The 57671-nt window shown below is 67.8% G+C and carries 49 protein-coding genes and 1 pseudogene (2 of these 50 cut by a window edge); 18 read left to right on the top strand and 32 right to left on the bottom strand.

Features of this window, described 5'->3' with window-relative positions; translation table 11 throughout:
* The 3 genes in view from F4Y45_10320 to F4Y45_10310 are tightly spaced (at most 40 nt apart) and all read right to left on the bottom strand, a layout consistent with a single transcriptional unit that may run on beyond the window.
* A protein-coding gene (locus F4Y45_10320) for a DEAD/DEAH box helicase (GenBank protein MXY24902.1) crosses the window boundary here: on the bottom strand, positions 1 to 1716 show its 5' portion. Its footprint begins 1344 nt before the window's first position; only the first 1716 of its 3060 coding nucleotides appear in the window; its start codon is at positions 1714 to 1716; its stop codon lies beyond the left edge, outside the window.
* A 40-nt stretch (positions 1717 to 1756) separates the two neighbouring features.
* Complete coding sequence (locus tag F4Y45_10315) at positions 1757 to 4909, bottom strand: site-specific DNA-methyltransferase (protein ID MXY24901.1); 3153 nt, start codon at positions 4907 to 4909, stop codon at positions 1757 to 1759.
* Positions 4906 to 6324 carry a PQQ-binding-like beta-propeller repeat protein gene (locus tag F4Y45_10310; GenBank protein ID MXY24900.1) on the bottom strand — a complete coding sequence of 473 codons (1419 nt, stop codon included), beginning with the start codon at positions 6322 to 6324 and terminating at the stop codon, positions 4906 to 4908. Before F4Y45_10310 ends, F4Y45_10315 begins: the two co-directional genes overlap by 4 nt.
* Before the next feature lie 282 nt (positions 6325 to 6606).
* Here F4Y45_10310 and F4Y45_10305 point away from each other — a divergent pair, with 282 nt between their 5' ends.
* Positions 6607 to 7008 carry a HEPN domain-containing protein gene (locus tag F4Y45_10305; protein MXY24899.1) on the top strand — a complete coding sequence of 134 codons (402 nt, stop codon included), beginning with the start codon at positions 6607 to 6609 and terminating at the stop codon, positions 7006 to 7008.
* Entirely contained in the window at positions 6938 to 7306 is a 369-nt protein-coding gene (locus F4Y45_10300) for a nucleotidyltransferase domain-containing protein (GenBank protein ID MXY24898.1), read from the top strand. The genes F4Y45_10305 and F4Y45_10300 overlap by 71 nt, the downstream gene beginning before the upstream one ends.
* A gap of 40 nt (positions 7307 to 7346) precedes the next feature.
* Here F4Y45_10300 and F4Y45_10295 read toward each other — a convergent pair whose 3' ends face one another.
* From F4Y45_10295 to F4Y45_10195, 21 genes are all read right to left on the bottom strand, one after another.
* Positions 7347 to 7769, bottom strand: coding sequence for an RNA-binding S4 domain-containing protein (locus F4Y45_10295; GenBank protein MXY24897.1), 423 nt, complete (start codon positions 7767 to 7769; stop codon positions 7347 to 7349).
* 39 nt (positions 7770 to 7808) lie between these two features.
* Positions 7809 to 10619, bottom strand: coding sequence for an alanine--tRNA ligase (gene alaS / locus F4Y45_10290; protein ID MXY24896.1), 2811 nt, complete (start codon positions 10617 to 10619; stop codon positions 7809 to 7811).
* A 37-nt stretch (positions 10620 to 10656) separates the two neighbouring features.
* On the bottom strand, positions 10657 to 11217 hold the full coding sequence (locus tag F4Y45_10285; protein MXY24895.1) for a hypothetical protein: 561 nt from the start codon (positions 11215 to 11217) through the stop codon (positions 10657 to 10659).
* The gene (locus F4Y45_10280) at positions 11159 to 12133 is read right to left on the bottom strand and encodes a branched-chain amino acid transaminase (protein ID MXY24894.1); all 975 of its coding nucleotides are present in this window, start codon (positions 12131 to 12133) and stop codon (positions 11159 to 11161) included. Before F4Y45_10280 ends, F4Y45_10285 begins: the two co-directional genes overlap by 59 nt.
* A gap of 87 nt (positions 12134 to 12220) precedes the next feature.
* The gene (locus F4Y45_10275; protein MXY24893.1) at positions 12221 to 13138 is read right to left on the bottom strand and encodes an MBL fold metallo-hydrolase; all 918 of its coding nucleotides are present in this window, start codon (positions 13136 to 13138) and stop codon (positions 12221 to 12223) included.
* Positions 13139 to 13273: 135 nt separating this feature from the next.
* Positions 13274 to 14305: a serine/threonine protein kinase gene (locus tag F4Y45_10270; protein ID MXY24892.1), complete on the bottom strand. Its 1032-nt coding sequence runs from the start codon at positions 14303 to 14305 to the stop codon at positions 13274 to 13276.
* A gap of 55 nt (positions 14306 to 14360) precedes the next feature.
* Positions 14361 to 15131 carry a 16S rRNA (uracil(1498)-N(3))-methyltransferase gene (locus tag F4Y45_10265; GenBank protein MXY24891.1) on the bottom strand — a complete coding sequence of 257 codons (771 nt, stop codon included), beginning with the start codon at positions 15129 to 15131 and terminating at the stop codon, positions 14361 to 14363.
* Positions 15128 to 16048 carry a methyltransferase domain-containing protein gene (locus tag F4Y45_10260; GenBank protein MXY24890.1) on the bottom strand — a complete coding sequence of 307 codons (921 nt, stop codon included), beginning with the start codon at positions 16046 to 16048 and terminating at the stop codon, positions 15128 to 15130. Before F4Y45_10260 ends, F4Y45_10265 begins: the two co-directional genes overlap by 4 nt.
* Positions 16041 to 17210, bottom strand: coding sequence for a molecular chaperone DnaJ (gene dnaJ, locus F4Y45_10255; protein MXY24889.1), 1170 nt, complete (start codon positions 17208 to 17210; stop codon positions 16041 to 16043). The genes F4Y45_10260 and dnaJ overlap by 8 nt, the downstream gene beginning before the upstream one ends.
* Positions 17207 to 17830 (bottom strand): nucleotide exchange factor GrpE, encoded by a 624-nt coding sequence (grpE, locus tag F4Y45_10250; protein MXY24888.1) that lies wholly within the window; start codon positions 17828 to 17830, stop codon positions 17207 to 17209. Before grpE ends, dnaJ begins: the two co-directional genes overlap by 4 nt.
* A complete protein-coding gene (locus F4Y45_10245; GenBank protein MXY24887.1) occupies positions 17799 to 18761 on the bottom strand; it encodes a hypothetical protein in 963 nt (320 codons plus the stop codon). The genes grpE and F4Y45_10245 overlap by 32 nt, the downstream gene beginning before the upstream one ends.
* Complete coding sequence (locus F4Y45_10240) at positions 18679 to 19587, bottom strand: xanthine dehydrogenase (protein MXY24886.1); 909 nt, start codon at positions 19585 to 19587, stop codon at positions 18679 to 18681. The genes F4Y45_10245 and F4Y45_10240 overlap by 83 nt, the downstream gene beginning before the upstream one ends.
* Before the next feature lie 116 nt (positions 19588 to 19703).
* Positions 19704 to 21311: a bacillithiol biosynthesis cysteine-adding enzyme BshC gene (bshC, locus tag F4Y45_10235; protein MXY24885.1), complete on the bottom strand. Its 1608-nt coding sequence runs from the start codon at positions 21309 to 21311 to the stop codon at positions 19704 to 19706.
* Positions 21308 to 23461, bottom strand: a complete 2154-nt coding sequence (locus F4Y45_10230; GenBank protein ID MXY24884.1) for a PQQ-binding-like beta-propeller repeat protein — start codon at positions 23459 to 23461, stop codon at positions 21308 to 21310. The genes bshC and F4Y45_10230 overlap by 4 nt, the downstream gene beginning before the upstream one ends.
* Positions 23418 to 23891 (bottom strand): hypothetical protein, encoded by a 474-nt coding sequence (locus F4Y45_10225; GenBank protein MXY24883.1) that lies wholly within the window; start codon positions 23889 to 23891, stop codon positions 23418 to 23420. Before F4Y45_10225 ends, F4Y45_10230 begins: the two co-directional genes overlap by 44 nt.
* A 14-nt stretch (positions 23892 to 23905) precedes the next feature.
* A complete protein-coding gene (locus tag F4Y45_10220) occupies positions 23906 to 25336 on the bottom strand; it encodes an aminotransferase class V-fold PLP-dependent enzyme (GenBank protein ID MXY24882.1) in 1431 nt (476 codons plus the stop codon).
* Positions 25337 to 25442: 106 nt separating this feature from the next.
* Entirely contained in the window at positions 25443 to 26228 is a 786-nt protein-coding gene (locus tag F4Y45_10215; protein ID MXY24881.1) for a redoxin domain-containing protein, read from the bottom strand.
* Positions 26229 to 26306: 78 nt separating this feature from the next.
* Positions 26307 to 26636, bottom strand: a complete 330-nt coding sequence (locus F4Y45_10210; protein ID MXY24880.1) for a hypothetical protein — start codon at positions 26634 to 26636, stop codon at positions 26307 to 26309.
* A gap of 217 nt (positions 26637 to 26853) precedes the next feature.
* A complete protein-coding gene (locus tag F4Y45_10205; protein ID MXY24879.1) occupies positions 26854 to 27267 on the bottom strand; it encodes a type II toxin-antitoxin system VapC family toxin in 414 nt (137 codons plus the stop codon).
* Positions 27268 to 27274: 7 nt separating this feature from the next.
* The gene (locus F4Y45_10200) at positions 27275 to 27679 is read right to left on the bottom strand and encodes a hypothetical protein (GenBank protein MXY24878.1); all 405 of its coding nucleotides are present in this window, start codon (positions 27677 to 27679) and stop codon (positions 27275 to 27277) included.
* 203 nt (positions 27680 to 27882) lie between these two features.
* Positions 27883 to 29934, bottom strand: a complete 2052-nt coding sequence (locus tag F4Y45_10195; protein MXY24877.1) for a PQQ-binding-like beta-propeller repeat protein — start codon at positions 29932 to 29934, stop codon at positions 27883 to 27885.
* Here F4Y45_10195 and F4Y45_10190 point away from each other — a divergent pair.
* Positions 29873 to 30679, top strand: a complete 807-nt coding sequence (locus F4Y45_10190; GenBank protein MXY24876.1) for a hypothetical protein — start codon at positions 29873 to 29875, stop codon at positions 30677 to 30679. The two genes, F4Y45_10195 and F4Y45_10190, sit on opposite strands and share 62 nt — an antisense overlap.
* Positions 30680 to 30958: 279 nt before the next feature.
* Positions 30959 to 31144 (top strand): annotated as a pseudogene (locus F4Y45_10185) (hypothetical protein).
* A gap of 819 nt (positions 31145 to 31963) precedes the next feature.
* Here the strand turns inward: F4Y45_10185 and F4Y45_10180 are convergent.
* Positions 31964 to 33598 (bottom strand): hypothetical protein, encoded by a 1635-nt coding sequence (locus tag F4Y45_10180; GenBank protein ID MXY24875.1) that lies wholly within the window; start codon positions 33596 to 33598, stop codon positions 31964 to 31966.
* A gap of 40 nt (positions 33599 to 33638) precedes the next feature.
* On the opposite strand from F4Y45_10180, the gene F4Y45_10175 reads away from it, so the two are divergent.
* The 3 genes from F4Y45_10175 to F4Y45_10165 are packed head-to-tail and all read left to right on the top strand — an operon-like array spanning position 33639 to position 38839.
* Positions 33639 to 36137, top strand: coding sequence for a DUF1592 domain-containing protein (locus F4Y45_10175; protein ID MXY24874.1), 2499 nt, complete (start codon positions 33639 to 33641; stop codon positions 36135 to 36137).
* 8 nt (positions 36138 to 36145) lie between these two features.
* Positions 36146 to 37498, top strand: a complete 1353-nt coding sequence (locus tag F4Y45_10170) for a DUF1552 domain-containing protein (protein ID MXY24873.1) — start codon at positions 36146 to 36148, stop codon at positions 37496 to 37498.
* Positions 37499 to 37525: 27 nt separating this feature from the next.
* On the top strand, positions 37526 to 38839 hold the full coding sequence (locus F4Y45_10165) for a hypothetical protein (GenBank protein MXY24872.1): 1314 nt from the start codon (positions 37526 to 37528) through the stop codon (positions 38837 to 38839).
* 76 nt (positions 38840 to 38915) lie between these two features.
* Here the strand turns inward: F4Y45_10165 and F4Y45_10160 are convergent, their stop codons facing one another.
* The gene (locus tag F4Y45_10160) at positions 38916 to 39290 is read right to left on the bottom strand and encodes a hypothetical protein (protein MXY24871.1); all 375 of its coding nucleotides are present in this window, start codon (positions 39288 to 39290) and stop codon (positions 38916 to 38918) included.
* 18 nt (positions 39291 to 39308) lie between these two features.
* Between F4Y45_10160 and F4Y45_10155 the strand changes: the two genes are divergently transcribed.
* Both F4Y45_10155 and F4Y45_10150 read left to right on the top strand, forming a co-directional pair.
* Entirely contained in the window at positions 39309 to 40991 is a 1683-nt protein-coding gene (locus F4Y45_10155) for an SMP-30/gluconolactonase/LRE family protein (protein MXY24870.1), read from the top strand.
* Positions 40992 to 41006: 15 nt separating this feature from the next.
* On the top strand, positions 41007 to 41912 hold the full coding sequence (locus F4Y45_10150) for an MBL fold metallo-hydrolase (GenBank protein MXY24869.1): 906 nt from the start codon (positions 41007 to 41009) through the stop codon (positions 41910 to 41912).
* Between the two features lie 46 nt (positions 41913 to 41958).
* On the opposite strand, the gene F4Y45_10145 is transcribed toward F4Y45_10150, so the two are convergent.
* Positions 41959 to 44064, bottom strand: coding sequence for a PQQ-binding-like beta-propeller repeat protein (locus F4Y45_10145; GenBank protein ID MXY24868.1), 2106 nt, complete (start codon positions 44062 to 44064; stop codon positions 41959 to 41961).
* A gap of 8 nt (positions 44065 to 44072) precedes the next feature.
* On the bottom strand, positions 44073 to 44639 hold the full coding sequence (locus F4Y45_10140) for a DUF3291 domain-containing protein (GenBank protein MXY24867.1): 567 nt from the start codon (positions 44637 to 44639) through the stop codon (positions 44073 to 44075).
* On the opposite strand from F4Y45_10140, the gene F4Y45_10135 reads away from it, so the two are divergent.
* Positions 44537 to 47164 (top strand): aminopeptidase, encoded by a 2628-nt coding sequence (locus F4Y45_10135; GenBank protein ID MXY24866.1) that lies wholly within the window; start codon positions 44537 to 44539, stop codon positions 47162 to 47164. The two genes, F4Y45_10140 and F4Y45_10135, sit on opposite strands and share 103 nt — an antisense overlap.
* A 60-nt stretch (positions 47165 to 47224) precedes the next feature.
* Here F4Y45_10135 and F4Y45_10130 read toward each other — a convergent pair whose 3' ends face one another.
* Entirely contained in the window at positions 47225 to 47830 is a 606-nt protein-coding gene (locus tag F4Y45_10130) for an acyloxyacyl hydrolase (GenBank protein ID MXY24865.1), read from the bottom strand.
* 42 nt (positions 47831 to 47872) lie between these two features.
* Between F4Y45_10130 and F4Y45_10125 the strand changes: the two genes are divergently transcribed.
* From F4Y45_10125 to F4Y45_10115, 3 genes are read left to right on the top strand one after another with little or no spacing between them, the layout of a single operon-like run.
* Positions 47873 to 48979: a HupE/UreJ family protein gene (locus F4Y45_10125; GenBank protein ID MXY24864.1), complete on the top strand. Its 1107-nt coding sequence runs from the start codon at positions 47873 to 47875 to the stop codon at positions 48977 to 48979.
* 56 nt (positions 48980 to 49035) lie between these two features.
* Positions 49036 to 49440, top strand: coding sequence for a hypothetical protein (locus F4Y45_10120; GenBank protein MXY24863.1), 405 nt, complete (start codon positions 49036 to 49038; stop codon positions 49438 to 49440).
* Positions 49364 to 50521, top strand: a complete 1158-nt coding sequence (locus F4Y45_10115) for an SMP-30/gluconolactonase/LRE family protein (protein MXY24862.1) — start codon at positions 49364 to 49366, stop codon at positions 50519 to 50521. Before F4Y45_10120 ends, F4Y45_10115 begins: the two co-directional genes overlap by 77 nt.
* A gap of 10 nt (positions 50522 to 50531) precedes the next feature.
* Here the strand turns inward: F4Y45_10115 and F4Y45_10110 are convergent, their stop codons facing one another.
* On the bottom strand, positions 50532 to 52190 hold the full coding sequence (locus tag F4Y45_10110; protein MXY24861.1) for an MBL fold metallo-hydrolase: 1659 nt from the start codon (positions 52188 to 52190) through the stop codon (positions 50532 to 50534).
* A gap of 104 nt (positions 52191 to 52294) precedes the next feature.
* Between F4Y45_10110 and F4Y45_10105 the strand changes: the two genes are divergently transcribed.
* From F4Y45_10105 to F4Y45_10095, 3 genes are read left to right on the top strand one after another with little or no spacing between them, the layout of a single operon-like run.
* Complete coding sequence (locus F4Y45_10105; protein MXY24860.1) at positions 52295 to 52720, top strand: heme-binding protein; 426 nt, start codon at positions 52295 to 52297, stop codon at positions 52718 to 52720.
* 4 nt (positions 52721 to 52724) lie between these two features.
* Entirely contained in the window at positions 52725 to 53177 is a 453-nt protein-coding gene (locus tag F4Y45_10100; GenBank protein ID MXY24859.1) for a hypothetical protein, read from the top strand.
* The gene (locus F4Y45_10095; GenBank protein ID MXY24858.1) at positions 53174 to 55276 is read left to right on the top strand and encodes a carboxypeptidase regulatory-like domain-containing protein; all 2103 of its coding nucleotides are present in this window, start codon (positions 53174 to 53176) and stop codon (positions 55274 to 55276) included. Before F4Y45_10100 ends, F4Y45_10095 begins: the two co-directional genes overlap by 4 nt.
* 23 nt (positions 55277 to 55299) lie before the next feature.
* On the opposite strand, the gene F4Y45_10090 is transcribed toward F4Y45_10095, so the two are convergent.
* On the bottom strand, positions 55300 to 56166 hold the full coding sequence (locus tag F4Y45_10090; GenBank protein ID MXY24857.1) for an aldolase: 867 nt from the start codon (positions 56164 to 56166) through the stop codon (positions 55300 to 55302).
* Positions 56167 to 56210: 44 nt separating this feature from the next.
* Complete coding sequence (locus tag F4Y45_10085) at positions 56211 to 56933, bottom strand: molybdopterin-dependent oxidoreductase (protein MXY24856.1); 723 nt, start codon at positions 56931 to 56933, stop codon at positions 56211 to 56213.
* A 130-nt stretch (positions 56934 to 57063) separates the two neighbouring features.
* On the opposite strand from F4Y45_10085, the gene F4Y45_10080 reads away from it, so the two are divergent.
* Positions 57064 to 57462, top strand: coding sequence for a hypothetical protein (locus tag F4Y45_10080; protein MXY24855.1), 399 nt, complete (start codon positions 57064 to 57066; stop codon positions 57460 to 57462).
* 78 nt (positions 57463 to 57540) lie between these two features.
* Positions 57541 to 57671: the 5' end (the start) of a beta-propeller fold lactonase family protein gene (locus tag F4Y45_10075; protein MXY24854.1), read on the top strand. Its footprint extends 904 nt past the window's final position; only the first 131 of its 1035 coding nucleotides appear in the window; its start codon is at positions 57541 to 57543; the stop codon falls past the right edge of the window.

Below are 57671 nucleotides of genomic sequence, written 5' to 3'. Positions count from 1 at the left end.
CCGCTTGAGGCTCAGGTTCCAGCCCTTCAGGCGCACGCCGCGCCCGAACATCTGGATGATCTCCGGACCCTCGCCAACGCCGACGTGCATCAGGCCCATCGTGCTGACGCGCCAGGAGTTCCAGCCGGCGATGAAGCGGCGCGCCCCTACGACGATGTTCACGGTCGAGTCCGGCCGGTCCACGTCGGCGAACAGCCGGGCCGCGAACCCGAGCTCTCGGTCCACGTCGAAGTCGGGATGGGGCGCCTCGGTCAGCAGCTTGTAGAGCGCCGCCGAGTCGCCCACGTTGACAACGCCGAAGGGCGAGTTGTCCGCAACCCGCAGATGCAGTTCGCCCTCGCCGGCCGTCAGGTAGACGACGTGCAGCCGTCCCTGCCCGTGGAACAGCAGCTCGCACAGCTCGTCGTACAGGTCCGCGCCGGCCCGCGGAAGCTGGTCGAAGCGGCCGGCGAAGTAGTCGGCGCCGGCTTCGCCCAGCAGCCCCGAGCGGCCCTCCAGCAGGCGCGCGATCATCGGCCTCACCTCGTCGGCGCGGCCAATCACCCAGCCCAGGAACCGCAATATCCGCGCTACGTCCGAGCGCGTCGCCCGATCCGCCTTGCTCGAACCGGAGACCGTCTTGCCGAGGAACACCCACAGCGGCTTCGCCGGGTTGAACGCCCGCCACCTGCCTGCGTTGTCCCGCCAGATGCGGCACTGCTGGTAGAAGGTCAGCAGGCAGCCGAGCAGGTACATGTCGCTGTTCTCGTCCTCCGCGCCGCGCGGCAGGTTGGAGATCGTGTAGTCCTTGCCGTAGCCGTCGGCATGAAACCGCGGGTAGGCGTAGTCGAACAGCAGGCACTTGCCGTAGGCGTTCAAGAGGTCCCGGTCCTTGCCGCCCACCACCTGGTTGAATGTGGCGGAATACTCGAACGTGAAGCCTCCGCTCGACAACTCGCGGCGGCGTTCGCGCCATACCTTGCCGGACGCGCCGAGGTGACCCTCGTCGACCAGCACGAGGTTGTCGTCGCCGAAGTCGGCCACCGCGACCCGCTTGACGCCCTTCTTCTCGGCGAGCTTGTTCAGGTCGATGATCTCGACCGGCTGAAACAGATCGGCGCCCGCCTCGCTGGAGAACAGCCGCGCGTGCAGCCCGCTCGCGCGGAGCTCGCGCTCGTGCTGCCCCGACATCTGCTCGTTCGGCGTCAGCAGCACGACGTTGTTCAGCCGCCCGCCTGCCCGGTCCAGGTAGTGCCGGTACTGCAGGACGTGCGCGTGCATGAGCAGCGTCTTGCCGGAGCCGGTGGCGCTCTGGAACGCCAGGACGCGCAGGTCGTCCGCCGTGTACTCCGGCAGCGCGAGCGTCTCCCGCGTCTGCCGCCGCGCCAAGTTCAGATCCCGCCGGAGCTCCTCGGGTTCGTCGAAATACCGATGCAGGTAGTACTCCGTGAAGAGCAGCGCGAGATACTGATGGGGCTTCCAGGTCCGGCCGTGTTCGCCGGTCATGCGGAGCCGAACGCTGTGCGCGGTGATGTTCGCGTCGTACTCCGCAAGCCGGCCGGCTGTCACCCGCGCCCTGGCCGGCAGCGGCTCCAGCGCCAGCGCGTAGTCGCTACCGACGTCCGCCGCGAGTTCTCCGCGTGCCGGACGCAGCCGTTCGAGCAGCCCGTCGAGGTCGCTATAGCCGAACTCGAAGCAGACGAAGCGGTGCAGGGCGAGGTGGTTCCGGAGGCTCATCGTCGCGTCTCTGCGTCAGCCCTTGCCCGTCCTCGATCAATCACTCGCGAGACCCACGGAGGTTCGCTGGTGATTGAATCGCGGCCTGTTCGAACATCGCGGCGCGAAAGACCGGTTCGATGGTTTCCGCAGTCCAGTGCTCGCCTTCTTGTCGCACGGCGTTCAGCGTGTGGTCGCCGTTGGCATAGACGCGGTCCAGCGATTTGGCGAATTGCTGGCGGTTGTGTTGGAACCAGGTGTCAAGGGCAATGTGGTCTGTCTCGTCGAGATTCCGCCAGAGGACGAGGCAGTTGCGTCCTTCGGCGTCCGTGCCCGTGATGGCCAGCACACCGTCGATTCGGCGCCGCGATTCGATGCGCAGGCCGATCAGGTAGTTGAACGTCTCCGGCAGATCGACGGGGGCATTGCGGCGCATGCCGTCGCGTACCACGGAGAGCCCGTACGCGAACGGGTCCGTGAATCGCTTGCCGAGCAGGCAAGCGCTGCCGGATGTTTCGGCGCCCAGGGCGTAGCGCAACCGGTAATCCTCGGCAAGCTCGGTGTTCGCTTCCAGCAGCGCCTGCTGTTGGTCCGACGGTGGAACCGCTTCTAGACCGTCCATCGTGTCTTCGTACGACTCCAGGCGCACGTACTTGAACACCTGCGACACGCCGTCGCGCGAGACGGGCCGACCGTCCTTCCAGTCCGAAGAATGGACGACCTTCTTCGTGCGCGGCAGGATAACCGCGTCGAAATGCGGCCCCATTTCCACCAGGACGTAGCGACGTTGTCCTCGACGCTCGCGGTTGAGGTTGACAACGGCATGTCCGGTCGTGCCGGAACCCGCGAAGTAGTCAAGGACCGTTGCGTGCTCGTCCGAGATTGCGGATATGGAATCCATAACCGTATGGATCGATTTCGGGTACAGGTCCTGCTCGACCTTGAGGCCGAGGTTCGTGAGCCAGCGCGTGCCGTAGTCGCCCGCGATGTATCGCGGGTCGTCCCATACGGTTTTGATGGTCTTTTCGGATCGGCCCTTCTCAATCTGAATTTCACCCGAGGCGCCAACGACCTTGACCCTCAGGAGATGCTGAATGCCTTCCACGGAACCGCGCGCGTAGCGCCACTTCCGCTCGACTCCCCGGGAATCGACGGGGTAGACGAGCACGCTGTCGTCCCGAGCCACGTTCGCCGCGCCGGGATGGAAGTCGTCCGGGCTCACGTCTCCGAACCCGACGATCGCATTGTCCTTGACCACGATCGGGTAGAAGCAGTTCTTCGCCGTTGATCGAGCCGACTCCCGTCCCCATTTCCGCAAGTTGTCGAACTCCCGGTCCTCTTCGGAGACGGGCGTGCCGTTCGACTCCCGTAGGCCCGGCGGGATGCAGAAAAAGGCGTAGTCGTGGTTGTAGGAGAAGAATGCGCCCTGGATTCCCTTCTTGTTGTGGACCACGGCGACGCAGATTCTGGTGTGGTCCGGAAACAAGGTCGACAGGAGCCTTCCGAGGACTTCCTGCTCGTTCTCGTCGATGGCCACGACGTGCGAGCCATCAAGCGTGGACAGTGCGTGGCTGAGCCGCAGCCGGTCGTCCATGAGGCAGATCCACGACGAGTGCCGGTAGGAGTTCTTGTAGAGGATCTGTGTGGTTTTCGAGTTGTACGGCGGATCGATGTACACGCACTGGATTTGCTCGCGGTACCGCGCCTGAAGCAGGTTCAGCGCCTGGAAGTTTTCGCCGTGCACCAGCAGGCCGTCCGTCTGCTCGTCCAGCGGCCCGGCGTCGGAGAGCGCTGCCAGCAGGCGGTCCGTAAAGTTCTCGTCGAAATGCTGCGTGTCCACGACGAGACCGGGGTTCGCCTTGAGGAAGTCGACGGTGGGCGGGTCGCTCCACGTAGCGCCGCCGTTGGTCAGGTCGCCCGTGATCTCGTCGGCGGCGAACAGTTCGATCCACTCGTTGCGCTGCGCCGGGTTGGCCGCGATCTCCGGGTATAGCGCTTCCGGAACCCGGTCCAGAGTGACGCACCAGTTGGTTTCCAGGACGAACTTCTTCTTGAGCCAGAGACGTTTCTGGAAGTCTTCGAGTTGGGCCAGGAAGTCGATGATCTTGTGCCCCACGTGACGCGTGGCCCGCACCCGCGCCAGCGCGCGGTCGAGCCGGGCGGCGTCGCCCCGCTCCAGATCGTCGAGGTTCAGGACATCGGTGTTCAGGTAGAGGTCAAGCTCGCGGCGCAGGAAGCCGCCCAGATCCTTGTGGATGAAATAGTCGAAACTGTTCTTCGCCGTGTAGCGGTCGACATGCCGCGCCAGCAGCGTGCGCTCTTCGTCCGCCTCGGTGGGCGCCGCCACGGCCAGCAGCGCTTGCCAATCGGGCTCCATGGCGCGCAGGATGCGTTCCACCGCCGACTCGTTGAGCCGGCCCTGCTGGGTGTTGCCGTTGCCCGGCCACTTCGTCTTCTCGCCTTCGGTCAGCGGCCGGTGCTCGAAGCGGATGACGAGATCGGCGCCGCCGACATCGATGGCGTCTTCGCCCCCGGCAAGCACGAAACGCCGCTGCCGGCCGTTGACCTCCTTGATGTTGTCCTTCTCATTGTCGGCTGCCGCGATCTCGAAGCGCACGCGACGCGCCGCGGAGCCCGAACCGACCGTGAAGACGTAGGAGGCGTAGTTCTCGGTGGTCTTGACGTAGTACTGGTCCGCGTTGGCCCAGTGCAGTTTCACTTCCTCGCCGTCGTACGGAATCAGGTAGGCCGACCGGCCGCCGCTCGAATAGCGGCGCTGGGAGATGAAGTCGCCCTCGGCGTAGTAACGGCCGAAGAAACTGGCGAGGTGGTTATAGACATCGGCCTCGGCGTCGGCGTCCTTCTGCATCTCGTCGAGGCGCCGGTTCAACTTGACGATTTCGGGTGGCGGATTCGAGTCAGGGTTGAGACCCAGCTTCCAGGCCGCCTTGTGGGATTCTTCCAGCTCGTGTTTCAGCCTGGCACGCTCCTCGTCGCTCGTGAGCCGCAGCTTCTCCTTGACCTGGGGCAGCAGGTCGTTGTCGAGGAACGCCCCGACCTCGGCCGACTTCAGGTTCATGATGCGATACAGCCCGAAGTCGAGGTCGCCGCGGTCGAGTTGGAACATCTCGCGCAGCAGCGCGCGCAGCCGGTCGAGCTTGTCCGCGGCGCCGGGCGCGGGTTCGGGAGTGGCCGGTGTTAGGGAGTCGTTCATGCCGCTGCCGTTGGGCTTGATGGGAGTGCGCCGACGCACCTTCCATGATACGACGACGCGGCGGGCGCCCTTCCGACCGGTCGGCAAACGGCGTAGATGCAGGGCGGGCGCAGACTCCGGGCAGTTCGCGAACGGGACCGCGCCTTGTCAGCCGAGAGCCTCGCCGCTCTCGGTGCTACGCGGGGTTCACCATGGGCTGCCGGCCCGGCAGGCATCCGGAATGCGATCACGTGATCGCCCCGCCCGCCGCCCCCGGCGAGCCCATCGCCCGCCGCAACCACGACGTAGTCCATCCCGCCGTGCCGGTAGCCCATGGGCGTTGCGTGCGCGCCGGCCGGCAGTTCACGCGCCCAAAGCTCGCTGCCGTCGGCGCCGCTGTAGCCGCGCAGCATGTGGTCTGACGTGGAGGCCTGAAACACGACGCCCCCCTCGGTGACCATGGGGCCGCCGCTGGTGAAGGAGCCCCACTCCGACGTGCCCAGGGGCCGCTCCCACAGCACCTCCCCCAGGTCCAGATCCAGTGCGACGAGCGTCGACCAGGGGCCTTCAAGGCACGAGAGACCGTTGTGAAGCAGTTCGAAGCGCGCCATCCCGTACGGCGTGCCGTCCTGCTCGGTGTGTTGCGCGCGCGCCCCGTTCAGTGTGCCCTGGCGGGCGGCGGCGCGGAACTGCTCGCGGGGGATCAGTTTCACGATCGTCGGCAGTCGGCTGACGGCCACGTAGCCGATGCGCGACGCGCGGTCGTAGGCCATCGAGCCCCAGTTTGTGCCGCCCGCGTTGCCGGGATACATCAGCGTGCCTTCGAGGGAGGGTGGGGTGAACATGCCTTCGTAACGGACGCCGGCGGTGAGCCTCTCGCAGGCGGCGCGGTGCTCCGCATTGAAGTACCAGAACGGCAGGGGCCGCGCATCGGTGGCATGCAGCCGCAGCTTCGGGAACGGTTGGGTGCGGGCCGCCTGCTCACCGGGAACGTCGCTCTGGGGCACGGCCCGCTCCTCGACCGGATGCAGCGGTTCGCCGGTCTCGCGGTCCAGTACGAACACGAACCCGGTCTTCGTGGCCTGCGCCAGGGCTGGTCTCTGAACGCCGTCTGCCACGGTATGGCTGAACAGCAGCGGCTGCGGGGCCAGATCGTAGTCCCACAGGTCGTGCCGGACGGTCTGGTAGCCCCAGACGAACTCGCCGGTCGATGCCCGCAGCGCGACCACTGAATTGGCGAAGGCGTTGTCGCCCGGACGCATGCCGCCATAGAAGTCCGGCGAGGGCGACGTCGTGGGCAGGAAGACGAGGTCGCGCTCCGGGTCGGCCGACATCACGCTCCACACGTTCGCTCCGCCCGTGCCGAAGTCGGCGCACGGGGCGCCGGTGGCGGCGTCGAGTGCGATGAGGCGGGCATCGAGCGTGCCTAGGAACACGCGTGTGCGGCAAGGGTCCGCAACCGGCGCGGGACCGTGCCAGGCCGCCACCCCGCGCGAAGCGAACGGCTCGCTGTAGGGCCTCGAGAAGGATCGGCGTGGCCTGCAACCGCGAGGGATTCCCGTCGAGCAGGGCGGACAGGGCGGCGCTAACGACGAGCCGGTTCAGCCGCGCAAGATGTTCTTTTCGCATGAATCCTTCTTCGATCCAACCAGTGTGTCGAACCCGTCGGCAGGGCGTTCGATACCAATGACCTTGGACATCCCCTTAGAATGTCTCCGGTGGCTTCCAGACACGCCGACTGGCTTCGCCAGGCCGACGCCGACCTTCGACTTGCCCGTCACGCAAGAGACGGCAAGTCCCACGACTGGGCCTGTTTCGCCTCCCAGCAGGCGGCGGAGAAGGCCCTCAAGGCTGTCCTGATGAGTCGCGGCGCCGACGCCTGGGGCCATACGGTGACGGTGCTTCTCGGTGTCATCGCGGGGGATGACGCGCCGGAAGAGCTAGTGATTTGCGCCAAGACGCTCGACAAGCACTACATTCCGACGCGCTACCCGAACGGCCTTGACGCGGGAACGCCGGCGGACTTCTACACCAGGAAGGACTCGGACGATGCCATTGCCTGCGCCGAGCGGCTCATCGCCTTCGCTCGTCGTCAAGCCGAACAACGAAGCGGCCGTTGAGCGGGCGGTTCGCCGTTGGGCGGCAGGGATTGCCGAGCACAGGCCGGAGGTGCGGCGCATCGTATGGTTCGGGTCGCGCGTGCACGGGATTCCATCTCCGGGCAGCGACGTTGATGTCTGCCTCGCCCTCGTGCGCTCCGACAAGCCCCTTCGGGAGCGCGCCGGCGACTACCTGCCGATGCAGTTCCCCGTGGGGCTGGATCTGTTTCCCTATACGCTTGAGGAACTGGCGCGTCTCCGGTCCGACCACCCGTCGTGGCACAGGGTGCTTACCCGGGGCGTAGATCTGTTGCCCTGACCGGGACAACACGCGCCGGTGAGCATTGCGGGGCTCCTGGTCAGCGGCCCTTCAGCGAGCGCAACTGGCGGCGCTGGCGCTTGTCCGGCCGGTTCGAAGCGTTTGCCTGGCCCACGCGCCGGACGAAGCGGCGGAAGTCGAGTTCTTCCTGCGAGGGGGGTGGGGTGCGGTCGTCGTACAACGCGCGAGCCTCGTTCTTCGGAATGTGACGGTCGGCAAGCGCGGTCACGGCGACTACCTGGGTGACTCCCTGCGGCCGGGTGATGCGCAACACGTCGCCGGGGCGCACCTCGCGGTTCGGTTTCGCGTGGGCGCCGTTGACGGAGACCTTGCCGCCTTTCACCGCGCGCTGAGCTTCCGACCGGGTGCGGAACAGGCAGGCGACGTCGAGCCAGACGTCGAGACGGACCGGTTCCGCCGGCGCGTTGCTTTCCTCGGGCCTGTCACGGTCCGTCGGCCGCATCGTTCCGGTAGCTTCGTTGGGTTGGTGAGTGCAGGCAGGCTAGCTGTCCGCCAGCAGCTTCTCGACCGCTTTATGGGTTTCAGTCGGCAACTCGGCGAGGCGAGCGGTCTGCTTCCCGCCCGCCTGGGCGAAATCGGGACGCCCACCGCCGCGGCCGCCGACGATGGGTGCAAGCGCGTTGATCAACTTGCCGGCATGAACGCGATCGGTCAGATCCCGGGTGATGGCGACGGTCAGCGCGGCCTTCCCGTCGTTGTCGGAGGCGAGCACGACGACGCCGCTGCCGATGCGTTCGCGAAGCTGGTCGGCCATCAGGCGGAGCGCGCCGGGGTCGAGACCCGAAACGACCCGCGTGACCACGCGGACGTCACTGCCGTCGTCGGCGCCGGCGCCAGCACCCAAACCCGCGCCGGTATCCGAGCCGTCGTGAGCACCCGCGCCGTCGCCCGCGCCTGCGCCGTCGCCTGCTGCGCCCCCCGCCAGCGCCGCCCGCACCTTCAGTCGCTCGATGTCGCGCGCCAGACGCTTCGTGTCCGTCTGCAGCTTGCGCACGGCTCCCACCGCTTGATCGGGCGCCGCGCCGAGCACGCCGAGCAGGCCGTCCAGGGTCTCGCGGCGTTGCTGGAGAAAGTCGATGGCGCCGGCGCCGGTCATCGCTTCGAGCCGGCGGACTCCGGCCGCGACGCCGCCTTCCTGCGTGATCACGAACGGGCCGATGTCGCCCGTTGCCCGGCAGTGGGTGCCCCCGCACAACTCCGTCGAGAAACCCGGCACCTGGACCACGCGGACGCGGTCACCGTACTTTTCGCCGAAGAGCGCCATCGCGCCGTCGGCGATCGCCGTCTGGGTGTCCCGAACCTCCGTCTCCACAGGTTGATTGCCGAATACACGCGTGTTGACAAGCCGCTCGATCTCCAGGACCTGAGCGTGGGTCACCGGCTCGTGGTGCGTGATGTCGAACCGCAGCCGATCAGGCGCGACGAGCGATCCCGCCTGCCGGACATGTTCACCCACCACCGTCCGGAGGGTGGCGTGGAGCAGGTGCGTCGCGGTGTGATTGCGCCGGATCGCGTCACGCCGCACGGCGTCGACCGACGCCGTCACCGTGTCGCCATCCCGGAGAATCCCGGCCCGCACCTCGACGACGTGCATCCGGGGCCATGCCGCCACGGGACGGATGACATCGACGACCGACGCCTCCAGAGCGCCCAGCGCCGAGCTGCCATCGGTCGCATCCCCGGGAAGATCCGCCCCGCCCGCCGGCGAGAGCTTTCCCGTGTCGGAGACCTGGCCACCCGCTTCCAGGTAAAAGGGCGTCCGGTCGAGGATGGCGTACCCCCTGTTTCCGGCTTCGATGCGTTCCACGGCTTTGCCGTCGGCGCCGAACAGGCCGGCGACGCGGCATGCATCGGAGGTGGTCTCGTAACCGATGAACCGGTCGTCCAGCGCGGCCGGGTCGCAACCAGCGTCGTCGAGCGTGAACGCCGGAGCGTCGTCCGCCGCGAACTGGCTGCCGGCGCGCGCGCGTGTCCGTTGCGCCTCGAGGGCCCGGTCGAAACCCGCGTGGTCCACGGCGATAGAACGCTGCCCGGCCAGGTCTTCGATGAAGTCGAGTGGCAGGCCGAACGTGTCGTACAACCGGAACGCCTCGTTGCCGCCGAGCGTGCCGCCCTCCACGGCCGCGCCGTCGAGCGCCGCCTCCAGGCGAGGCAGTCCGTCGGTCAGCACCTTGTCGAACTGCTCCTCCTCGCGTCGCACGCTCGAGGCGATGGTGTCGCGGTTCGCTTCGAGTTCCGGATAGGCGTGGCCCATCTCCGTGATGACGACTCCGCAGAGTTCATGCAGGAACGGTTCGCCGATACCCAGTTTCTTGCCGTGGCGCATCGCGCGCCGCATGATCTTCCGCAGCACGTAGCCTCGCCACTCGTTCGAGGGGATAACCCCGTCCGCGATGAGGAAAGTCATCGCCCGGAGGTGATCGGCAATGACCCGGAGCGAGACATCCGACGTTCCGTTCGACGGGCCGCCCGCCAGGGGCCCGTACGGCACGCCGGCCCGCTGGCCGATCGCGGTCAGCAGTGGCGTGAACAGGTCGGTGTCGTAGTTCGACAACTTGTCCTGAAGCACGGCCACAATACGCTCCAGGCCCATTCCAGTGTCGATCGACGGGGCCGGCAACGGGGTGAGGCTTCCGTCCTCGTGCCGCTGAAACTCCATGAAGACGTTGTTCCAGATCTCCACGTAGCGGTCGCACGGGCAGTCGATGCCGACGCAGGGGGTAGTGGGGCAGGGCAGATCGTCGCCCCGGTGGTAGTGCACTTCCGAGCACCGCCCGCACGGCCCGGTGTCGCCCATTGCCCAAAAGTTCTCGGCCGCGCCCAGCATGGCGATCCGATCCGCCGGAACGAGCGCGCGCCAGATGTCGTACGCCTCGTCGTCGCGCGGGACCCCGTCCTCGCCCTTGAAGACGGTGACGTGAAGCCGGTCGGCGGGCAGCTTCCAGACCTCGGTGAGCAGCTCCCACGCGAACGGAATGGCGTCCGCCTTGAAATAGTCGCCGAACGAGAAGTTGCCCAGCATCTCGAAGAAGGTGTGGTGCCGGAGCGAGGGGCCGACGTTCTCGAGATCGTTGTGCTTGCCGCTCACGCGCATGCACTTTTGCGAGGTGGTGGCCCGCCGGTAGTCGCGTTGCTCGGCGCCCAGAAAGACGTCCTTGAACTGGTTCATGCCGGCGTTGGTGAACAGCAGCGTCGGGTCGTCGGCCGGGACGAGGGGCGAGCTCGGCACCACACGGTGGTTCCGCGCTTCGAAATAATCCAGGAAGCTCTGGCGGATCTGGGCCGAAGTCATGCGGGTCAATTCTGACACAGGGGGCGCAATGGACGGGTCACGGCGCCGCGTCGACATCCGCGTCGGCGTCCGGATCGTCGGGGCCGACCCGGGCGCGAACGGCCGCGATCGCCGCGCCGCTGTCGAACCCCTGGCGGATGAGGTAGCGGCAGAGTCTCTCGAAGTGCTTCCGGTCGCGGACCGGCCCCCTGAGCCGCCGGTCCAGGGCGCGTTCCAGCACGACGGCGTCCCCCGCCTCGGAGTACGCCTGGTCCACCGCCGCGCGCGCCACATCGGAGGCGATTCCCGCCGCCTCGATCTCCCGCCGGGCCCGATGCGGGCCCCGGTGCGCTATTGTCGCGGCGCGGCGCGCGATCATCGCCGCGGCCCGCTGGTCGTCCACCGCGCCCTCGGTCTTGAGCCGCGCCACCGCGGCCGTCGCCTCGTCCGGTTCGTAGCCCTTGGTGACGAGGCGTTCGGTAAGCTGCGCTGCGGACAATTCCCGCCCGGCCAGCAGCGCGAGCGCCGCCGCGTAAGGAGAGGTGGTCACGAGCGGCGGATCAGGTTCGCAGAGTGCCCGCCGCGGTCCCGGAAGCGGCAGGCTGCGCCGCGCCGCCATAGACGAACGTGAGCCAGCCGTGGGTGTCGGGGACGTGGCCGTTGATCACGTCGAAGAAGCGTTGCTGGATCTCCGCGGTGACGGGACCGCGTGCACCATCGCCGATCGTGATCTTGTCGATCGAACGGACCGGCGTAATCTCCGCCGCGGTGCCCGTAAAGAACACCTCGTCGGCGATGTAGAGCATCTCGCGCGGCAGCGTCGCGTACCGCACCTCGTAGCCGAGGTCGGCGGCCAGCGTGATCACCACGTCGCGCGTGATGCCCGGGAGAATCGAGTCGGCGAGGGGCGGTGTCGTGATGATGTTGTCCCGGACGAGGAAGATGTTCTGGCCGCTTCCTTCGCTCACGAAGCCCTGCGGGTCGAGCGCGATGCCCTCGGCGTAGCCCTGGAGCGTGGCCTCCATCTTGATCAACTGGGCATTCGCGTAGTTGGCCGTGCACTTCGACATCGACGGGAAACGGTTCGGTGCGCCGCGGCCCCAGGAACTTACCTGAACGTCGACGCCATGCTCGAGCGCGTCGTCGCCCAGGTAGGCGCCCCACTCCCAGACGAGGATGGCTGCCTCAACCGGGCAACCCAGCGGATTGACCCCGAGGGTGTCGTAGCCGCGGTACATCAGCGGCCGAACGTAACAGGCCCGGTAGCCGTTGGCGCGGATCGTGTCGAGCACCGCGTCGGAGAACTCCGCCTGGCTCAGCGCGTATTCCATCCGGTAGATCTTCGCCGAGTCGTAGAAGCGGCGGACGTGGGAATCGAGGCGGAAGACGGCCGAGCCGGCCGGTGTGTCATAGCAGCGCGCGCCTTCGAAGATGCCGCTGCCGTAGTGGATCACGTGCGATCCGATATGGATCTTCGCGTCCTTCCAGTCGACCAGCGTCCCGTTCATCCAGATGCGGCCGCTGCCGAAACTCATGGTCTCCCTGCTTTCAACTCGCCTGTGGTGAGCGAGTTGCCACCAATGTTCCAGTGTAGGTGGCGGCCGCGGTTTCTGGCAAGGCGGCTAGCGGTTGTTGGCTTCTTCCTGCAGCAGGCGCACGAAGTTGGTTGCGAAGGGCTCGAAGAACGAGAAGTCCTCCAGATGAGTTGGCGGCGCGTAGTCAGCGGCAATCTCCTCCGCGGTGCGTCCCTGCTCGGTCTCGTCGAGCACGGTGGCTTCCAGGTGCCGCTGGAATTCGGCGTAGCGGACAAGGTCGTTCCAGGGATACGCCTCCACGTGTCCGGAGATCACGGTGTCCACCGCACCCTCCAGTCCGGCTACCGCGCGCGCGATCGTGTCGTCGTAGCCGAGCGCGGTGCCGCCGTTGTCGGTGTCGATGTACGGCACTCCCTTGGCGCCGAAGAGGTCTCCGCCCATGGCGACCCGGATGTCGGGAAAGACTATCCAGGTGTCTCCGTTGGTGTGGCCGGGTCCGAAATAGTGAAGCTCGATGCTGTCCGCGCCGACTTCCAGGGTGCGGTTGTCGCTGAACGTGACGTTGGGCAGGAATCGCGCATTCTCTCCCTTGAAAGCACCGCAATTGGTTACCGGGGCGCAACTCGTCCTCATCAGGCTGGCCCGCGCGTTCTCGTGCGCCACGATCCGCTCGACCGCTCCGAACTCGGCATTGCTCCCGGTGTGATCGAAGTGGGTGTGCGTGTTGATGATCATCGCCACCGGCTTGTCGGTGACGTCGCGGAGCTGCTCGAGAATGGCGGGGCCCTGGCCCGCTACCTTGGTGTCGACCATCACGACGCCGCCGTCTGCCACGTAGAACAGCGTGTTGCCGCACATGCAGCCGCCGTGCAGGACGTAGAGCTTGTCGTCGAGCTGCTCCAGCCGCAACGGCGGTGTGGGCGGCGCGCCGTCAGGCTGCGCGGTGAGCACGACCGAGAGAACGCCGGTGACCACAAGCGCCGACAGGAGACAGGTTCTGAACACGGTTTCCTCCCCAACGTTCTTGGGATGAGCCTGCCCAGTTTACTCGGACCCGCCTCGCTGACGGCGCACGGCAGCGTTCGGTGACGGCTTGGCAGCCCGTGGTGATACCCCGCGTAGCAGCGAGACCACGGGCTGCTAGGCCGCTTCGCCACAGAAAGGGCACTCGACCGCCCGCGCGTGAAGGGGCCGATGGCACGACGGGCAGATCCGACGTGCGCCCGGGGTCGGCTCGGCCTTCCGGCGGGGAAGGGTGGTGACGACGCTGCCCGCTTCGACCTGGGTCGACGTTCTGGCCTGCTGGCCGCCGTCGCCCGCTGCCGCCGGCCGGCCCTCGCTCCCCACCGCTGCCGCGACGGGTGGTTGCCCACTGCGCCTGGTCGTGGGTTCCAGGTCGCTCAGCAGGTCCGTGGCGCGCTGGTAGCGGCGGGAGATGTCCGGCGCGAGCGCCTTCACCACGATGTCGCTCAGTGCTTTCGGTACTTCCGGGTTCTCGTGTCGCGGGGCGCGGACCAGTTCCCCGCTCATCAGCCGGTCCAGCTCGTTGGGTGGCGGCGGTTCGTAGGGCAGCACGCCGGTCAGCATCTGGTACATCGTGATGCCCAACGAATAGATGTCCGAAGCGAAGACCGCCTTGCCGGTGAATTGTTCCGGCGCCATGTAGGGCGGGCTGCCGATGACTGTGGTGCTGTGCGCGGCCAGTTCCAGAAAACGGGAGGTGCCGAAGTCGGCGACCTTGAGCACGCCCTTCTCGGACACCAGGATGTTGGGGGGGCGCAGGTCGCGGTGAATGACGCCCTGCTCGTGCGCGTGGACGAGCGCGCGCGCGATCTGCGCGGCGTAGTCCGTGGTCCGCTCCGGAGTGAGGCCGCCGCTCTCGCCGATGATCGTCTCGAGTGTTTCGCCGGGGACGTACTCCATGACGATGAAGAAGAGGTTGTCCTGCTTCTCCGCCGTCGTGATGGAGACGATGTTGGGGTGGTTGAGCGCGGCCAGCAGGCGCGGTTCCTGGAGCAGCTCGGTGAAGTTCAGGTTCTGCTTGTGGGGGACCTTTATCGCGACGTCCTTGTCGATCCAGGTGTCGCGCGCACGGTAGACGGCTCCGAACCCGCCGCTTCCGAGCGGGGCCACCACCTTGTACTTGCCTAGCGTCTGACCCCGGAACAGCATGCGGCTTCGCGAGTATAGCGTGCCGCGTTTCCCCGCCCCGTCGCGATCAGAGCGATCAGAGATCGTCCCAGACGGATCGAAGGATGGACAGTGCGACGACAGGGACCAAATCCGCGCGGAGAGTGCGATGCCCGAGGCTCATTGGGCGGAACCCCGCGCCGATGGCGAGCGAGGCTTCGTCGGGCGTCCAGCCGCCTTCCGGTCCGATCGCGACGATGGCGCCTGGCGGGGCAGGCTCGGTACGGAGGGACGTGAGGGGCGCCGGACCCGTCCGAGACGTGCCCGCCGGGGCTTCGGCGGACGGTTCCAGCAGGAGTATCCGCAACGCGTCGCCTGACCGCGCATTCGCCAGCAACGACTCGTAGGCCAACGGCGCATGCACTTCCGGCACGACCGCACTCCCGCACTGCTTGGCGCTCGCGATGGCGACACCTCGCCAGCGGTCGGCCAGATGGCGCCCTCCGGCGCCGGGCGCCGCGCCGGCGCGCCGGCTGACCACGGGCACAATCGCCGACACGCCGAGCGCTGTCGCGTCCCGGACGACGTCATCCAGCTTCCGGCCCTTGAGGAGGGTGACGGCAAGTGTCACCGGGATCCGCGGCGGTGGCACCGGTTCGATCGGATTGCCGACGCGAACGATGACATGACGTGGATCGTCCTGCTCGACCGTCGCTTCGTGTTCGCGACCGTTGCCGTCGAAGATCCGGATCGTGGCGCCGGTGTGCAGGCGGAGGACGCGGACGAGGTGGCGACCTTCTTCCGGCGAAAGCGGCAGGGCCCCGCCGGCGGCCGGAATGATGGGAGCGTGGAAGCGCCGCACGGTCATCGCGGGCTGCCAGCTCCCGATCGGCGGAATGCCGCGCCGACCCAGTTGTCCTCCGTCTCGCGTGCGACGAGCGTCAGTGCGTTGCCGAGCGCCGCCCGGACCTGTCGGTCTTCTTCCTCCGTGAAGCCGCTGGCAATCAGCAGGCCGCCCGGTCCGACGTATCGCCCTATCGTGTCGGCCTGTTGCTCGAAGAGCGTCCCGGTCAGGTTCGCGAGAACGACATCGGCACGACCGTTGCTGGCGCCGTTAATCGTCAGGTCGGCCTTGACCAGCTCAATCGACCGATGCCGCGGCGGGCGCCCGCATCGGGTACGGTGGTCGACACCGTTGCGCTCCATGTTGTGCCGCGCGTTGCGCAAGGCATCCGGATCGCGATCAAGCCCACTCACATGGCGTGCGCCGAGGCGGATTGCCGCGATGGCGAGCACGCCGGATCCGGTTCCGAGGTCGATCACCCGGCGGCTCTCGGCGATCTGCGGGCGCAGCCGTTGCATGAGTGACAGGCAGAGACGCGTGGTCGCGTGGTGGCCGGTGCCGAAGCCGGTCGACGGCGTGATCTCGACCACGATGGCGTCATCGTCGGGCGCGGGCCGATCCCACGGTGGCGCCACGACGATATCGCCGACGCGCACCGCCTCGAGGCCGCCCTGGGATCGTTCCGCCCAACCGTCGTCCGGAATGTCGATCGGCGTCGCCGAGGCCCCGTCCGTTGTGAGAGCAACGTCGATCGCGCGCGCCGCCTCGTCGCGCGACCGGGCGGAGAAGAAGTAGACACGACACCTGCCGCCGGCCGTTTCCTCGATGGCGAACGGATCGAAGTCGTCGAGCAGAGCGTCGAGGCGGGGCTGGAGCGCGGGGCGTGTCGCGGGGAGCTGGATGTCGAGCGCCGGGCGATCCGGCCGCGACCCGTCAGCCAAAGATGTCCTTCATCCGATCCAGGAACGGGCGGTCGTCGTCCTGGGTGTCGTCCCGTTCCGTGCCGGCGAGGTCGTGCGCGCGCGCGACGCCTTCCCCCGGCATCGTCTCGCGCAGCGCTTCAATCAGGCGCTTCTGTTCGCTGGACAGTCGTTTCGGCACCTGCACTTTCAGGTCGACATAGAGGTCACCCTGTCCGCGGCCCTGCATGTGGGGCAGGCCCTTGCCGCGCAGGCGGAACCGTTCTCCCGGTTGCGTTCCCTTGGGCACCTTCAGTGTCGCGTCGCCGTTCAGCGTCGGGACCGTCACCTCGCCACCGAGTGCGAGGGTCGGGAATCCCGTCGACACCCCGCACAGCAGGTGCGCACCGTCGCGACGGAACACCGGGTGCTCCTTGACATGGACCACGACGTACAGGTCGCCCGCCGGGCCGCCCCGGAGGCCATGCTCGCCCTCACCGACGATTCTGAGCCGCTGTCCGCTGTCTACTCCCGCCGGCACCCGGACGGTGATCGTCCGTTCCTGCGTCGTGCGGCCCCTGCCGCGGCAGGCCACGCACGGGGTGGCTATCACCTGGCCGCTTCCGCCGCACCGCGAACAGGGCCGTGCGACCGTGAGAAAGCCATGCTGGGATCGAACCTGTCCGCGCCCTCCGCAAGGCGCGCAGCGTTCAGGTCCGGTTCCCGGCGCGGCGCCGGACCCGCTGCAGTCGTCGCAGGCCTCTTCCCGTGGAATGCGAAGCGTCGCTTCGTGGCCCACCGCCGCTTCCTCAAGGGGAATCTGCAGGTCGTACCGCAGATCGCTTCCCTCAATCGGTCCCTGCCGCCGGCGCGTGCCGCCGCCGAAGACATCGCCGAAACCGAACAGGTCGCCGAGGCCGGAGAAAATGTCGTTGAAGTCGGCGAAGGTAGATGGGTCGATGCCCCCCGCTCCGGCGCCCCGCACGCCAGCGTGACCGAACCGGTCATAACGGGCCCGCTTCTCGGGGTCCGCCAGCACGGCGTACGCTTCGGCTGCCTCCTTGAATCGCGCCTCCGCCTCGGCGTCGTTGGGATTGCGGTCAGGGTGATGCTGCAGGGCGAGCTTGCGGTAGGCGCGCTTCAACGATTGCTCGTCCACATCGCGGGAGACGCCGAGCACTTCGTAGTAGTCGCGCGCGCTCATGTTTGACCGACCTCGCTGGCCGGGGCACTGTCGTCCGCCTCCGGTGTCGCTTCGTCGTCAGCCCCGTTTCCGGCCGACACAATCACCATGGCCGCTCGCAGCAGTCGGTCGCCCAGACGGTAGCCGCGGCGGAATTCCCTGATGACGGTACCTTCCGGATGTTCGTCGCTCGGCTCTTCGGTCACCGCCTCGTGGAGATTCGGATCGAAGGGCTCGCCCACCGCCGCAATCGGCGTCACCTCTCGCTTGCGGAGCAGTTCGAGCAACTGCCGGTGGATCAGTTCGACCCCGATGCGGTACGAATCACCGTCGGAATCCTTGGGGGTAACCGCTAGGGCACGTTCCAGATCGTCAACGAGGGGCAGAAGGTCGCGCAGCAGGTCCTCGGCGGCGCGCCGCGCGAACTCCGAGCGTTCCCGCTCCGTCCGTTTGCGGAAGTTATCGAACTCTGCCGTCTTTCGGAGCAGGAGGTCGTGAAGCCTGTCTCGCTCGGACGCCACGTCGTCAACGACCGACGGCGCCGGTTCGGTGTCGCCTTCTCCGGTGGCGACGTCGGCAGGGGCTGTCGCGGACGCTGAGGGTTCCTCGTCAGGAGGCGCTGATTTCGGCTCGTCTGTCATGGTGGGACGCAGCCGCCTGAGCTACCAGCACGCGGCTGACGGCGGCGGAAACCTGATCGACGGTGGAGATGGCGCGCCCGTAGCGCATCCGGCGCGGTCCGATCACGCCGATACTGCCAGTCTGCTCGCCGTCGAAATACGTGGAAGCGACCAGACTGAACGGCTGCATTTCCGGTGTCCGGTTTTCGGTTCCGATCACCACGGTCAGGCCCGGCTCATCAAGGTACTCGTCGAGCAGGCGGACGAGGAGATCTTTCCGTTCGATCATGGCGAGCAGCGTCCGGAGGATGTCCAGCGGTACGCGGTTGGACCCGTCGGAGACTTCCTCGGCGAGAAACCAGGATCCCTCGATGAAGAGTGGGTCGGCCACGGACAGAGCGGTTCGCCGCGGCATGCAGGCGAACGCGAGGTGGTGCGAGGCGGCTGACAACTCGTGCGACACGCTGGAGAGCACGCCGCTGACGGTCCGGGCCCGCCGTAGCCGCGCCTCCACCGCCGGGGGCGCCTTCGGCCGCCGGCGTCGCTGGAGCAGGCAGTTGACGAAGTAGCGGTAACCTCGGTCGGTCGGCACGCGGCCCGCTGAGGTATGTGGCTGGTGGATGTAGCCGTCGTCCTCGAGTCTCGCCATCACGGTTCGGACCGACGCGGAAGAAATCCCGAGGTCGCCGTGACGCGCCAGCCAAAGGGACGACACCGGCTCGCCGCTGTCGATGTACTGCCGCACGACGCACGCAAGGATGCTGCTGGCGCGCTCGGTAAGTGGCGGCTGCTCCGATGGACTGGTAGCCGGTCGCGGTGTCATGGGTGTGTCCACCACCGGCACGCGAGCTTGCCGCGTGCCCGGCGTGCTAACCACTCTTGAGTATAGCAGCCGGTTCTTCGACCGCCGTCTGGTCGCCGGCGGGCTCGTCGCCGGCCGGCGGCGCGTCATCCGCGAGGGCCCGCGGCGTCCATCGGAGCGATCGGGCGCTTCCGCCGTCCAGCCGGTTGTACTTGACGGCGATCAGTTCAGCCAGGATGCTGACGGCGATCTCATGAGGCGTGACCGCCCCGATGTCCAGGCCGACCGGCGCATGCAGGCGGTCGGGATGGGTGACCGCGATGCCTTCTTCGCTGAGCGCCTCGTGCAGGCGCGCCACCTTCGCCCGGCTGCCGATCAGGCCGAGGTACCGAAGCGGCCGGGTGGCGAGCGCGCGAAGTGCGTCGAGGTCGTGGCGATGCCCACGGGTCAGGATGACGACGTAGGCCGATTCCGGCAGGTCGGCGTTCTCGAGCCATGTGGGGATGTCGTCCACGACGCACTCCACCGCATCGGGAAAGCGCTCCCGGTTGGAGAACTTCTCCCGGTCATCGATCACGTGCAGCCGAAAGCCGGCGCCCGGAGCGATCTGTCCCAGATGCTGAGCCACATGGCCGGCGCCGACGAGATAGAGCTGCGGCGACGCCTCGAGCGGGTCGATGTACACCTCCATCTGGCCTCCACAAATGAGCCCCGACTCTTCCGCAAGATCGTCGGCGAGCTCGTACCGCGCGACCATCGGCTTGCGCGTATCGAGCGCCTGACGCGCCTTCCAGAACGCGTCGTTTTCGTAGCAGCCGCCGCCAATGGTCCCTACTGTCCGTCCGTCAGCGTAAACCAGCATCTTGGCGCCGACACGTTGCGGGGTCGATCCCTGGGTGCGGATGATCGTCACCAGGGCCGCCGATTCGCCGCGCTGGAATGCTTCGTTGACGGCGCGGAAGACTTCCTCGTTCATGGTTCGGATACGCGCGTCCGGGCGCGAACGTCCGTCCGGGCGCGAACGTCTGTCTGGACGCGGGTTCCAGTATAACCCGGCGGTTCGCGGCCCCCCGTCAGTGTGGGCGCGGCCCGTCAGAGGGTCAGGAGGTCGTGCTGGCCGGGCGCGAAGGAGAGTTCGGTCATGAGGCTGTCGATCAGCCGGAACCCGTAGCGGTTGACGAAATGGATGACGCCGACACGCCGCTCCTGCGGATCGCCTCCCGGAAAGCACTGTGCCCGGGCGCGGTGGAACTGCCGGCGTAGCGTCTCGTCGCGGCGCTTCGCTGCCTGAATGACCTTGTTGCGGAGGTTGCCAAGATCCCGCTCGATCCGGCCGCGCGTCGACTCGACGGCCCCCGCCAGGGTCGGATCGACGGCGGGCACCACTTCGCGAATCGCATCGAGGCGCTCCGCCGCGGCATGCTCCGCCGCATCGAGCGCGTCGTGGACCGTGCCGGGCAACTGCGCGTCCAGCAGGGCGTTCAGCGCGGCGTCGTCCTGTGGTTGCAGCCGCGCCAGTTCCAGCCCATAGCGCGCCAGGAATCGCGTTGTCGCCGCGTCGGCGATAGTCGCCGTCGCTCGCGTATGGATCAACGGCATCGGCAGGTCGAACGCCGCGTACACCGTGCGCAACTGGCCGAGGTAGGCGAGTTCGTGGGGGCCGGCGACGACCGCCGCGGTCGGGAGCAGTGTGTCCTGTACGAGCGGACGGAGCAGGACATTCGGGCTGAACGATGCGGGATTGTCGTCCAGCTCGGCCAGGAGCGCGGCGCCGTCGAGGCGCTGGCTGCCCGTGAGGAAACCGCTGCCGTCGATCCGTATTGGCTCACGCGCGCCGTTCATTCGAAACAGCGCGGTCGATCCGGGGGTGGGGGAGACCTGCGCATGATAGCCGCGTGCCGTCAGCTCGCTGCCCGTGGCCGCCGCCAGTTCGCAGGTCCGCCCTGGCGCCCGCAACTCGCGCGCGAACAGGTCCCTGACGAAGGGCTTGGTGGCCCGGTCCGACGAATCGAAGACGATCAGCCCTTGATCACCCAGCAGCCGGTCGAGCCAGCGCGCAAACGCCTCGACGAGGCGAACGCCCGGCGTGTACGCCGTGGCGAGAGCCTCCAGCACCTCCGCCGTGAACTCGGTTTCGGGAAGCGCTGCGCGCAGTGTGTCGACCGCGTCAGCGATGGCGCCGTCGAAGCGGACTGCGGCCGCGGGCGTGCCGGGGGGAGCGTCGAGGTCGACCACCACCGACTCGGGCGCGGAGTTTCGGTTCAGGAAACCGCAGTGGCGTATTTCGTCCAGATCGTGATCTTCCGCGTCGACCCAGAAGATGGCAACGACCGCGCCGTCGCTCTCCGCGGCGTGTTGCCGGGCGAGCCTGACCGCGGTCACCGCCTTGAGCAGCGTGAAGAACGGTCCGCCGAACAGCCCCGCCTGCTGGCCGGTCACCACCGCCACGGTCCGCGGATCGCGCAGCTTGCCGGCCGCCTCGCGAGCCGCGGCGGGCGCATCGCGGTCGGCAAGTTGGCGTGCAATCAGTTCCGCCACCGCCGAATCGGGGGGCTGCGCGCGCCGCGCCGCGACCGCATGTTCCCAGTTGGCGGCGTCGGTCGGCGATCCGCTGAAGAAGGACGCGACGCGGTCGAACGCGTGACAGTAGTCGCGGACGAATGGGCCGGTCCAGGGGAGTTCTCTCGTGTCGATCCTCACGGCAACGCCAGGGCGATTAGTTCCGGGGTAGCGGTGGTGCTGCCGCTGCCGACGGCGACGACGATGTACTGCTTGCCGTCGTGGAGATAGGTGATGGGATTGCCATAGGGAACCGCGGGAAGCGTGAACGAGCCCAGGTACTCCCCGTTGTCCTTATGGTACGCGGTAATTGCGCTGGCCGAGGCGACTTCGTCCTCGACGTAGCGCGCGCCGGAGTTGACCAGTAGCAGGGTCTTCGTCACGAGCGGGCCTCCGCCGTGCATGCCGCTGTGGCCGCCAAGCGCCGGCAGGTTGAGGTGGCGCAGCGCCGGGTGGTTGCGCGGGCCGTCGCCGTGAGGGCTCATCCAGAGTTGGTCGCCGCTGTTCAGATCGAAGGCTGACACCCGTTTGTAGGGAGGCTTGACCAGCGGGAGGCCGCGCGGGCCCGGTACATTGACGGCCCACGGATCGGTGAAGTAGCCGACGGTTGCCGGGGGCGGGTACTCCACCAGCTCAACCGCGCGGAGGCGGGTCTGCGACGGTACGAACAGCCGGCCGGTTTCCGGATCGACCGCCGCGCCGGGCCAGTTGATGCCGCCCCCGGGACCCGGCGACTGCACGATCGGACCCAGCTCGTCCCGCACCGGCGGCGGCGTGAAGATGGGTCCGAGCCGCATCCGCCCCGCGAGCCGGATGGCTTCCTCATGCAGTTCCGGCGTGAAGTCGATCAGGTCGTCGAGCGTGATCCCCTGCAGGTCGAACGGCGGAGGTTTCGTCGGGAAGGGTTGCGTCGGCGCGTACCACTCGCCCGGGACATCACCCGCCGGAACGGGTCGCTCCTCGATGGGCCATACCGGCTCGCCGGTCACCCGGTCGAAGACGTACGTGAACGCCTGCTTGCTGGTCTGCACGTATGCCTTGATGTCGCGGCCATCGACTGTGATGTCGAGGAGGTGTCCGGCGGTGGGGAAGTCGTAGTCCCAGAGCCCGTGGTGCACCGCCTGAAAGTGCCAGATGCGCTCACCCGTCTCCGCATCGACGCAGATGATGCTCTCGGCGAAGAGATTGTCCCCGTGGCGCATCCCGCCGTACCAGTCGTTGGTGGGAGTGCCGGTCGGCAGATAGACGTAGCCCAGCTCCTCGTCCACCGCCATCGTTCCCCAGACGTTGGTGTGGCCCGAGTAGCGCCACGACTCGTCGTGCCAGGTATCCGCGCCGAACTCCTCTCCCTGCGGGATCGTGTGGAACGTCCATTTCAACTCGCCGGTCCGCGTGTCGAAACCGCGCACGTGGCCCGGGTCCGCCTCGCGGCGCGTGAGCGACGTGTCCTGCACGATGCTGCCCACGACCACGGTGTCTCCCACGATGGCGAGGGGCTGCGAATGGGTCAGGCGTGAACGATCTACCGGGCGCCCGAGGCTGGTGCTCAGGTCCACCGCGCCGTCCGCGCCGAAGTTGGGATAGAGGGCGCCGGTGCGGGCATTCATCGCCACCAGGAGCAGATCGTGGGTTGCGATGAAGATTCGCGCGTCAGCGCTCCGATCGTCCTTCCAGTAGGAGACGCCGCGGTGTTGCCAGCCCATGTTGGCGGGCCGCTCGAGACGGTTGTAGGTCTCCGGGTCGTAAGACCAGACCATTTCTCCCGTTCCCGCGTCGACGGCGACCACCTGGCCTAGCGCCGTGCTGGCGTAGACGAGTCCGTCGACCATCAGGGGGATGGTCTTGAAGGGGCCCGGGTCGATCTCCTCACGTTCCGCCGCCACTTCGGTCGAGATCGACTTCCAGCGCCAGGCGATTTCCAGATCACGGAAGTTCTCCGGTCGGATCTGATCGAGCGGCGAGTACTTGGTGTTGGCGGCGTCATGCCCGAACGCGCGCCACTCGCCCGCTGCGGGGTCCGCGTCGGCAGTCTGGGCGTCAGCCGATGACGCAAGGCCCGTTATCGCGGCCATGAGGAGCATGAGGGCGAACCGTCGCGTGATCGGCATGTTATCTCCCGGTGCGTCGGCCGGAATTGTAAACGAGAACCTGCAGTGCCATCGGCTTTGCCGGCAGACGCGACGGGACTCAAACCGAATACGCCGAGCCAGTGGTCGGCGGCGCACCTCAACGGAGCGCACGTTCGGTTTACGGCAGCAGTGTGTACGCGACGCCGGCCTGCGGCACGGCATAGGCCAGACCGGTCGAACGAATCGTGATTACGCCGAGTGCGACGCTGCCACTCCATCGCCCCCGGATGCGGAACCCGACTCCCCCGCCGAAGATCAGTTGCCAGGGGGCGCCGCGTGCCGGCTTGCGCCACGTGCCCAGCAGGACCGCCGGGCGCAGCTTCCAGTCGTCGCGCGCGAGGTTGAACCGCCCGCCGAAGGCGATAGTCCGGCCGATCGGCTCCGGCCAGCTCGTGAACGATCCCCACGCCCCCAGGCGCCCGATCACCCGCGTCGACGTGCCGATCACCACGCCTTGGGCCGTCGCGGGCAGGACATCGTGCGTGCCAACGGCGCGCGTCGCATGCCGCACCGCTACGGAAACGGAGGTCTGCGCAAACGCCGGCGCCGCGGCGAGGGTCGTGAGCGCGATTCCCACTGCGACTCGCCGCATCATTCCTGTCTTCCTCAACCCGGGTGAGGCGTTGCAGCCGCTTCCATTCCGAACCGTGTGATGTTCTCCAGGGTTGCGTGAACGTCATCCCACGTCGTCGTATGGTTGATGACGCACATTCGGAGTGCGAAGGTGTCGTGTAGCGAAGTCGACGATATGAAAGCGTGGCCGTCCCAAAAGACGCGCGCGAGAACGTTCTTGTTGATCCGCTGCAGCTCCGCCTCGTCAAGCTCCGCGCCGGACGGATTGACCCGGAAGCAGACGATTCCCGCCGATGCGGGCGTCAGCAACTCGAGCGTCGGGCTGCTCGCCACCCAATCCGCCGCGCGGTTGGACAGATCGATCCCTTGTGCGACCGCCGCGCGCAACGCCGCCATGCCGAAGGTCCGTATCGACAGCCAGATCTTCAGGGCGCGATCCCGCCGGCTCAACTGCAGGCCGTGATCCGCCCCGTTCGGATGGCGAGCGCCCCATACCGAATCCTGGAGTATGTCGTGGTGAATGCCGAACGCCCGCGAGAGGGTAGGCGCGTCCTTGACCAGCAAACAGCCGACTTCATACGGCTGGAACAGCCACTTGTGCGGATCGATGCCGATGGAGTCCGCCCGAGCGACGCCCTCGAGCAGTTGAGCCCCCTCCGGCAGGATGGCGAGCGCCCCGCCGTGCGCCGCGTCAACGTGCAACCAGATGCCCTCTGTCTCGCAGTAGTCCGCGATAGCAGGCAACGGGTCGATTGCGCCGGTGCTGGTGGAAGCTGCATCCGCGCATACCGCGATGGGAGAGCAACCCGCGGCGCGATCCGCGGCAACGGCGGTCGCCAGCGTGTCCGGGTCCATGCGGAAGTCCGCGCCGGTCGGCAGGATACGAAGGTGCTCCGGGCGGATGCCGATGATACGTGCCGCGCGAACCTGCGCGCTGTGACTTTGATCGCTCATGTAGACCGTGGCGCGCTGGGGGTGGCCAGCCGCCTCACGCGCGGCTACCAAGGCGTTCAGGGCCGCCGCCGATCCCCCGCTCGTCAGCACGCCCCCGGCGGTTTCCGGGTACCCGAACCACTTCCGGAACCAGTCGATCACGACGGCTTCGAGCTGGCTTGAACCGCCCGCGGTAAGCCACGTAGCCGTATTGACGTTGAATCCGGTCACAAGGTAGTCGGCCAGTACGCCCGGCCACGTCGGAGCGCTCGGGACAAACCCGAAGCATCGCGGATGATCGAGCCGCAACGCCGGGGACAGAACGTCCCGTACGGCCTCCTCGATGGCCGCTGCCGGCGAGCCGCCATCTTCGGGGGGTTCCGCCGCCAGCGGACTCGACGCACCCTGCTGGAACTCTCCGTCCCACACAGCGCTTGCGGGTAACTGTTCGCTTCGCTCGATCAGAATCTCGGTAACCTCGTGGGCCAGCTCTCGCATGAGGTCAGGCGACATCTGTAGTCTTGTGGTCATGTGATTCGCAATCGTGGTCAGACGAAACCCCTCAAATCGACGGTAGTTTACAAAGGGAGTTGGGTAGTAACAGCCGGAAAACCCGCAGCTGCCGGGAAGCGGGGTGCTATCTCGCTCTCGGGGCGCCCGGGGTCACGAGAGGCTGGAACGGCGCCGTCAGAGAGAGCGTCTCGGTCCGCGGGGTGTAGCAGATCGTCTCGCTGCAGACCTGGTACAGCACAGAAAGCGGCACCTCGACGACGTCCGGCCGGTCCGGGTTCGACCGGTGGAAGACTTCCGCGTCCGGCGTCACGGGAATCGCGACGTCGACCACCCCTTCGTAGACGTTGAGGGTGACTCCGAGCAGCGGGAACTCCCTCGGGTGCGTCGGCGGGTACCGTATCGCCCCTACGCGCAGCCCCGGGGTGTCGGGAACCGTCACCTCGGAAGCGATGTAGCCGTCGGGCAGCGGCTGGCCGTACATGTGGAGTCCGTCCGCGAGCTCGAAGCGCACGTGAACCGTCGACTGGGTCTCGAACTGCATCGCGGGGTCGGACAGGAACGCGGAGATCTTCACCTGTTCGGCACCGAGCTCGACGACCGGAACCTCGTGGCGCGCGAGGATCTCGCCGAGGGCGGAGTCGCGGATCGTCCCCGCCGAGGCGCGGCTGGCGTAGTGCCGGTGGAAGAACTTCTCGGTAACCACGCCGTTCTCGTCCGTCACGTAGACGCCGGGGAACGGCACGCCGTAGAAGCTGCGGCCGGCGGCCTGTTCCGGATCCTCGGGAGCGATCAGGGTGTTGAGGATGCCGAACTCCCGAATCACGGCCGAGTCGACGTCGGACAGGAGCTCGTACGTCACGTCATGCTCGTCGGCGAACGCCCGGAGCTGCTCCGGACTGTCGTAGCTCACGCCGTAGACGCGAATGCCTGCCTCCTCGAAGAGCCCCAGGTTCGTCTGCAGCTCGACCAGCTGCGTGCGGCAGTACGGTCACCACACAGCCGAGCGGTAGAACACGACAATCGACTTTGAATCGCCCCGGTCCGCGTGGTAGTCGACCATGCGCCCCTGCTGATTCGGCAGCGAGAACTCCGGAAGCCGCTGGCCGACCTCCGGTCCCGACGGGAACTCGTGGGACGCCGGGTAGCGGCGCCCGGGATGACTCGCGGGCAGGCCGAACGTGATGCCGAGGTCGTCGGTCTGGGTGCCCGGTTCCAGGTCTTCGTGCGCAGAGCGGACCGGGGCGGCCTCCTGCGCGACCGCCTCGGCCGGAGCCGCCAGCAACGCGAGAGCCGCTGCTGCGAATGTCCAGCGTGTCATCGTCTCGTCTCCAGAAAAATGGCGTCGGCGACCGAACCGGCCACCCTCGCTGCGAGTGCGGCCATTCTATACGCCTTCCCTGGCGACATCGCCGCGAGTGGCGATGGCTTGCGGCCATGCTTGAGGATTCCGCCACCTGGGAAGCGTGCCACGAGTCGCCGGACGGTGCGATCCTTGGGACGGTGGAGTGCCCGGCGCCTGCGGTGATGTCAGCACTTCAGCACTCAATAACCCGCACATGACCTTGAGAGCCATACTCCAGAATCCTGGCGTCACGCGTGGCTAGCACGTGCCCGAAGGTGCGGGCGGTCGCGATGAGGATGCGGTCCGCGGGATCGGGAGGCGGCGTTCCCGGCAGCCTGGTCGATGAGACCAACACGGACGTCGGCATCGCTGCCAGCGTCACGGAGGGCAACTCGCAGAAGCGCTGGAACCAGAGGTCGGGATCGAGCGCAAGCGCGATCTTCCCCTTCGCCACGAGCATCCCGATTTCCCATGCGGTGATGGGGGAGACGAACAAGCGTGCCCCGCGCCGGTACGCGTCCTGCAATTGGCTCGCGCCCGGTTCGCGCAACGGGTCCTTGTGGGCCGTCCAGATGACGGCGCACGTATCGAGCAGGAAGTCGGTCACTTGGACGCTACCGCGCGGCGTTCCAGTCTTCGCCGATGGGGTCCGTCAGATTCGTGCCAGGCGATATCGTGATGGTGTCCTTCAGGGAGCCAAGAACGTCTGCGAACGACCCTGTACGTTCCGCCGTGGACGATTCGCCGCCGGCTTCTGGCGCCGGCGTGGCCGTTACGACCTTCCGAAAGACCAGCCTCTGCTTCTCCATGTTGACTTTCTCCGTCTCGTATCCCGCTGCGAGCCAAGCCTTCGTCATGACCCAGTTGCCGGGGTTGTTGGACCACAACGCACGGTGCCTGCGGGCGGCGGGTGGCAACCCGGCGCCGATGACCTGTTCGATTTCGCCGAAAGTCATGGGCACGCGCGCATGTCCGGAATCACGCAGGTGGGATTCGAGCGGGGTGTACTTGCTGTTCATGATTGACAGGTTTCTCCGTGCCCGGGGGATGCGACTGAACTGCCTCACAACGCCGCGGACGCCGACGTCGCCGCCGATCCGCGCCGAACCTTGTAAGGCTACTGTGTGGGCACCTTGGTGTCAAGGTGCTTCCGCGGGCGACCGGCGAACCGGCCGATCTGCAACGCGTCCGGGAGACGTTCGGATGGGTGGGCCGCCCCCGATCAAGGCAGCGCGAACACGAACAGGTTGTTGGTGGTGCTCGGACGGATTTCCGGTGTCAGCCGGCCGAACAGGGACGCGGTGCTCGCAGTGCCGGTGCCGACCGCGATGTACTGCCGGCCGTCTACCGCGTAGCTGATCGGAAAGCCGGTCACCGCGGAGCCCAGGTTGATCTCCCAGAGCACCTCGCCGGATTCCTGATCGAACGCGTGGAAGCGGCCGTTGTTATCGCCCCCGAAGACCAGGCCGCCGCCGGTGGCGACGAGCGACATCGTCGCCGCACGCTGCTCGTGCACCCACGCGGTTTCCCCCGTCTCGGCGGAGATGGCGAAGACCGTGCCCACCTGATCGGTGCCCGGCGCGATCTGGTTGCGCACGGCCAGGGCATAGTGCGACGTGCCGGGCGCGTCGGTCGCGAGCATCCTCGCGCAGGCGTTGCGGAGCGGCATGTACATCATGTTGGTCAGCGGCGAATAGGCCCCCGCCTCCCAGTCCTTCCCGCCGTTCCAGGTGGGGCAGGTGAACATCTCCTGGCCGAGCGCGCTGAAGACCAGCTCCGCGTTCTCGGTAACCTGGCCGGTCGTCCCGTCGATGTCGCTGATGACGTTCTGCGTCGTGGTGCCGGTGGCCCAGAGGAACTCGCCCGTTTCGCGGTCGAGCGTGTAGACGATGCCGGTCTTGCCCGGGATGCCGGTCAGCACCCTGCGCACTTCGCCCGGCTGGATGCGCGGGTTGATCCAATCCACCGCACCGGCGTCCGGCGCCACGGTCGTGTCGACCAGGATCCGCTCGAACGGATGGTCGAGGTCCCAACTGTCATTGAGGTGCTGGTAGTACCACTCGATCTCGCCGGTGTCGGCGTCGAGCGCAAGCGTGGAGTTGTGGTACAGGTGCTTCAGGTCGGCGCCGCCCTGAAGGAACTTCGGTGCGGGCGACGTGACCGAGGTGCCGACATAGATCAGATTCAGCTCCGGGTCGAAACTCGGGACCATCCACGAGCCGACGTGGGCCCGGTCCTCGTAGGGAACACCTCCCCAGCTCTCATCGCCCGGCTCGCCCGGCGCCGGGATGAGGGGACGGCGCCATAGCTCCTCGCCGGTCTCGGCGTCATGCGCGATGATGGCGCACGCCTCCGGCCCGAACCGCGGACGGCAGCTACGTCCCGAGATCACCTTGCCGTTGGCGACGATCGGACCCGAGGAGTGCCGCACCGGGTTCTCGGTGTAGTCGAAGATCTCCGTTTCCCAGACGAGTTGACCGGTAGACGCGTCGAGGGCCAGGACGTATCCGTCGTTGGCGGTGTGGATGATCCGGTTGCCGTGGATCGCCACGTTCCGGTTCACGCTGATCAGGCCGCCGACGTACTCGTTGATGTCGTCGGGAATCACCCGGATGTACTCCCACAGGAGATCGCCGGTCACTGCGTCTATCGCCTGGATGATGTCGTTGGGGTTCGGCATGAACAGCGTGCCGCCATAGGCAAGCGGCGTGCCTTGCTGGGCCCCCTGGGCAAGGCCGCGGGCCCATACCATCCGCAGCTCGCCGACGTTGTCCCGGTTGATCTGATCCAGCGGGCTGTAGCCCCACCCGTCGAGGGTTCGGCGCCACATGAGCCAGTCGCCGGGAGCCGGATCCTGCAGCATCGCGTCGGTTACCGGAACAAATCCGTCGCCCGTCTGCGCGGTGGCGGAGTTGCCGCCCGGCCCGAGGGCGGCCAGCATCAGCGTGAGGAAGAGGGCTGACGCGCATCGTAGAACGAAGGGCTGTCGGGTCATGGTGCACTCCCTTCCCGGGGTCCGCGCCGGGGGCGATTGGCCGGATCCCCGGATTCTACCCGCATGTGCGCCGGAGTAGTAGACTGCCGGCATGGGCAACGGGCGGCGTCCGCATCGGGCGTGCGTTCGCGCGGCGTTGTGCGCCTCGGTCGTCGCCGTTGTGTCGCCTCTGGTGGCCCCGGGCCTGTCGGGCGCGCAGGCCGAGTCTCTGGGCGCCGTGCTGGGACGGGCGACCGAGTACGTCGACGACCTCCATGAACGGCTGACCAACGTCGTCATGGAGGAGCGCTACGAGCAGAGCGCCACGATGCCGGCATCCGCCGGGTTCGGCGGCCGGGCCGGCTTCGATCGGGTCACCCTCCGGTCGGATTATCTCCTCGTGCGGCCCGAGGGGTCCTACCGGCACTTCGGCTTTCGGGACGTATTCGAGGTGGATGGCAGTACGGTGCAGGATCGCGCCGAGCGCCTGAGAGGACTTTTCCTCGATCCGTCGGCGACGGTGCGCGATCGAATACAGGGGATACTGACCGACAGTTCCCGCTACAACGTCGGCGACATCGAGCGCAATACGAACACGCCGACGCTGGCGCTGCTCTTTCTGCATTCGTCCTTCAAGACCCGCTTTGACTTCGAGCGGCTGTCGGATGGCGAGGATCCCGAACTCGGGGTCGACCTGCCTGACGATGCCGGCGACGTCTGGGTGGTGGCCTATCGCGAGACCTGGCCCACTACGGTGATTCAGCAACGCCGCGGGGGCAACGTGCCGTCCCGGGGGCGTTACTTTATCGAGGCCGCCACCGGTCGGGTGCTGGTCACGGAGCTGTCGTTCGATGACCCGAACCTCGAGTCGCTCATCGTCGTCCGTTACGCGATGGACGAGACGATTGGGCATCCGGTGCCGGTCGAGATGCGCGAGCGCTATGCAAACCGCCAGTCCGGCTCCCGGGTGACCGGAACCGCCGAGTATTCGGAGTTCCGGAGGTTCCAGGTCGTGGTGGAGGAGTCGGACGTTTTCCGCAACTGAACGGAGTACGAACTGAAGGGAGTGGTGAAGGTGGCGCGAATGGTGAAGATCGTCTCGGCACGCAAGACGAGGTCAATCCTGGCCGCGACCGTCCCGGTATTGACCGTCGCCGCCATGCTCGCATCCGGTTGCGGTGGGGCAGGCGCCGGCGATCCGGCCGCTGGCGGCGAAACCGCGACGGACGCGGCCCCGCCGGCGGGGCGCGGCGAGGCGGCCCCTCCTCCTGCGCACGGCGTGCGCGCGGAGCGTCTCCTCGACGGGCCGATCATCACGCCCGACCTGCACCCGAGCATCGGCGTCAACATCCAGGGTCCTTCGCTGATTCGCGTGCCCGAGTGGATCGACAATCCGCTGGGTCGGTACTACCTCTATTTCGCCGACCACAAGGGGCTGTACATTCGCCTCGCCTACGCGGACGAACTGCTCGGCCCCTGGACCATTCACCCGCCCGGCAGCCTCCAGATCGAAGGGTCGCACTTCCTCGAGGCGCCGCCCGAGCTGACGCCGGAACAGCGGGCGGAGATCCTCGCGAGGCCCGCCCGTCCGGCGGGGATGTCGCACGACCCGGTGACCGAGGCGATCACCCCGCACATCGCGTCGCCGGACGTCCATGTCGACGACGCCAACCGGCGCATTGTCATGTATTACCACGGCCTCGACGGCATCTCGACGCAGGTGTCGCGGGTCGCGCTCTCGAGCGACGGCATCGACTTCGAGACACGCCCGGAACGGCTCGGCCGAAGCTACATGCGGGCGTTCGCGTACGACGGCTACACCTACATCATGTCCATGCCGGGGCAGTTCTACCGCTCGCGCGATCCGCTCGGCGGCTTCGAGGAGGGGCCGCGCCTCTTCAACCCGAACATGCGGCATGCGGCGCTGCTGCGGCGCGGCGACACGTTGTACGTCTTCTGGACGGAAGTGGGGGAAGTGCCGGAGCACGTCAAGGTGAGCACGATCGATCTGGCCGGCGACTGGATGACCTGGGAGGAAACGCCGGGCGGGGAAGTGCTGCGACCCGAGTTCGACTGGGAGGGAGCGGATGCGCCGCTCGAGCCGTCCGTCCGCTCCACCGCGTACGGCCACGTCAACCAGCTCCGCGACCCGGCGATCTACGAGGAAGACGGCCGGATCTATCTCCTCTACGCGGTTGCCGGCGAGAGTGGCATCGCGATCGCCGAGGTTCAACTGGAGGGGAGGTAACGCCGGCGCTGGCCGGAACCGCAGCCCGGCGCCGCCCAGCCAGGGCGCGCGCGCCCCGGTTGGCGCGCGGGCGCCTTGTTCCTAGCCGGGGATCGGCAGTTCGGTCGTGAAGAACGGTTCGAGCGTGTCGATTGCCTCTATAGGCTGTAGGTCGACGTCCCAGCGGTACTGCCGGAGCACGATACGGTCGTGGAGGAAGTCGGCGATCGTGAAGCCGTGATCCTCGATCGGCGCCACTGCTTCCTCGATGTCGAGGTGGGCCGGCGGCGTCGAGCCGACGCCGCGCACGTTGCTGGGAAAGCCCCGGACCGAGGTGCCGATCGGGCCGCTCAGCACCGCCGTCACCGGATGCGCGTTCAGATCGACGGTGCCGGCGCGGTGGATCCGGCCCATGCCGATCGCGTGAAGGTCGCCGCTGACCACGAGAGGCACGCGTTCGCGCTGGGCCGCGATCGCACTGATCAGGCGGTCGTGCTGTTCGAGCCACCCTGGCTGCCACCAGGGCTTCTCGATGGCGGTGGTCAGCTCGCCCGTCTCCCGGTCGAGGATGTCGGGGTACCACTCGCCCCATTTCCCGGCGCTCCATCCGAACGGATTCGAGGGTGCGTGCACCAGGTGACGGACGTTCGCGTCCTGCGTCCGGTCGATCAGCCATCCTTCGACCTGCCGGTCGATGAAGACCGGGTTCGCGCCCGAGACGGTCACCGTCCGGCGGACGTCGTACAGCAGCACCTCGGCGAGATCGCCGTAGCGGAGGGTGCCGAAGCTCTCCGACAGGTCGCCACGGTCCGGCGTATGTGACCAGGGGAGTCCGACGGGGCGTCGGGGATCGGGGAGGAATTCCGGGTAATAGAGCGACTGTGTTGCGCGCGCGAGCTGCAACTGGAACCACGGGATCGGGAAAACGTCCGCGCCGTCGTTCTCCCAGTGGTCGTGATCGTCCTGCAGGAAGAAGATCGGCGTCGAGCGGAAGTCGGCGCCGTAGAGCGGGACGATCTGTGGTCCCGCCGCCGCCTTCAGCGCGGTCTCGTTGCTTCCGCCGAAGACCGAAGCGGAGAAGTCGAAGTTCGATTCGCGCGCGGCCGGGCTGAGCTGGCCGGGGTTCTCGCCCAGCCACGTGTGCAGGTCCCAGTAGATGTGATCGCCGTTGGCGACCGCCGCATCCGGCGCCTCCCGGAGCGCGCGGCGGAGCAGGCGGCTGCGGATGGCGGTCGGAAGGAAACCGCTCCGCTGGCCGATTCCCTCGTAGGTGCCGCTCGGGCCGCCGGCGCAGGTAAAGAAGAGAAGGCGGAACCTCTCGGGACTGGCGTCGCGTTCCGGGAAGGTCGAGATTTCCCACGGATCGCAGAGCGCACGGCCCCGGTTCTCCGCGAGGGAAAGCCGGTACCGCCGGGCGGGCAGGAGATCCGTGACGTGGAACTGCCAGAACTCGCCTGCGGTGTCGGACCGCCGCCCGTCGACGCGCAGTTCGATTCCGGCGCCGTCGGCCGCCTCGACGCGCAGCACCGGTGCGGCGCCGAGACGCCGCTCGAACGAGGCCTTCAGCAGGATCCGCGAGTCGCTCACCGAAGGGAGCAGGTGACGCACCCACCCCATGTCCCAGTCCGCCGCCTGGGGCGGCGCCGACTCCGCCAGAAGCCGGTCGAGCGGCCAGTGCCCGAAAACCGCCGCACCGAGGGCGCCGGCGCTGCCCGCCAGGAACCGCCGTCTATCCATCGCCCAGGGCCTCCGCATCACGCTGCGGGTAGAATAGCGCATGCCGCCCGGCGGGCCTGTACCTGGCGGATCGATGAGACGCGCGCAGTTTGCCCGAACGGTTTGCCGAGCCGTCGGCCTGCTGTCCGCCGTCTGCCTCCTCTTCGTCCCGGCGGCCGGCGCGCAGCCGGCTGCGGCACCCGAGCCGCCGGACCCGGAATGGCAGCGCGCGCTGATCCAGCGCTACTGCCTCACTTGCCATAACGACCGGCTGGAGACAGCCGGACTGACGTTCGAGGGGCTGGACCTCGCCCGGGTCGGTGAGGCGCCCGCCGTCTGGGAGACCGTGGTGCGCAAGCTGCGTGCCGGCGCCATGCCGCCGCCACCGCGCCCCCGGCCGAACGCGGCAACGTACGATCGGTTCGTCGCCTGGCTGGAAACCGAGCTCGATGGGGCCGCGGCCGCCGACCCCAATCCGGGGCGGACCGAAGCGTTCCATCGTTTGAACCGGACGGAGTACCACCACGCGGTCCGCGATCTGCTGGATCTCCCTATCGACGTCGCCGAACTGTTGCCGGCCGACGGTGCCAGTTACGGCTTCGACAACATTGCGGGTGTGCTCGGGCTGTCACCGACACTCCTCGAGCGCTACCTCGCCGCGGCCCGCAGGATCAGCCGCGTCGCGGTGGGACGGCCGGCGCCGTCGGCCACCGCCGAGGTCTTCCGCCTGCCGAGCGACCTGTCCCAGGACGACCGCATGCCGGGGCTGCCCTTCGGTACACGCGGCGGCGGACAGTTCCGCCACAACTTCCCGGAGGATGGCGAGTACGTAATCGCGGTCAGCCTCGCGCGCGATGCGGGCGACGCGCTCGCCGCGTTCACCCTCGAGCACGCGCTGGAGCTAAGCCTCGACGGCGAGTTGATTGGCACGTTCACGGTCGGTGAGCCACCACCCGACGCGCCGCGCGACAGCGACGCGTACCGCGACTGGCGGGCGCGGCAGCGCAACGCCGACGCCGATTGGGAAGTGCGGGTGCCGGTCGGCGCCGGACCCCACGTGCTGCAGGCAACTTTCGTCCGGCAGACGTACGCCTATCCCGAAACGCAGCGCCAGCCCTACCTGCGGCCGTACACGAGCATCACCGGCGGCGATACGCGCGTTCAACCGTACCTCGGCAGCGTCACCGTCACCGGGCCCTACGCGGCGACCGGCGCGCCCCCGGCGGATACGACGCCGAGCCGGCAGCGGGTCTTTTCCTGTCGACCGGAGGGAGACTCGGCGGAAGTGGCGCGGGAATGCGCGCGCACGATCATGGCCCGCCTTGCGCGACAGGCCTGGCGCCGTCCGGTGTCGCCCGACGAGGTCGACAGCCTCCTCCGTTTCTACGATGAAGGGACGGCCGACGGCGGTTTTGAGGCGGGAATCGAGATGGCGCTGCGCTGGCTGCTCGCCAGCCCGGAGTTCGTCCTGCGCGTCGAGCGCGATCCGCCAGGGGTGGAACCGGGCGAGTCGTATGCGGTGAGCGACCTCGAACTGGCATCGCGCCTGTCGTTCTTCCTCTGGAGCAGCCTGCCGGACGACGAGTTGCTCGCCGCCGCGGAGGCCGGCCGTCTCCGGAATCCGGACGAACTGGAGCGCCAGGCGCGCCGGATGCTGGCCGACGAGCGCGCCACGGCGCTCGTTACGAGCTTCGCTGGCCAGTGGCTCTACCTCCGGAACATCCCGGCCGTGGTGCCGGACGAAGACCTCTTCCCGGATGTCGGCGAGGGACTGCGCGACGCGATGTTGCGGGAGACCGAGCTGTTCGTGGAGCACGTTTTCCTGGGGGACCGGAGCGTGCTCGAGCTGCTGACCGCGGATTACACGTTCGTCAACGAACGGCTCGCGCGGCACTACGGCATCCCGGGCGTTTACGGCGGCGACTTCCGCCGCGTCGCGCTGGCGAACGAGGCGCGCCGCGGCCTTCTCGGGCACGCGAGCATCCTGTCGGTCACCGCCTATCCGAACCGGACGTCTCCGGTGCTGCGCGGCAAGTGGGTACTGGAGAATCTGCTCGGCACGCCGCCTGCCGCGCCCCCGCCGGACGTCCCGTCGCTCGAGGAGACGGCGGGCGACGGCGCGCCGCTGTCGATGCGCGAGGCAACCGAACTTCACCGCGCGGCGCCCGCTTGCGCCAGTTGCCACCGGTTGATGGATCCACCCGGCTTTGCCCTGGAGCAGTTCGATGCGGTCGGCCGCTTCCGCACCCGCACCGTGACGAATCAGCCGATCGATGCGACCGGCGAGTTGCCGGACGGAACGACTTTCGACGGCGCCGCCGGATTGCGCGATGCGCTGCTGCGACGGCCGGACCGGTTCGTCGGCACGCTCGTGGAGAAACTGCTGACCTATGCGCTGGGCCGCGGCGTGGAGTACTACGATGCCCCGGCGGTCCGGGCGATCACCCGCGCGGCCGCGGCGGAGGACTACCGTTTCTCGGCGATCGTCACCGAAATCGTCAGGAGCCTCCCGTTCCGGATGCGAACCGCATTGCCCCGGCCCGCCGCCGTGGCAGAATAGGCGAAGCCATGATCATCACCAGGAAGACGTTGTCGCGTCGGACCGTGCTGCGTGGACTGGGGGCCACGCTTGCGTTGCCGCTGCTCGACGCCATGACGCCGCCGCTCGCCGGCCTTGTCGGTCACGCCGCGACGCCGGTCCGCCGCCTCGGATGGGTCTACATCCCGAACGGCATGTCGATGGGGGCCTGGACGCCGCCGACCGACGGGCCGCTGGATCTGTCACCAACGCTCAGTCCGCTCGCCCCCTACCGTGATCGCATGGTCGTGCTGAGCGGTCTGGCGCAGGGGCAGGCGGAAGCGTTGGGTGACGGCAACGGCGAGCACACGCGCGCTACCGCCACCTGGCTGAACGGTGTCCATCCCAGGGAGACCGAAGGGGCGGACGTCCGCGCCGGCATGACGGCGGACCAGATAGCCGCGGAGCAGCTCGGCCGCGAGACGCCGCTGCCGTCGCTCGAGCTGGCGATCGATCGCGACTTCCTGGTGGGTAACTGCGAGAACGGCTACTCCTGCATCTATATGAACACCATCGCGTGGCGGACGCCGACAACGCCGCTTCCGATGGAGAACAATCCGCGCGTCGTCTTCGAACGGCTGTTCGGCGAGGGAGGATCGACGGCCGAGCGTCGCGTGCAGTTCCGGAAGGACCGGAGCATTCTCGACGCGATTGCGGATGACCTGCATCGGCTCGAGCGGGAGGTGGGTGCGGGCGACCGGGCGCGCGTCACGCAGTATCTGGACGCGGTCCGCGCGATCGAGCGGCGCATTCAGCTCTCGGAGCGCAGCGACGCGGAGTTGCCCTCGCTGGATCGCCCCGTCGGCATTCCGGAGTCGTACACCGAGCACGTCGGGCTGATGTTCGACCTCGCCGCGCTGGCCTGGCAGGCGGACATCACGCGTGTTTTCACGTTCATGCTGGGACGCGAGTTGAACGGGCGCGCCTATCCGGAGGTCGGGATCCCGGAATCGCACCACGGCCTGTCGCACCACCGGAACGATCCGGAGAAGCTGGCGCAGCTTGCAAAGATCAATACGTTCCATGTCACGCTGTTCCGCGACTTCCTCGAGACGCTTGCGGCGACCCCGGACGGAGACGGGACGTTGCTCGATCAGTCGCTCGTGCTCTACGGCGCCGCACTGAGCGACAGCAACAAGCATCTGCACTACGACCTCCCGCTGCTGCTGGCGGGCGGGAGCGGCGGACAGCTCCAGGGGGGACGGCACCTCCGCTATCCGCGCGACACGCCGATGACCAACCTGCTGGTGAGCCAGCTCGACAAGGCGGGTATCCGCCTGGATGACGGCCTGGGCGACAGCACGGGCCGGTTGACGGAGCTGGCCCGCCTGAGCGGCGTCTAGTGATCGTCTGCAGCGACCGCTTCCATCATGCTCGCCCTGCTGTTGGCGGTAGCGATCGCGCCGGCCGCGCAGATTGACGGCGACGGCGCGACGGCGCTCCACGAGGCGGCCCACGCGGGCGACCTCGCCGCGGTCGGGCGGCATCTGGAGGACGGCGCGGCGGTCGATGCGGCAACCCGCCACGGCGTAACCCCGATCGCGTTGGCCAGCGCCGCCGGCCATCCCGCCGTTATCGAGGCGCTTCTGGCCGCCGGCGCCGATCCGAACCAGGTCTCGCCACAGGGCGAGACACTCCTCATGCTGGCGGCGCGCACCGGCATCGTGGCGAGCGTCGAGGCGCTCCTCCGTCATGGCGCCGGCGCGTCGGTCCACGCCCGTGAGAGCTGGCGCGGGCAGACCGCGCTGATGTGGGCCGCGGCCGAGGGTCACGCCGCCGTCGTGGCGCCCCTCGTCGGGGCCGGCGCCCGTATCGATGCGCGCTCCGACGGTGGATTCACGCCGCTCGCCTTCGCGGTTCGGGCCGGTCGCGGGGCCACGGTCGACGCTCTCCTCGACGCCGGCGCGGATGTCAACCTGGAGCTGCCGGATGGGACGAGTCCGCTCCATCTCGCCGTGGTGAACGCGCACTACGGCCTCGCGATCCGCCTGCTCGACCGGGGAGCCGACGCCGCCGCGGACGGACCGGGCTGGACGCCCCTGCACCAGTTGGTCTGGACCCGGCGTCCGAACCGCCACTACAACAATCCGTCGGCAATCCCGTCCGGCCCGGTGACCGATCTGGAGCTGGTCCGGGCCCTGGCGGCGCATGGCGCCGACGTCAACGCGCGGCAGACCGGGGAGCCGCAGGACGGCTATCGCAACATGCTGAACCGGGCCGGAGCGACGCCGTTCCTGCTCGCCGCGAAGGCGGTTGACGTCGAACTGATGGGGATGTTGCTCGAGTTGGGCGCCGACCCGATGACGGCGAACGAAGACGGCACGACCGCGTTGCTCGTGGCGGCCGGCGTCGGCATCTGGTCGGCGAGCGAGAGTCCGGGCAGCGCCGCGGAAGCGTTGGAGGCGGTCAAGCTGATGGTGGAGCTTGGCGACTCGGTCGCCACCGTCGACGACAATGGCGACACCGCGCTGCACGGCGCGGTGATGCGCGATGCGCCCGAACTGGTCCGCTACCTGCTCGATCGGGGAGCGCCGCTCAACGCGGTGAACGAGCGGGGCTGGACGCCGCTCACGATTACGCAGGGCATCTTCTACGCCAACCTCGGCCGGCGGTTTCCCGAAATGGAAGCGCTCCTGCTCGGATTGGGAGCGACGTCGCCGACCCCGCCCGATCCCATTCGCTGAGCGTCACCGGCGGTGCGCCGGCGTCCACGCCCGCATCGACTGGTGTTCTCTTGCCCGCCTGGAGGCCGGCGGACCCCTAAATGAGGTGTCCCGTCCAGCGGCCGGCGAGAATGATGCCCGCCCAGAGCAGCAGCGAGATCCCGCCGGCCAGTTTGGCCGCCATCGGTGTGTCGGCGGCGGTATCCCACACCGTTACGCCTCGAAACGTGCGGAACTGAAACCACGCCATGTTCAGGCAGGCGAGGGGGAGCAGCAGGAACTTGATCTGGAAGGCGGTGTTGTCGACGTAGCCGGTCGCCCGGGTTGCGAACAGGCCGAAGCCGGTGATGGCCGCAACGACGAATGCTCCCCAGGTCCACGGGATCAGCTTGCGCGTTACCTGGCTCGCCGGATAGCGGAGCGCGGCGAGTCCAAGGAGGCGCAGATCGACCATCATGATGGAGCCGACCACCAGGCCGATCGCGATGACATGGATCGACTCCAGGAACGGGAACCACCACGTGAAACCGATGTGCTGGGCGATGGGATGGTCCTGAATCCACTGCCAGATCGATGGGTAGGCCGCGAGTTCTTCCCAGGCGAACGGAAAGTAGAAGGGGTCGGTGATGTACTCGGAGTAAGCGATCCAGCGCCCGGCCAGCATGACGCCGATCCAGCAGCAAAGGGACACCACCGCGATCGCGCGGGCCGTCCCCAGCCGGGCTGGCGTTCGCTCCCAGTAGCCATGCTCTCGCCGGTTCATCCACCAGATGGCGAAGGCCATCGCCACCGCCGGAATGAGGCAGGCCAGCTTGAAGCTGACGACGGGGTTGTAGACGTAGCGGACGGGCCGCGCGAGGACGAAGAGCGAGCCGGTCACCAGGTTCACCGCGAGCGCCACAAAGGTCCACGGCAACAGCCGGTGGATCATCTCGCTTACGTTCTGGTTCCGGAGGGCGAGGCCGAGAAACCGGAGATCGACCATGCCAATGGATCCGACAACGGCAGCGATCCCGAGGATGTGGAACGACTGAGCGATCGGAGGGAGCCCGGGGACGGTGCTGAGCAGATAGACCATCCACTCCCGGGTGGGCGATTCCGCGAGCAGTTGCGCCAGGGTGTCCCGCATGTCGGCTGCATCCTATACTACGGACAGAACCCTACGGACAGAGGAGGCTCCCGTATGCGTAGAGTGTCTTTCCCGACTGCCGCGTTCGCCGCGCTCCTGGCCCTGGCAGGTCTGCTTGTCGGTTGTGGCGGCGGATCCGAGCCGCCGGCGTCGGCGCCGATCCCGGCGACCGAGCCGCCGCCCGCCCCTCCGGCGGCGGCGATGCTGCCGGACGAGATCGTGGCCGAGCGGGGCGGCTTCATCCCGGAAGGGGTGGAGTTCGACATGATGAACGGCCGGTTGCTTACCGGCTCGCTCTCCGAGGGCTCGGTCTACGAGGTGCATCCGGACGGACGGGTGACGCCGCTGGTCGAAGACGAAGAGCTGGTTTCCTCGGTTGGGATCGAGGCGGATGAGCCACGCGACCGCCTTCTGGTCGCCAACGCCGACCGCTCGGTATTCCAGTCGGGCGGCATGGGGCAGGCGAAGCTGGGCGTGTACAACCTGACGACCGGCGAGCGCATCACGATGGTCGATCTCGCCGCGGTGGCCGAAGCGGGCGACGACGCCGTTCACTTCGCCAACGACGTGGCGGTTTCCGATGACGGCACCGCCTACGTCACCGACACGCGGCTGAACGCGTTGTATCGGGTGACGGCCGACTACGAGGCGTCGCTCTTCCACCGGTTCGACGATGGCGGCGCCGGCCCGAACGGCATCGTCCACCATCCTGGGGGCTATCTGCTGGTGGCGCGCGGCGCGACGCTCTGGAAGGTGCCGCTTGCCGATCCGGCGGCGTCGTCCGAAGTGACGCTGCCTCAGGAAGTGCCCGGTCAGGACGGAATGGTCTGGAGCGCGGGGCGGCTGGCGATAGTCAGCAACTCGGCGAACCAGGTGGTGGCGCTCACGAGCGACGACGACTGGGCGACGGCGAGCGTCGCGGGAGTCGCACCGTTCGAGACACAGGGGACGACGGCGGCCGTCGTCGGTGACGACGTGTATGTCGTCCACCCGCACTTCGCCGACGAGGATCCGCCGAGCATCACGCGGGTCACGTTCGAGTAGCGGTTAGAGGCGACGATGAAGCGGATTCTGGTACTCGGTGCTCTCGTCATGGCGGCCGGTTTCTCGGTCGCCGTCAACTCGGAACAGCAGCTCACACAGGCCGCGCTCGATGCGGCGGTCATCGAGCAGGTGCGCGACAACCTGTACGTCATCACCGGATCGAGCCCGCTGAACCGCGAGGCGTTCAGTGGCGGTAACACCGGCGTCTACGTCGGCGCCGAGGGCGTCACGCTGGTCGACACCAAGCTGGGTGGTTGGGGTCCCGCGCTCATGGAGCGGATCCGGACGGTCACCGACAAGCCGGTCACGACGATCATCAACACGCATACGCATGGCGACCATGTCGGCAGCAACATGTTCTTCCCCGAGGAGGTGGAGATCGTCGTCCACGAGAACACCCGCCTGAACATGGCGGGGATGGACATCTTCGCGGGCGACGGGGCGCGCGGGTTGCCGGACCGGACCTACAACGACCAGTTGACGCTGGGATCGGGAGCCGATCGGATCGAGCTGTACCACTTCGGTCCGGGCCATACGAGCGGCGACACGTTCATCCTCTATCCCGGCCTGCGGGTCCTGCAGATGGGCGACATGTTCCCCTGGCAGGATGCGCCGTTCCTCGATCGGAACAACGGCGGCAGCGGCGTCGAGTTCCCCGAGACGCTAAGGAAGCTCCTCGATAACGTGGATGGATTCGACACGGTCATCCCGGGCCATATCCCGGTGACGACGCCCGACAGTCTGGAGGAGTACCAGCGGTTCACGGCGGACCTGCTCGGGGCCGTGCGCGAGGCGATTGCCGACGGCCAGACGGCAGAGCAGGCCGCGGCGTCCATCGACCTGACCAGCCAGTACGAGGGCTACCGGACGGAGCGGATGGCCGCCGCGATCCAGGCCATCTACGAGGAACTGGGCCAGTAGGGTCGACCGACGGGCAGGGGACCGCGGATCGCGTCGTGTGGGCCGCTCAGTCGGGCAGCGCGAAGGCGTAGTACTCCGCGCTCGACGGAGGTCCCATCCGGCCGCCGCCGGCGGCGATGACGACGAACTGGCGCCCGCCTGCCGCATAGACCGCCGGCGTCGAGAAGCCAGCCGCGGGCAAATCCGCGTGCCACAGTTCCGAGCCGTCGCGCGTGTCGAACGCGCGGATCCTCCGGTCCGGCGTCGCGGCGATGAAGATCAGTCCGCTGGCGGTCACGACCGGGCCGCCGTAACTCTCGGAACCGAGGCCCTGACCGATGGTCTGCGGATAGTCGCCGAACGGCACCTGCCAGTCGAAGTTGCCCGTCGCCAGGTCGACTGACGTCAGCGTGCCCCAGGGCGAACGGTTTCCGGGCAGGCCGTCCTGATCGCGTAGCCAGGTGTAGCCGCCGAATGCGTAGTCCACCTCGGTCGACGGAGGCAGGTCCTCTTCCTCCTCCGGATTACGGATGTACCGGATGGCGGCGCGGATCTCGACCTCGTCCAGATGGGCGAAGCCGTTCATGCGTCCTCGCCCGTTGCGGACAACGTCGTTGATTTCCCGCGCCGTCAACCGGTCGTCGATGTCGATGAGGCCAGGGCCGACCTCGTTGCCGGCCCGGTCGGCGCCGTGGCAGGCGCCGCAGTTCTCGGCATAGACGGCACGTGCGCTGAAGCCCACGGGAATCTCGTAGAGCTGCAGGATGGCGCCGATCTCGGACGAATTGACGATCAGCCGATGGGTGGCCGGGTCGAAAGCCGAGCCGCCCCATTCCTGGCCCCCGTCGTAGCCGGGATACATCATCGATCCCTGCAGGCTGGGCGGCGCCCAGGGCCGCTGATCGAGGCGGTCCCAGATTGCGCTCACGAAGTCGATCGATTCCTGGCTGCGGGTCGTCATCTCGAAGCGCTGCCGCGTCAGGGCGATCGACGACTCCGGCTGCGTCGTCACCACCACCTCGCCCGGTATGTCGCTCGGGGGCGCCGTCACCTCGCCGATGTCGTAAAGCGACTCGCCCGTCTCGCGGTCGAACAGGAAGAGGTGGCCCGACTTGCTGGTGACCGCGACCGCGTCGATGGTCCGGCCGTCGCGTTCCAGTTGCACGAGGGTCGGAGGGGACGGCAGGTCGCGATCCCACACGTCGTGCCTGATCGTCTGGTAGTGCCAGCGCCGTTCCCCGGTCCGGACGTCAATCGCCAGCACGCTGTTGGCGAAGAGGTTGTCGCCGACCCGTGAGGCGCCGTAGAAGTCGGGAGTTGCCGATCCGGTCGGCGCGAACAGCAGGCCGCGCTCGGCGTCGAGGGCCATGCCGGTCCAGGTGTTGGCGCCGCCCGCCACCTCCAGTGAGCCGTCAGCCCACGTTTCCGAGCCCGGCTCTCCCGTACGCGGCACGTTATGGTGCCGCCAGACCAGCGAGCCGTCGATGGCGCTGTAGGCCGATATCGCGCCGGGCAGCGCGTCGGCCGCTTCACTGGTGGAGAAGCCGAACACGAGCAGGTCCTCGAAGACGATCCCGGGCACCGTTACCCGGAGCGGGCCGTCCCGTTCCATGGTGGCCGACAGGTTCATGATGCCGTTCTCGCCGAAGTCGATAACCGGTTGTCCGGCCGCCGGATCGAGCGCGACGAGGGAGTCGTTCCCGGTGAAGAACAGCCGCGCGACGGTGCCGCTGGGGGTCTCGCGCTCCCACCACATCAGCCCGCGCTGGGGCGCGCCGTCGAGGCCCGGGTCGTAGCGCCAGAGCTCCTCGCCGGTAGCGGCGTCAAGGGCGAAGGCGGTGAGTGTCGGCGACAGGCCGTACAGGACGCCATCGACGACGAGCGGGCTGGTGTACATCGTCGAGTTGCCGGGGCGCAGCTCGCCGGAGTCGTAGGTCCAGGCCAGCTCGAGCCGATCGACGTTCTCGCGCGTAATCTGCTCCAGCGGCGAGTAGTGACGCCGCCCCACGTCGCCCAGGTACGTCGACCAGTCCGTATCGGGCGGTCCCTGCGCCTGTCCGGCCCACCCAAGCCCGAGCGCCGTGACGGCGAGAAGCAACACCAGGACCGCCAGGTGGATGACAGTTCTCATGCCGGCCACTATCGCGTACCGTCCGCGCTCGCGCAAAGCCATCGCAGCCCCTACCGAAGCAGGGATCCATCTGCCCCGTACGCGACCTTCAACGTGAACGCGTCCGGCGCCGGGCCGTCGCGCCAGAGCCGTTCGAGCCGTGCCATCGCCTCGGTGGTCGTCGGCCGTTCGCCGTCGGCGATCCACCACATCGCCAGCGGCGCCTTCGGAGGGGGCAGGAACCACTCGCGGCGGCGCCGAAGGAAATCCACATGCTCCGTCTGATAAACGTAGCGTCGCAGGTCCGCGACGGATCGCCAGATCGACAGGTTGAAGAGGACCCTCGGGTCATCGAGGACGCGCACGCCGGTCGCGTCTCCCGCCTCGGTCTGAAACCGCCAGACGAAGCCGGGCGAGTCGTCGCCGATCCGGTTGATGCGATCGATCTCGTCCCGCATCGGCGCCATCCGCGGGTCTTCGAGGGGATACCGCATCCACGCCAGATTCGTCTGGGCGAGTTCCACGTCGGTATCGTATGCGCACGAGCCCGGATCGGACTTCTGCAACCGCTGGCGGTTACTATCGGTGGGTGCGGGTTGCCGGGATGATCGCGCTGGGCGGCGTAGTGGTGTGCGCATGTGCGGGAGGGGCGCCGGAGGTCGACATCGAACCCGGCGTGCCGCTCGATCTGGCGGAGGCGCGGGCGGCGGCCATCCACGATCTGCGTTATGACGTCCGGTTCGCCCTGCCGGCGTCGCGCTCCGAGGCGATCGAAGGGCACGTGACGGCGACGTTCACCTGGGAGGGCACCGGGCCCGTCGTCTTTGATTTCGCAGCGCAGCCGGAGCACGTGCACGCGGTTCGCGTCGGAGGCTCGCCGGTAGAGCCGGATCTGCGCAATGAGCATCTGATCGTCCCGGTGCCGGGCGGAACGGGGCCGGTCACCGTCGAGGTCGACTTCACGGCGGGCGACGGGTCGCTCAACCGCCAGGACGACTTTCTCTACACCCTGTTCGTGCCGGACCGCGCACGCGTTGCCTTTCCGCTCTTCGATCAGCCCGACCTGAAGGCGCGGTTCCGGCTGCAGCTCGACGTGCCGGCCGGTTGGCGGGCGGTGGCCAACGGATCGCTGGCCTCACGCGAGGATGGCGGCGACAGGGCGCTCCTGACGTTCACCGAAACCGACCCGATCAGCAGCTATCTCTTCGCCTTCGCGGCGGGCGAGTTCGAGGTGGAGGAAGCCGAGCGCGACGGCCGGCGGATGGCGATGTATCACCGGGAGACCGATCTCGACAGGGTCGAGCGCAATGCCGGCGCCGTCTTCGACCTGCACGCGTCAGCCCTGGCGTGGCTGGAAGAGTACACCGGCATTCCGTTCCCGTTCGAGAAGTTCGATTTCGTGCTGGTGCCAGCCTTCCAGTACGGCGGGATGGAACACCCCGGCGCCATCTTCTACCGCGCTGACGCGATGCTGCTCGACGAGAGCGCCACACAGAACGCGTATCTCGGGCGGGCCAGCCTGATTGCGCACGAGACGGCCCATATGTGGTTCGGCGACCTGGTCACCATGACCTGGTTCAGCGACGTCTGGATGAAGGAGACCTTCGCCAACTTCCTGGCGGCGAAGATCGTCAATCCCGCCTTCCCGAACGTGAACCACGAGCTGCGTTTCCTGCTCGCGCACCATCCGGCGGCCTACGGCGTCGACCGCACCGCCGGGGCCAACCCCATCCGGCAGCCGCTCGACAACCTGAACGAGGCGGGCACCCTCTACGGAGCCATCATCTATCAGAAGGCGCCGATAGTCTTTGCCCACCTGGAGAGGTTGATCGGCGAGACCGCATTGCGCGACGGATTGCGCGAGTACCTCGCGGCCCATTCCTATGGCAACGCAGGCTGGGCCGACCTGATCGCGATACTGGACAGTCGGACAGCCGAGGATCTGGCGGCTTGGAGCCGAACGTGGGTGGAAGAGAGCGGCCGGCCGCGTGTCGGCGTGCGGCTGGAGAGCGACGGGGCGACAATCGAGCGCCTCGCGGTGCAGCAGGCTGACCCCGCGGAAGCGGGACGTCTCTGGAACCAGCGACTGGATCTGCGGCTGGGGTACGCCGGCGAGCCGCCGGAGACCCTGGAGGTTCACTTGCGAGACCCGGAGGCGGTTGTTGCCGAGGCGGTCGGGCGTCCGGCTCCCGACTACGTTCTGGCCAACGGCGGCGGCCTCGGTTACGGGCTCATGGCGCTCGACCCGCGCACGCGCGACTACCTGCTGGCGGAACTGCCGAGCATCGACGACCCGCTGACACGGGCCATCGGTTGGGTGTCCCTCTGGGAGTTGCTTCTGGAGGGTGAAGTCGACGCCGAGGCGTTGATCGATCTTGCCCGTCGCGCGCTGCCGGCGGAGACCGACGAGCAGAACATCTCACGTGGCCTCGGCTATCTGACCTCGGCCTACTGGCGCTACCTGACGCCGGAGCGCCGGACGGCGCTCGCGCCGGAGATCGAGGTGCTGCTGTGGCGCGGGACCACCGAGGCGGACAGCCGCAGTCTGGCCGCGGCCTGGTTCGGCGCCTACCGCAACGTGGCCCTCTCCGCGGACGCGGTGGCTCGTCTGGAGCGCATCTGGCGGGAAGAGGAAGCAGTGCCCGGCCTGCCGCTCGCCGAGCGGGACTTCACGGCGCTCGCCCAGGGGCTTGCGGTTCGGGGAGTGGTGTCCAGCGCCGAGATCCTCGCGGCGGAGCGAGACGGAATCGACAATCCGGATCGGCGTGCGGCGTTCGAGTTCGTGATGCCGGCGCTGTCCGGTGAACGCGCCGCGCGGGATGCTTTCTTCGAGTCGCTTGGCGATCCCGCCAACCGGGCCCGCGAACCCTGGGTGCTGACCGCGCTGGGCTTCCTGCATCACCCGCTGCGGGCGCGCGAATCGGAACCCTACATCCGGCCGAGCCTCGACCTCCTGGAAGAGATCCAGCGGACCGGCGATATCTTCTTCCCCCTGCGCTGGCTCGATGCGACGCTGGGTGGGCACCAGTCGGCGGGCGCGGCCGCCATCGTCGAGCAGTACCTGGCCGACCGCCCGGATCTCCCGCCCCGTCTCCGCGCCAAGGTGCTGCAGGCGGCCGACGGGCTTCTGCGCGCGGCCAGCATCGTCGACACGCCTCGGTGAACGCCAGGTCGCTTCCCCTGGGACAACGGGGGCACTACGTCATGGGGTGGTGTTGCGGTATTAGCGCAAGACCCAGTGGACGCCGGCGATGACCGTTGCCGCGTTTAGACCGAGGTTCTCTCCCCTGGTGCCCGCGTTCGAAGTGTGGTGGTTGCGGAACTCCAGAATAAGGCCGGGTCCGCGGGGAGGAACGGTGCGGACCCCAACCCCGTAGACGAGCTGGAAGTTGAAGACGCGGTCGACCTCCGGCACGTCGAGGGACGTCCATAGCAGTCCGGCGATTCCGACGACGTAGGGCGTCCACGGGCGGTCACGCCAGACGTGATAGCGGCCGCCGAGCCCGGCCAGGCCCGCGCTGACGGCAGTAGCCGGGCGGTCGTACAGCAGCAGCGTTCCCTCGCCGTAGATCTCGAGGTGGTTGGTCACAAAACGGCCGAGTTGCGGATGGAGAGCAACGAAACGGATGGGGCTCTCGGTCTTTCCGTAGCCGGGAATTGCGTAGCGCCAACCGTGGCCCCAGCCGGCGGCCAGGCTGCGCGTCCAGTTTCCGGCGGCCAGACGGGGCGTCTGGGCCGAGGCCGCATCTGGCCCGAGGGCCATCAGAAGAACAAGCGCGGCGACTCCTGCCCAGTGAAGGCAGTGGCGGCGGTCGAGGTAGGGCGCCACGGTCCACCATCATAGAGCGGCGTTCGATTACCATGTCTCCCGATGAGGCGACTGGTTCCCTGCGTGCTGCTCGTTGCCGCCTTCGTGTTGGCGGGGTCCGGGCGTGCGGTGGCCCATCCGGCCCCGTTCAGTTTCGTGGACGTCCGACTGGCGTCGCTGGAGGGCGGCGCGCCGGAGCTGGACGTGACCGTGGTGGTCCACGTCTGGGACGTCGCTTACGAGTTCGATCTGGACGATCCGGCGCTCGCGCTCAATCCCGACATCCTCCGCCCGCGCGGCGACCGGCTGGCCGCGATCATCACCGAGCGTCTCCGGATGCTGGTGGATGGGCAACCCATCACGTTGGACGGCTGGTCCGACCCCGAGCCGCTGCGCGAACGCCAATCGGTCCGTCTCCGCGCCCGTCACCGGCTCGACGACCGGCCCGGTTCGGTCGAGGTTTCGACGCAGTTGTTCCCGTACGACCCCAATCACCAGACGTTTCTGAACGTGTACGAGGACGCCGAGCTGATGACGCAGGCGATCTTGGGCGGGGAAGACACCAGCTACGAGTACTTCACGGGGACGCGCCAGGGCGTCTGGGCGGTCATGCAGCGCTTCGTGCCGTCAGGCGTTCACCACATCCTGATTGGCCCGGACCACATCCTCTTCCTGATCGGCCTCCTGCTGCTGGGCGGCCGGGTACGACAGCTCGTGCTCGTCGTGACCGCGTTCACGATCGCGCACTCGGTCACGCTGACCCTCGCCGTGCTCGAGATCATGACGCCCTCGGCCCGGATGGTCGAGCCCATCATTGCGCTCAGCATCGTCTACGTCGGCCTGGACAACCTGCTGTCGCGCGGCGGGAAGGACATGCGGGTCTGGATCGCCCTGGTGTTCGGCCTGATCCACGGCTTCGGATTCGCGAGCGTCCTGCGGGAGATGGGGTTGCCGACCGGTGCGATCGGCTGGTCGCTCTTTTCGTTTAATCTTGGCGTGGAGGTAGGGCAGCTCACGATCGTCGTCGTGGTTGCCGCGCTCCTGGGGGCGATCCGGGCGCGCAGTCCGATCGCGGGCCGGCGCCTGATGGTGGCCGGATCCGTCGCGGTTGCCCTGGCCGGCGCCTTTTGGTTCGTGGAACGGGTCTTTCTGTCGGGGGGAATCGTATGAGAGGGTGGAACATCGCGACCGCCCGGCTGATGGACGAGCGGACCCTGGACTGACCCATGCGATTGCTACAGCCGACCGTTCCGCTTCTTGCCGTCCTGTCCTTGGTTGTCGCCTGCGCGGTCGAGCCGGGTGAGGACAACCTGAAGACCTCGTTTGTCGAGCAGATCGAGGGCGTCGGCTCGGTAGACGGACTCGAACGGGAAGGGGACGCGATCCGCTTCATCGAGCGGCGCGCCGATGGCGACGACGTGTCGTGGCGGGTCACGATCGATTTCGCTTCCATCGCCCGGCCGGGTGGCGCGCCGGTGCAGGGGGCGATCAGCGCCTCGTGGTATGCGGACGGGCAGTTGATCGAACCGATCGGTACGATCTCACGGTTGCCCAATGCATTCCTGGAGGCGGGCATCGCGCAGGAGTGTTACGCGCTCTGGGACGAGAACGCGGCGGCGTGGGACTGGTGATCGGATTGCCGGCGGTAGAAGTGCCGGCGCGGGAGAGGACGCGATGACCTCAATGCACCTGAACGTGCCAGTTCAAGGACTGGCTCTAGCATCGGTGGCGGCCGTAATGCTGGCCGGTTGCGGGGCGGCGGAGGCCCCGTCGCCAGCCGAACCGGCGCCGGCCGACGAACCTGCCGTCTCATCTTCGCGCGCGGTCGAGGCCGCCGCGGCGATCTCGTTCACCGAGGGCCCGACGGTCGACGAGGCGGGGGCGGTCTACTTCACCGACCTCCGCGTCAACAGCCGGATTCTGAGAATGGACCCGGACGGGACGGTTACGACCTTCCGCGAGCCGAGCAACGGCGCCAACGGCCTCATCTTCGATGGTGAGTGGCGTTTGCTGGCCGCCGAGGCGGGTAACGGGGCGGACATCCCGCCCCGCATCAGCCGGACCACGATCGACACCGGCGAGATCGAGGTGCTGGCCGACGCGTTCGAAGGCCTGGGACTGCACCGGCCGAACGACCTGACGATCGACGGCCAGGGGCGCGTCTACTTTACCGACCGTCCCGACCTGGGCGTGCCGCCCGATCCGGACAAGACGAACGTGCACGGCGTCTACCGGATCGATCCCGACGGCACCGTCGCCCGCATCCTGACCGAGCCGGAGGTGCTTCGCCCGAACGGCATCGTCATCTCTCCTGACGACACCACGCTATACGTCATCGAAACCGAGCAGCAGGAAGGAGGCGCGCGCATGATCCGCGCCTTCGATCTGGCCCCCGACGGCACGGCGAGCAACAGCCGGGTTTTCCACGACTTCTACCCCGGGCGGAGCGGTGACGGCATGACCATCGACAGCGAGGGGAACCTCTACGTGGCCGCCGGACTCAACCGCCTGCGCGGGACCAGCGAGACGCTGGACACGGTCGCCGGCATCCACGTTTTCTCGCCGTCGGGAGAGCTGATGGAGCACATCCCGATCCCGGAGGACACGATCACGAACGCCGCATTCGGCGGCGACGACCTTCGCACTCTCTACGTCACGTCGGGTAAGACGCTCTTCCGCATCCGGACCGACATCACCGGCACGCGCCGCTAGCGGTCTGGCGCTAGCGCGCCCCGACGAAGGACTCGAACTGGCTCCACGGGACGGGATCTCCGTGGATTGGAACGATCGTTTCGACGTCGAAGCCGAACCTCTCGACCTGCCGGAACAGGCTGCGGTGATCGGCGTTCGGTTCTCGCGCGCCGGGCGCGCCGGGGCGCGGCGGATTGTAGATGTCCGCCTCGATCAGGATCCGCTCGTCCGGCAGGTACGCCATCAGCATCCCCTCCACGTGGCGGAGCGGATGGACGTAGCTGATGTGCATGCGCTGGGAGCCTGACTTGTCGGTCAGCCAGTAGTTCTCCCGGATCACTTCGTACTGGTAGCCCTCGGCCAGCTCGGTGGGCGGCCAGAGCGACACCATGTCAGGCAGCAGCGTCCGCGGGGCGTAGTTGAGCACGTCGCGGGTATAGAACTCGTGGTTCTGCCAGTGCGTGACGATAGTTGCCCCGATGTGCATGTAGGTGCGCAGTCCGCCGATGCTGTCGTGGTGCTGGTGCGTGTTGACGAGGAAGCGGATTGGCTTGTCCGGCACGAGGCGGACGACCTCCTCGATCACTGCGAGGCTGCGTGCCTCGCTGACCGGAGCCTCCACTACCGCAATGAAGTCGTCGAACTCCACCGCCACGCTGTTGTGCGAGCCGCCGCCCATCAGCCAGACGCCTTCGGCTAGCTCGTCGGTCTCGACCGTCATCGGGAAGGTGGCGTCCCGCACCGGGGAGGGCACCTCGACCGGGGCCATGCAGTCATCGCCGTTCACGGTGATGTCCGCCAGAGTGGCGTTGAACGCGTTATGACCGGCGTTGACGCTCTGCGTCTGGAAGTTGTCGTCCCACCCCTGGTGGTGATGCCAGCCGGTGGGAAACCGGATCCCGTCTCCGACGTCAATATAGCTGGCGTTGGTGAACTCGTGTTCGTAATTCATGTTGCCGAGCACCGGATCGCCCACCCAGGTGTGAATCCGCTGCAACAGGTTCTCGCTGTTGATGGTGGCGTCGACGCGGTATTTGTCCATCACCGTGATCGAGACGATCCACATCTTCTCGGGCCGCACCGTGACGCCGTCGCGTCCCATCTCCCCGAGCTCCCAACGCCACGTGGCATGCGGGTTCGCCCCCGGCTTCTGCGCCGCCTTCAGGAAGCCGTGGGGGTTGATCCACATGTCGAGCTGCCAGCGCTCGGCGTCCTCCGGGAGGGCGGCGACCGGCTCTCCATCGGTGCCGTCGCGTGCCCAGCCGTGCATGCCGTTGACGTCGAAGTGCTGGCGCGTTTCCTGCTGAATCGGGGTGCCACCCAGCCAGCCGAGGCCCCACCGCCACGATGCCGGAGCGAACCCCGGTTCGCGGTCGAACGCCTCGGTCAGGGTGCCGGCGTCCCAGTTCATGGTCCGCACGTAGTTTGGCCACGGGCCCATGCGGGGCCAGTCCACTTCGTAGCCATGGTGCCGCTGCTGACCCACCATGCCGCCGTAGTCGACCGTGCCGGCGATGGTCACGCAACGGACGTTGTCCGTTCCGATCGCCTCGCGCGCGGCGCGGAGGATGGGTTCGGGGTCCACGAAGCCGGGGGCGAATTCCTGGGCCGTGGTGTTGGTCACGGCAAGGCCGCCTGCGGCTATCAGAATAGCGGCGAGGGCAGCGAACATCCGGGGCTGTTGGCGCATCGGATCCTCCTGATTCCCGACACTGTATCAGGAGTGGTGGCGGTGCTATGCTCGGGGCGCGACCGGCGGAAGACCGGGCGGCCGCGGCAACGGAAGGAGCAGGAATGAAGACGGTACAGAAGCTGACGCTCGACGACGCGCGCATCATCATGGACGGGGCGGAGGCGAAGGCGCGCGAAATCGGCGTCGACATGGATATCGCGATTACGGACGACAACGGCAGCCTGCTGATGTTCCACCGGATGGACAACGGGCGCATCACCAGCATCGACGTGGCGATCAGCAAGTCGTTCACGGCGGCGGCGGCACGGCGATCGACCCGTGCATACGGCGAGGTGAGCGGCCCGGGTGGGCCGGCGTTCGGCATCCACGTCAGCAACCAGGGGCGATTCATGATCGTGGCGGGCGGGCTGCCGCTTTTCGTCGACGATCAGATCGTGGGTGGCGTTGGCTGCAGTTCCGGCACGCCGGACCAGGACGAGGTGGTGGCGCAGGCGGGGATCGACGCGTTCCTGGCCAGCCTGGGGTAGCACGATGCGCCGCGCGCGCGGCGGCGGCCGGTTCCGCGCGCTGCTCGCGGCGGCGGCGAGTTCGGTGCTCGTGCCGGCTGCGGGCCCGCTGCTGATCGCAGCGGGGGGAGCCGGCTGCGGCGGTGCGGGTGAACCGGGGCCGGAGGCGCGGGATGAGTCGGCGCCGGTGGCTGTCGGCGCACCCGAGGGCCCCGAACTGGCCAACGACGCGTGGCGGATCGTCAGAATGGCGACCGCGCACGGGATCTTCACGATCGAAGTGGAAGTGAACGACCCGGAGACCGGCGCTGAAGTCGCGCGCGAGTTGATCGGCCCGCTTGAGGGAAGCTACGACGAGGTGCTCGTCTACATCTACCGGCCGGGCGAGGCCACGGGTGGCAACCCTCCCGTTAAGCGGGTGCAGTGGACGCCGAGTGGCGGCTACGACGAACTGGACTACGGAGGAAGCGAGCCATGACACGACGCGCACGGACGACTTGGTGGGGATTGACGGCCGCGGCGCTGGCGGCGGCGGCGATCGCCTGCGGCGAATTGGGTCCGTCCGATGGGCCGGCGGACGGCATCGCCCTCGACCCGGACGATATCGGCGGCGTTGTGACGAGTGGGGCCGGCCCGGAGGCGGGCGTCTGGGTGGTTGCCGAGACGACCGATCTTCCAACCCGCTTCATTCGGATCGTGGCCACAGACGATCAGGGGCGCTACGTGCTGCCCGACCTGCCGGCGGCGACCTACGACGTTTGGGTGCGTGGCTACGGCCTGGTCGACTCGGACCCGGTTGCCGCGCAACCGGGCGCCCGACTCGACCTCGATGCCACGGTCGCGCCGGATCCGATCGCTGCCGCCCATGTCTATCCCGCCGCCTGGTGGCTCTCGATGATGCACTTGCCGGAGGGCGAGCAGTCGCAGCAGGAACTGGGAAGTCGCGTCACCGGGTGTCTCAATTGCCACCAGGTAGGCAATCAGGCGACCCGCGAGATTCCCGGGAGCATTCTGGCCAACGCCGATTCCCACTTCGATGCGTGGGATCGACGGGTCGCGATGGGGCCGATGGGGTCGTCCATGGCGGGCATGTGGCGCGGCTTGGGGGATCAGCGCGAGATGTTCGCCGACTGGACCGACCGCATTGCGGCGGGGGAGGTGCCGGCACAGACGCCGCCGCGTCCGACGGGCGCCGAACGGAACATCGTCGTCACGCTCTGGGACTGGGGGACCGAGACCGACGGGCGGACCGACAGCGCGCCGTCCGACGTCCGAGACGGGACAGTGAACGCGAACGGCCTGGTGTACGGCGTCGTTCAGCCGAGCGACATCCTGGCCGTGATCGATCCAGTGGAGCACCGCGCGTTCAACATCCCGATTCCATCGAGCGCGCCCCGCATCCTGACTGACACGCCGACGTCGCCTTACTACGGCGACGAGCCGATCTGGGCCCGTTCCGCCGACCCGCGAAGTGTCGCCATGGACGGCGACGGGCGCGTCTGGCTGACCGGACGGGTGCGCGGACCGGACGAACAACCGTCGTTCTGCACGGACGGCGACAACCCGTTTGCGGCGTACTTCCCGATCGAGGTGGGGACGCGGCAGGTCTTCCTGTACGACCCGCCCACGGAGACGTTCAGCGAGATCGACACCTGCTACTCGGCCGACCATAACCAGCTCGGCCACGACGAACGCTTCTACTATGGCTTCCGTGAGGGCGTGGGCTGGATTGACGTCGAGCTGTGGGACGAGACGGGTGACGTCGAGGCCTCCCAGGGGTGGTGCCCGACCGTCATCGACACGAACGGCGACGGCGTCATCACGCCGGGCTGGACCGAGCCGGGCGAGCCGGTCGACCCATCGCGCGACCACCGCATCGCCTACGGCTGCTACTCACCCGCGGTCAACGCAGCGGATGGCAGCGTCTGGTGCTCGGACAACGGCCGTGACGACAACACCCTCGTCCGCCTGGAGCTCGGTGACAATCCGCCGGAGAGCTGTATCGCGGAGGTGTACATGCCGCCTCCGACCGCGGCGGATCCCCAGCCGTACGGAAGCGGCGGACTCCACATAACGCGCGACGGCATCATCTATCAGGACTGGCGGGGCAGCGGCCACTTCGCCGCGTTCGACCGAAGCGTCTGCAGCGTGACGAACGGACCGACCGCGACGGGCCAGAGCTGCCCGGAGGGATGGACGCTCCACCGGATGGAGAAGCCGACCTACGAGAATGCGACGATGCCGATCAATTCGGACGAGAGCTATCTGACGCAGATCGACCACCACGACGTGCTCGGCTTCGGGCCGGAGACCCCGGTCTACGGCGTCGTGAACACCGACTCGCTCGAGGTGTTCATTCCCTCGACCGGCGAGTTCGTCACGCTGCGGGTGCCGTATCCGCTCGGATTCTTCTCCCGTTCGTCAGTCGGCCGGATCGACGATCCGGCGACGGGCTGGAAGGGGAAGGGGCTCTGGTCGAGCTATTCGAACTACGCCGCCTGGCACTTGGAAGGCGGCCCCGGGACTCTGCAGAAGGCAGTCAAGTTCCAGGTTCGCCCCGATCCGCTGGCGAAGTAGCGCGAGGCGCACGCCAGGGCGCGCTAGCCGCCGAGGGGGAGGATGAAGCCCCAGCCCTCGTCGATCCGTTGCTGCAGCCGGGCGGCGCCGTCGCCGATGCCGCAGATGACGCGATCCTGCGCCTGGCAGATCTCGCGCACCCGGGTGAACGTCTCTTCCACCTCCGGATGGTTCTCGGGTCCGGGGGCGGGTCCGAGACCGAGGTCGATGCTCATGTCACCCGGCACTACCATGATGGCGCTCACCGCCGTCTGCAGGATGGCTTCCAGGTTGGCTACCGCCTCGGCGGACTCGATCATGGCCACGACGAACAACTCGCCGTCCGGGTTGAGGGGCCAGACGTCCGCCTTCGCGTAGTACTCGCCGGCATCCGCGACTTGCCAGCGCCGGATCGCTCCGCCCGGTCCCCAACCGCGTTCACCTCGCGGCTCGGGCTGTGCGGCGTCCCGGGCGGGCGGATAACGGACCGCGCGGACCAGCCGGTCCGCCTCTTCCGCGGTGTCGACATGCGGCACGATGACCCCGAAGCCGCCCAGATCGAGCACCTGCTTGATCGCCCACTTGAAGTCCTCGTCGCCGTCCATCGGGATCCGGACCATTGGCGTCAACGTCATCCGGCCCGTCTCGTCGCGATCCTGGTCCATCTCCTCCAGCACGCGGTCGATCCGCTCGCCCGAGAAGGCGGAGTGCTCCATGTCGACGAAACGCCAGTCCTGGTTGGCGATGGCGGGCCGTCCGTCCTCGATAGCCTCGATCACCTTGTTGAGGCGTACCTGCGGCTGGGCGACGCCCATGTCCGCTCCGCAAGCGGTTGACACCGCTCCCCCCAGTGCGACGGCCAGTACCGGAAACCACCACTTCATCAGCTTGCGGCCTGTCGAATACGTCATTCTCTGGGTCCTCCTGTTCAACCTGGCGGCTCGCGAGCCGCCACTTACGCCGGGAGCGGCGGCATGCGCGGCCCCGGCGTCGAGAAAATCATCTCGGTGATTGCCTTGATGCTGCGGTTGCCGTAGCGGAACGGGACGATCAACCTCAGCGGCGCCCCGTGCCTCGGCGCGATCGGCTCGTCGTTCATCAACCAGGCCAGCATCACCTGCGGGCGCCGCAGCGTCGTCATCGGCTCGTCCACGTAGAAACGGTCCGACCCGACGAACCGGCAGTAGTGAACTCCCGGGACAAGGCCCAGCATGTCGGCGAAGTCGCTGAAGCGGACGCCGGTCCACTTGACGATGCCGCGCGGGTTCGGCGCCCCGCATTGCAGCAGGAAAGTACGGGAGACGATCGGCAGCGCCTCGATATCCGAGAAGCGCAGCGTCCCGGCCAGCCTGCCGAGGCCGCGCGTGTCCACCTTGATTTGCATCCGGCGGTAGTCGAAGTCGATCTGGGGAGTCTGGCGACCCTCGGTGCGCCACAGAGCAGGGTCGCTGATGGGGCCCGCGGCGCTCTCCGGATGCTCGGGCGCCGACCCGTCCGGATTGAGGGGTAGCGGCGCCGGGAATCCGTCGCGCAGGGGCCGTTCGACAAGCTGGTCCGGCCAGTCCTCCTGCGCGCCGGCCTGACCGGCATGCGCCCTCGTGGGGTGGACAACGCCCAGCGATAGCCCCGCGAGGGTGGAACCCGAAATGGAGATTGCCTTGCGTCGCGAGATGGCCATGGCCGCCCCTCCTGGTTTGCCGCCCGGATCGCACGCATTCTATCCCGCGGTGGAGCGGTGGCAAGGGGAATAGGCAATCGATTCCGGCGGTGGTAGAATCGCCGGACAGCGGTCAAGGGGAGGGTGTGCCGTGTTCTGGATTCTGGCACTGATGACGGCGACGCTGCAGCCCGCGTCTCCCCAGCTCGATTTCGAGTTCTACCGCACCCGAGTGGAGCCGATTTTCCTGGAACGGAAGGAAGGCTTCACGCGTTGCGTCGTCTGCCACACGGAGGGATCGGCCGGCTTCCTGCAGGAACTCGAGTCCGGTGCGGACATGTGGACGGAGGAGCAGTCACGCGCCAACTTCGAGTCGCTCATGCGCTTGGTCACGCCGGGCCAGCCAACGGAGAGCCGGCTCCTGATGCATCCGCTCGAACCAGCCGCTGGCGGAGACGAGTTCCACAATGGCGGGCGGCAGTTCAGTTCGCAGGAGGATCCGTGGTTCGTAACCCTGTCGGAGTGGGTGAACGGCGCCACGTTACAGTAGGCGCCATGGCAGGCCGAGCGGTCGTGAGCGTGTGAGCGAACGCAGCAACGGCGACACAAGCACAGGAGAGGCAACAGAATGGCAACGACGACATCCCGGTGGATCGGACTTGCGGCGGCGGCCGCGGTCGTCGCGTTGGCGTTCGCGCCGGCGGCGTCGGCGCAGACCGTCCGGATCATCCAGACCAACAGCGCGGGTGACAACGTCCA

This window comes from Acidobacteriota bacterium, from assembly GCA_009838525.1.
Classification (GTDB): Bacteria; Acidobacteriota; Vicinamibacteria; order Vicinamibacterales; family UBA8438; genus VXRJ01.
This window is presented reverse-complemented; position numbering and strand designations above follow the sequence as displayed.

Coding starts and splice junctions, on each gene's coding strand:
- F4Y45_10315 (MXY24901.1), bottom strand. CDS start 4,909: ATGAACGACTCCCTAACACCGGCCACTCCCGAACCCGCGCCCGGCGCC.
- F4Y45_10300 (MXY24898.1), top strand. CDS start 6,938: ATGCCATTGCCTGCGCCGAGCGGCTCATCGCCTTCGCTCGTCGTCAAG.
- F4Y45_10295 (MXY24897.1), bottom strand. CDS start 7,769: ATGCGGCCGACGGACCGTGACAGGCCCGAGGAAAGCAACGCGCCGGCG.
- alaS (MXY24896.1), bottom strand. CDS start 10,619: ATGACTTCGGCCCAGATCCGCCAGAGCTTCCTGGATTATTTCGAAGCG.
- F4Y45_10285 (MXY24895.1), bottom strand. CDS start 11,217: ATGGCGGCGCGGCGCAGCCTGCCGCTTCCGGGACCGCGGCGGGCACTC.
- F4Y45_10280 (MXY24894.1), bottom strand. CDS start 12,133: ATGAGTTTCGGCAGCGGCCGCATCTGGATGAACGGGACGCTGGTCGAC.
- F4Y45_10270 (MXY24892.1), bottom strand. CDS start 14,305: ATGCTGTTCCGGGGTCAGACGCTAGGCAAGTACAAGGTGGTGGCCCCG.
- F4Y45_10265 (MXY24891.1), bottom strand. CDS start 15,131: ATGACCGTGCGGCGCTTCCACGCTCCCATCATTCCGGCCGCCGGCGGG.
- dnaJ (MXY24889.1), bottom strand. CDS start 17,210: ATGAGCGCGCGCGACTACTACGAAGTGCTCGGCGTCTCCCGCGATGTG.
- grpE (MXY24888.1), bottom strand. CDS start 17,830: ATGACAGACGAGCCGAAATCAGCGCCTCCTGACGAGGAACCCTCAGCG.
- F4Y45_10245 (MXY24887.1), bottom strand. CDS start 18,761: ATGACGCGCCGCCGGCCGGCGACGAGCCCGCCGGCGACCAGACGGCGG.
- F4Y45_10240 (MXY24886.1), bottom strand. CDS start 19,587: ATGAACGAGGAAGTCTTCCGCGCCGTCAACGAAGCATTCCAGCGCGGC.
- F4Y45_10230 (MXY24884.1), bottom strand. CDS start 23,461: ATGCCGTGCCGCAGGCCGGCGTCGCGTACACACTGCTGCCGTAAACCG.
- F4Y45_10225 (MXY24883.1), bottom strand. CDS start 23,891: ATGCGGCGAGTCGCAGTGGGAATCGCGCTCACGACCCTCGCCGCGGCG.
- F4Y45_10220 (MXY24882.1), bottom strand. CDS start 25,336: ATGACCACAAGACTACAGATGTCGCCTGACCTCATGCGAGAGCTGGCC.
- F4Y45_10210 (MXY24880.1), bottom strand. CDS start 26,636: ATGACACGCTGGACATTCGCAGCAGCGGCTCTCGCGTTGCTGGCGGCT.
- F4Y45_10200 (MXY24878.1), bottom strand. CDS start 27,679: ATGAACAGCAAGTACACCCCGCTCGAATCCCACCTGCGTGATTCCGGA.
- F4Y45_10195 (MXY24877.1), bottom strand. CDS start 29,934: ATGACGACGTTGGTCAGCCGTTCATGGAGGTCGTCGACGTACTCGGTC.
- F4Y45_10180 (MXY24875.1), bottom strand. CDS start 33,598: ATGGATAGACGGCGGTTCCTGGCGGGCAGCGCCGGCGCCCTCGGTGCG.
- F4Y45_10175 (MXY24874.1), top strand. CDS start 33,639: ATGCCGCCCGGCGGGCCTGTACCTGGCGGATCGATGAGACGCGCGCAG.
- F4Y45_10170 (MXY24873.1), top strand. CDS start 36,146: ATGATCATCACCAGGAAGACGTTGTCGCGTCGGACCGTGCTGCGTGGA.
- F4Y45_10165 (MXY24872.1), top strand. CDS start 37,526: ATGCTCGCCCTGCTGTTGGCGGTAGCGATCGCGCCGGCCGCGCAGATT.
- F4Y45_10155 (MXY24870.1), top strand. CDS start 39,309: ATGGATCGACTCCAGGAACGGGAACCACCACGTGAAACCGATGTGCTG.
- F4Y45_10150 (MXY24869.1), top strand. CDS start 41,007: ATGAAGCGGATTCTGGTACTCGGTGCTCTCGTCATGGCGGCCGGTTTC.
- F4Y45_10145 (MXY24868.1), bottom strand. CDS start 44,064: ATGGCTTTGCGCGAGCGCGGACGGTACGCGATAGTGGCCGGCATGAGA.
- F4Y45_10135 (MXY24866.1), top strand. CDS start 44,537: ATGCGCACGAGCCCGGATCGGACTTCTGCAACCGCTGGCGGTTACTAT.
- F4Y45_10140 (MXY24867.1), bottom strand. CDS start 44,639: ATGCGCACACCACTACGCCGCCCAGCGCGATCATCCCGGCAACCCGCA.
- F4Y45_10125 (MXY24864.1), top strand. CDS start 47,873: ATGAGGCGACTGGTTCCCTGCGTGCTGCTCGTTGCCGCCTTCGTGTTG.
- F4Y45_10120 (MXY24863.1), top strand. CDS start 49,036: ATGCGATTGCTACAGCCGACCGTTCCGCTTCTTGCCGTCCTGTCCTTG.
- F4Y45_10115 (MXY24862.1), top strand. CDS start 49,364: ATGCATTCCTGGAGGCGGGCATCGCGCAGGAGTGTTACGCGCTCTGGG.
- F4Y45_10110 (MXY24861.1), bottom strand. CDS start 52,190: ATGCGCCAACAGCCCCGGATGTTCGCTGCCCTCGCCGCTATTCTGATA.
- F4Y45_10105 (MXY24860.1), top strand. CDS start 52,295: ATGAAGACGGTACAGAAGCTGACGCTCGACGACGCGCGCATCATCATG.
- F4Y45_10100 (MXY24859.1), top strand. CDS start 52,725: ATGCGCCGCGCGCGCGGCGGCGGCCGGTTCCGCGCGCTGCTCGCGGCG.
- F4Y45_10095 (MXY24858.1), top strand. CDS start 53,174: ATGACACGACGCGCACGGACGACTTGGTGGGGATTGACGGCCGCGGCG.
- F4Y45_10090 (MXY24857.1), bottom strand. CDS start 56,166: ATGACGTATTCGACAGGCCGCAAGCTGATGAAGTGGTGGTTTCCGGTA.
- F4Y45_10085 (MXY24856.1), bottom strand. CDS start 56,933: ATGGCCATCTCGCGACGCAAGGCAATCTCCATTTCGGGTTCCACCCTC.